The 56,220-nt window shown below is 67.5% G+C and carries 57 protein-coding genes (2 of these 57 running past the window's edge); 36 read left to right on the top strand and 21 right to left on the bottom strand.

The features are described 5' to 3' along the window. The 3 genes from ACFWF1_RS14760 to ACFWF1_RS14750 all read right to left on the bottom strand — a co-directional run. Positions 1–1,045, bottom strand: partial view of an N-acetylmuramoyl-L-alanine amidase gene (locus tag ACFWF1_RS14760; protein ID WP_379288065.1) — the 5' portion only. Its footprint begins 485 nt before the window's first position; 1,045 of the gene's 1,530 nt are visible here — the first part of the coding sequence; it begins with the start codon at positions 1,043–1,045; its stop codon lies off the left edge, out of view. 143 nt (positions 1,046–1,188) lie between these two features. Further along, positions 1,189–1,767 (bottom strand): sigma-70 family RNA polymerase sigma factor, encoded by a 579-nt coding sequence (locus ACFWF1_RS14755; protein ID WP_379288066.1) that lies wholly within the window; start codon positions 1,765–1,767, stop codon positions 1,189–1,191. Positions 1,768–1,815: 48 nt separating this feature from the next. Next, a complete protein-coding gene (locus tag ACFWF1_RS14750; RefSeq protein WP_379288067.1) occupies positions 1,816–1,959 on the bottom strand; it encodes a hypothetical protein in 144 nt (47 codons plus the stop codon). On the opposite strand from ACFWF1_RS14750, the gene ACFWF1_RS14745 reads away from it, so the two are divergent. The 6 genes from ACFWF1_RS14745 (at position 1,958) to ACFWF1_RS14720 (ending at position 7,323) form a co-directional block, all read left to right on the top strand. After that, the gene (locus tag ACFWF1_RS14745) at positions 1,958–2,329 is read left to right on the top strand and encodes a hypothetical protein (protein WP_379288068.1); all 372 of its coding nucleotides are present in this window, start codon (positions 1,958–1,960) and stop codon (positions 2,327–2,329) included. The genes ACFWF1_RS14750 and ACFWF1_RS14745 overlap by 2 nt on opposite strands. Positions 2,330–2,356: 27 nt before the next feature. Beyond that, entirely contained in the window at positions 2,357–3,106 is a 750-nt protein-coding gene (locus tag ACFWF1_RS14740) for an SDR family oxidoreductase (RefSeq protein ID WP_379288069.1), read from the top strand. A gap of 254 nt (positions 3,107–3,360) precedes the next feature. After that, positions 3,361–4,053 carry a hypothetical protein gene (locus ACFWF1_RS14735; protein WP_379288070.1) on the top strand — a complete coding sequence of 231 codons (693 nt, stop codon included), beginning with the start codon at positions 3,361–3,363 and terminating at the stop codon, positions 4,051–4,053. 366 nt (positions 4,054–4,419) lie between these two features. Then, positions 4,420–5,586, top strand: coding sequence for a transcription termination factor Rho, short form (locus ACFWF1_RS14730; protein WP_379288071.1), 1,167 nt, complete (start codon positions 4,420–4,422; stop codon positions 5,584–5,586). Between the two features lie 75 nt (positions 5,587–5,661). Further along, entirely contained in the window at positions 5,662–6,867 is a 1,206-nt protein-coding gene (locus ACFWF1_RS14725; RefSeq protein ID WP_379288073.1) for an MFS transporter, read from the top strand. Between the two features lie 54 nt (positions 6,868–6,921). Further along, positions 6,922–7,323 (top strand): PaaI family thioesterase, encoded by a 402-nt coding sequence (locus ACFWF1_RS14720; RefSeq protein WP_379288075.1) that lies wholly within the window; start codon positions 6,922–6,924, stop codon positions 7,321–7,323. An 88-nt stretch (positions 7,324–7,411) separates the two neighbouring features. On the opposite strand, the gene ACFWF1_RS14715 is transcribed toward ACFWF1_RS14720, so the two are convergent. Beyond that, positions 7,412–7,849, bottom strand: coding sequence for a hypothetical protein (locus ACFWF1_RS14715; RefSeq protein ID WP_379288076.1), 438 nt, complete (start codon positions 7,847–7,849; stop codon positions 7,412–7,414). A gap of 100 nt (positions 7,850–7,949) precedes the next feature. Here ACFWF1_RS14715 and ACFWF1_RS14710 point away from each other — a divergent pair, with 100 nt between their 5' ends. From ACFWF1_RS14710 to ACFWF1_RS14670, 9 genes are all read left to right on the top strand, one after another. Next, on the top strand, positions 7,950–8,516 hold the full coding sequence (locus ACFWF1_RS14710) for a TetR/AcrR family transcriptional regulator (protein ID WP_379288078.1): 567 nt from the start codon (positions 7,950–7,952) through the stop codon (positions 8,514–8,516). A gap of 95 nt (positions 8,517–8,611) precedes the next feature. Then, a complete protein-coding gene (locus ACFWF1_RS14705) occupies positions 8,612–9,004 on the top strand; it encodes a hypothetical protein (RefSeq protein ID WP_379288080.1) in 393 nt (130 codons plus the stop codon). Between the two features lie 92 nt (positions 9,005–9,096). Then, on the top strand, positions 9,097–10,260 hold the full coding sequence (locus ACFWF1_RS14700; RefSeq protein ID WP_379288082.1) for a sensor histidine kinase: 1,164 nt from the start codon (positions 9,097–9,099) through the stop codon (positions 10,258–10,260). Then, complete coding sequence (locus ACFWF1_RS14695) at positions 10,257–10,925, top strand: response regulator (protein WP_379288084.1); 669 nt, start codon at positions 10,257–10,259, stop codon at positions 10,923–10,925. Before ACFWF1_RS14700 ends, ACFWF1_RS14695 begins: the two co-directional genes overlap by 4 nt. 75 nt (positions 10,926–11,000) lie before the next feature. Next, positions 11,001–12,410, top strand: a complete 1,410-nt coding sequence (locus ACFWF1_RS14690; RefSeq protein WP_379288086.1) for a nitrilase-related carbon-nitrogen hydrolase — start codon at positions 11,001–11,003, stop codon at positions 12,408–12,410. 322 nt (positions 12,411–12,732) lie between these two features. Then, positions 12,733–14,034 (top strand): MFS transporter, encoded by a 1,302-nt coding sequence (locus tag ACFWF1_RS14685; RefSeq protein WP_379288213.1) that lies wholly within the window; start codon positions 12,733–12,735, stop codon positions 14,032–14,034. A gap of 283 nt (positions 14,035–14,317) precedes the next feature. After that, positions 14,318–14,962 carry a hypothetical protein gene (locus ACFWF1_RS14680; protein WP_379288088.1) on the top strand — a complete coding sequence of 215 codons (645 nt, stop codon included), beginning with the start codon at positions 14,318–14,320 and terminating at the stop codon, positions 14,960–14,962. Between the two features lie 412 nt (positions 14,963–15,374). Next, entirely contained in the window at positions 15,375–15,836 is a 462-nt protein-coding gene (locus ACFWF1_RS14675; protein ID WP_379288089.1) for a hypothetical protein, read from the top strand. Between the two features lie 313 nt (positions 15,837–16,149). Beyond that, positions 16,150–16,593: a hypothetical protein gene (locus ACFWF1_RS14670; protein WP_379288091.1), complete on the top strand. Its 444-nt coding sequence runs from the start codon at positions 16,150–16,152 to the stop codon at positions 16,591–16,593. 117 nt (positions 16,594–16,710) lie between these two features. On the opposite strand, the gene ACFWF1_RS14665 is transcribed toward ACFWF1_RS14670, so the two are convergent. The 5 genes from ACFWF1_RS14665 to ACFWF1_RS14645 all read right to left on the bottom strand — a co-directional run bounded on the left by ACFWF1_RS14665 (position 16,711) and on the right by ACFWF1_RS14645 (position 21,250). Beyond that, positions 16,711–17,508 (bottom strand): 3-oxoacyl-ACP reductase, encoded by a 798-nt coding sequence (locus tag ACFWF1_RS14665; protein ID WP_379288093.1) that lies wholly within the window; start codon positions 17,506–17,508, stop codon positions 16,711–16,713. Then, positions 17,505–18,866, bottom strand: coding sequence for an aldehyde dehydrogenase family protein (locus tag ACFWF1_RS14660; protein ID WP_379288094.1), 1,362 nt, complete (start codon positions 18,864–18,866; stop codon positions 17,505–17,507). Before ACFWF1_RS14660 ends, ACFWF1_RS14665 begins: the two co-directional genes overlap by 4 nt. Continuing rightward, positions 18,863–19,627, bottom strand: coding sequence for a gamma-glutamyl-gamma-aminobutyrate hydrolase family protein (locus tag ACFWF1_RS14655; protein WP_379288096.1), 765 nt, complete (start codon positions 19,625–19,627; stop codon positions 18,863–18,865). Before ACFWF1_RS14655 ends, ACFWF1_RS14660 begins: the two co-directional genes overlap by 4 nt. Then, positions 19,608–20,972 (bottom strand): glutamine synthetase family protein, encoded by a 1,365-nt coding sequence (locus ACFWF1_RS14650; protein WP_379288098.1) that lies wholly within the window; start codon positions 20,970–20,972, stop codon positions 19,608–19,610. The genes ACFWF1_RS14655 and ACFWF1_RS14650 overlap by 20 nt, the downstream gene beginning before the upstream one ends. Before the next feature lie 101 nt (positions 20,973–21,073). Further along, positions 21,074–21,250, bottom strand: a complete 177-nt coding sequence (locus ACFWF1_RS14645; RefSeq protein ID WP_379288100.1) for a hypothetical protein — start codon at positions 21,248–21,250, stop codon at positions 21,074–21,076. Between the two features lie 556 nt (positions 21,251–21,806). On the opposite strand from ACFWF1_RS14645, the gene ACFWF1_RS14640 reads away from it, so the two are divergent. From ACFWF1_RS14640 to ACFWF1_RS14595, 10 genes are all read left to right on the top strand, one after another. Continuing rightward, positions 21,807–22,205 carry a molybdopterin-binding protein gene (locus ACFWF1_RS14640; RefSeq protein WP_379288102.1) on the top strand — a complete coding sequence of 133 codons (399 nt, stop codon included), beginning with the start codon at positions 21,807–21,809 and terminating at the stop codon, positions 22,203–22,205. Between the two features lie 11 nt (positions 22,206–22,216). Then, positions 22,217–22,996 (top strand): molybdate ABC transporter substrate-binding protein, encoded by a 780-nt coding sequence (modA, locus tag ACFWF1_RS14635; RefSeq protein WP_379288104.1) that lies wholly within the window; start codon positions 22,217–22,219, stop codon positions 22,994–22,996. After that, a complete protein-coding gene (gene modB / locus ACFWF1_RS14630) occupies positions 22,996–23,805 on the top strand; it encodes a molybdate ABC transporter permease subunit (RefSeq protein WP_379288214.1) in 810 nt (269 codons plus the stop codon). Before modA ends, modB begins: the two co-directional genes overlap by 1 nt. After that, positions 23,802–24,851 (top strand): ABC transporter ATP-binding protein, encoded by a 1,050-nt coding sequence (locus ACFWF1_RS14625; RefSeq protein WP_379288105.1) that lies wholly within the window; start codon positions 23,802–23,804, stop codon positions 24,849–24,851. Before modB ends, ACFWF1_RS14625 begins: the two co-directional genes overlap by 4 nt. A 137-nt stretch (positions 24,852–24,988) precedes the next feature. Next, positions 24,989–25,891 carry a hypothetical protein gene (locus tag ACFWF1_RS14620; protein WP_379288107.1) on the top strand — a complete coding sequence of 301 codons (903 nt, stop codon included), beginning with the start codon at positions 24,989–24,991 and terminating at the stop codon, positions 25,889–25,891. Positions 25,892–26,049: 158 nt separating this feature from the next. Beyond that, positions 26,050–27,219, top strand: a complete 1,170-nt coding sequence (locus tag ACFWF1_RS14615) for a thiolase family protein (RefSeq protein WP_379288109.1) — start codon at positions 26,050–26,052, stop codon at positions 27,217–27,219. 40 nt (positions 27,220–27,259) lie between these two features. Next, positions 27,260–28,279 (top strand): phosphotransferase family protein, encoded by a 1,020-nt coding sequence (locus ACFWF1_RS14610; RefSeq protein ID WP_379288111.1) that lies wholly within the window; start codon positions 27,260–27,262, stop codon positions 28,277–28,279. Next, on the top strand, positions 28,276–29,016 hold the full coding sequence (locus tag ACFWF1_RS14605; protein ID WP_379288113.1) for an SDR family NAD(P)-dependent oxidoreductase: 741 nt from the start codon (positions 28,276–28,278) through the stop codon (positions 29,014–29,016). The genes ACFWF1_RS14610 and ACFWF1_RS14605 overlap by 4 nt, the downstream gene beginning before the upstream one ends. Positions 29,017–29,120: 104 nt before the next feature. After that, positions 29,121–29,699 (top strand): pyridoxamine 5'-phosphate oxidase family protein, encoded by a 579-nt coding sequence (locus ACFWF1_RS14600; RefSeq protein WP_379288114.1) that lies wholly within the window; start codon positions 29,121–29,123, stop codon positions 29,697–29,699. Positions 29,700–29,752: 53 nt separating this feature from the next. Beyond that, positions 29,753–29,962 (top strand): molybdopterin-binding protein, encoded by a 210-nt coding sequence (locus tag ACFWF1_RS14595; protein ID WP_379288116.1) that lies wholly within the window; start codon positions 29,753–29,755, stop codon positions 29,960–29,962. Between the two features lie 9 nt (positions 29,963–29,971). On the opposite strand, the gene ACFWF1_RS14590 is transcribed toward ACFWF1_RS14595, so the two are convergent. From ACFWF1_RS14590 to ACFWF1_RS14580, 3 genes are all read right to left on the bottom strand, one after another. Further along, the gene (locus tag ACFWF1_RS14590; protein WP_379288118.1) at positions 29,972–31,915 is read right to left on the bottom strand and encodes an MFS transporter; all 1,944 of its coding nucleotides are present in this window, start codon (positions 31,913–31,915) and stop codon (positions 29,972–29,974) included. A gap of 314 nt (positions 31,916–32,229) precedes the next feature. Then, positions 32,230–32,556, bottom strand: a complete 327-nt coding sequence (locus ACFWF1_RS14585) for a transglycosylase family protein (protein ID WP_379288120.1) — start codon at positions 32,554–32,556, stop codon at positions 32,230–32,232. A 425-nt stretch (positions 32,557–32,981) separates the two neighbouring features. Beyond that, positions 32,982–33,449, bottom strand: coding sequence for a PaaI family thioesterase (locus ACFWF1_RS14580; protein WP_379288121.1), 468 nt, complete (start codon positions 33,447–33,449; stop codon positions 32,982–32,984). Between the two features lie 246 nt (positions 33,450–33,695). On the opposite strand from ACFWF1_RS14580, the gene ACFWF1_RS14575 reads away from it, so the two are divergent. From ACFWF1_RS14575 to ACFWF1_RS14565, 3 genes are all read left to right on the top strand, one after another. Next, positions 33,696–34,643 (top strand): SMP-30/gluconolactonase/LRE family protein, encoded by a 948-nt coding sequence (locus tag ACFWF1_RS14575; protein WP_379288122.1) that lies wholly within the window; start codon positions 33,696–33,698, stop codon positions 34,641–34,643. Between the two features lie 134 nt (positions 34,644–34,777). Further along, on the top strand, positions 34,778–37,477 hold the full coding sequence (locus tag ACFWF1_RS14570; RefSeq protein ID WP_379288124.1) for a discoidin domain-containing protein: 2,700 nt from the start codon (positions 34,778–34,780) through the stop codon (positions 37,475–37,477). A gap of 52 nt (positions 37,478–37,529) precedes the next feature. Next, on the top strand, positions 37,530–38,408 hold the full coding sequence (locus ACFWF1_RS14565) for a hypothetical protein (RefSeq protein ID WP_379288126.1): 879 nt from the start codon (positions 37,530–37,532) through the stop codon (positions 38,406–38,408). On the opposite strand, the gene ACFWF1_RS14560 is transcribed toward ACFWF1_RS14565, so the two are convergent. From ACFWF1_RS14560 to ACFWF1_RS14545, 4 genes are all read right to left on the bottom strand, one after another. Further along, positions 38,390–40,156: a gamma-glutamyltransferase family protein gene (locus ACFWF1_RS14560; protein WP_379288127.1), complete on the bottom strand. Its 1,767-nt coding sequence runs from the start codon at positions 40,154–40,156 to the stop codon at positions 38,390–38,392. The two genes, ACFWF1_RS14565 and ACFWF1_RS14560, sit on opposite strands and share 19 nt — an antisense overlap. Before the next feature lie 258 nt (positions 40,157–40,414). Next, complete coding sequence (locus ACFWF1_RS14555; RefSeq protein WP_379288129.1) at positions 40,415–40,882, bottom strand: helix-turn-helix domain-containing protein; 468 nt, start codon at positions 40,880–40,882, stop codon at positions 40,415–40,417. 85 nt (positions 40,883–40,967) lie between these two features. Further along, a complete protein-coding gene (locus tag ACFWF1_RS14550; protein WP_379288130.1) occupies positions 40,968–41,603 on the bottom strand; it encodes a response regulator in 636 nt (211 codons plus the stop codon). Then, positions 41,600–42,781: a sensor histidine kinase gene (locus ACFWF1_RS14545; protein ID WP_379288132.1), complete on the bottom strand. Its 1,182-nt coding sequence runs from the start codon at positions 42,779–42,781 to the stop codon at positions 41,600–41,602. The genes ACFWF1_RS14550 and ACFWF1_RS14545 overlap by 4 nt, the downstream gene beginning before the upstream one ends. 204 nt (positions 42,782–42,985) lie before the next feature. Between ACFWF1_RS14545 and ACFWF1_RS14540 the strand changes: the two genes are divergently transcribed. Beyond that, positions 42,986–44,509 (top strand): multicopper oxidase family protein, encoded by a 1,524-nt coding sequence (locus ACFWF1_RS14540; protein WP_379288134.1) that lies wholly within the window; start codon positions 42,986–42,988, stop codon positions 44,507–44,509. Between the two features lie 6 nt (positions 44,510–44,515). Here the strand turns inward: ACFWF1_RS14540 and ACFWF1_RS14535 are convergent, their stop codons facing one another. From ACFWF1_RS14535 to ACFWF1_RS14515, 5 genes are all read right to left on the bottom strand, one after another. Next, entirely contained in the window at positions 44,516–45,262 is a 747-nt protein-coding gene (locus tag ACFWF1_RS14535) for an NYN domain-containing protein (RefSeq protein ID WP_357377746.1), read from the bottom strand. Positions 45,263–45,349: 87 nt separating this feature from the next. Next, a complete protein-coding gene (locus ACFWF1_RS14530) occupies positions 45,350–46,165 on the bottom strand; it encodes an RNA polymerase sigma factor SigF (RefSeq protein WP_379288136.1) in 816 nt (271 codons plus the stop codon). Then, entirely contained in the window at positions 46,155–46,586 is a 432-nt protein-coding gene (locus ACFWF1_RS14525) for an anti-sigma factor (RefSeq protein WP_379288138.1), read from the bottom strand. The genes ACFWF1_RS14530 and ACFWF1_RS14525 overlap by 11 nt, the downstream gene beginning before the upstream one ends. A 129-nt stretch (positions 46,587–46,715) precedes the next feature. After that, on the bottom strand, positions 46,716–48,323 hold the full coding sequence (locus tag ACFWF1_RS14520) for an ABC transporter substrate-binding protein (RefSeq protein WP_379288140.1): 1,608 nt from the start codon (positions 48,321–48,323) through the stop codon (positions 46,716–46,718). Positions 48,324–48,443: 120 nt separating this feature from the next. Then, positions 48,444–49,376 (bottom strand): LysR family transcriptional regulator, encoded by a 933-nt coding sequence (locus ACFWF1_RS14515; protein ID WP_379288141.1) that lies wholly within the window; start codon positions 49,374–49,376, stop codon positions 48,444–48,446. Between the two features lie 116 nt (positions 49,377–49,492). Between ACFWF1_RS14515 and ACFWF1_RS14510 the strand changes: the two genes are divergently transcribed. The 7 genes from ACFWF1_RS14510 to ACFWF1_RS14480 all read left to right on the top strand — a co-directional run. Next, on the top strand, positions 49,493–50,305 hold the full coding sequence (locus ACFWF1_RS14510; protein WP_379288143.1) for an inositol monophosphatase family protein: 813 nt from the start codon (positions 49,493–49,495) through the stop codon (positions 50,303–50,305). 38 nt (positions 50,306–50,343) lie between these two features. Beyond that, positions 50,344–50,949 carry an NADPH-dependent F420 reductase gene (locus ACFWF1_RS14505; RefSeq protein WP_379288145.1) on the top strand — a complete coding sequence of 202 codons (606 nt, stop codon included), beginning with the start codon at positions 50,344–50,346 and terminating at the stop codon, positions 50,947–50,949. A 171-nt stretch (positions 50,950–51,120) separates the two neighbouring features. Beyond that, positions 51,121–51,675: a hypothetical protein gene (locus ACFWF1_RS14500; protein WP_379288146.1), complete on the top strand. Its 555-nt coding sequence runs from the start codon at positions 51,121–51,123 to the stop codon at positions 51,673–51,675. Between the two features lie 197 nt (positions 51,676–51,872). Beyond that, positions 51,873–52,799 carry a BadF/BadG/BcrA/BcrD ATPase family protein gene (locus ACFWF1_RS14495; protein WP_379288148.1) on the top strand — a complete coding sequence of 309 codons (927 nt, stop codon included), beginning with the start codon at positions 51,873–51,875 and terminating at the stop codon, positions 52,797–52,799. A 73-nt stretch (positions 52,800–52,872) separates the two neighbouring features. Continuing rightward, on the top strand, positions 52,873–54,402 hold the full coding sequence (locus ACFWF1_RS14490; RefSeq protein WP_379288150.1) for a sodium:solute symporter: 1,530 nt from the start codon (positions 52,873–52,875) through the stop codon (positions 54,400–54,402). Next, positions 54,402–55,574 carry an anhydro-N-acetylmuramic acid kinase gene (locus ACFWF1_RS14485; RefSeq protein ID WP_379288152.1) on the top strand — a complete coding sequence of 391 codons (1,173 nt, stop codon included), beginning with the start codon at positions 54,402–54,404 and terminating at the stop codon, positions 55,572–55,574. Before ACFWF1_RS14490 ends, ACFWF1_RS14485 begins: the two co-directional genes overlap by 1 nt. Beyond that, positions 55,561–56,220, top strand: the 5' portion of a protein-coding gene (locus ACFWF1_RS14480; protein WP_379288154.1) for a MurR/RpiR family transcriptional regulator. It continues 216 nt past the right edge of the window; 660 of the gene's 876 nt are visible here — the first part of the coding sequence; the start codon lies at positions 55,561–55,563; its stop codon lies off the right edge, out of view. Before ACFWF1_RS14485 ends, ACFWF1_RS14480 begins: the two co-directional genes overlap by 14 nt.

Genomic DNA, 56,220 nt, shown 5'->3' with positions numbered 1-56,220 from the left:
GCGGTGCGTCCAGTGCCTGCGGTGCCGCCGCTCCCGCCGGGGGCTCGGTCGACGCGGGATTCGGCTGCAGTTGCAGCGGATTCGATTGCGGCTGCGGCCCGGCCAGCGCCTGCGGTGCGGACTGCGCGGGCGGTACGGACTGCGCGGGCGGTATCGCCGCCGGTGCGCCCGCCTGCGGTTCGGTCGACGCCGGATGCTGCTGCGGCAGCGGTGCGGCGGCGGGCCGCTCGCCCGTCACATTCGGCGTTACCGAGTGCGTTCCGAGCAGATAACCCACCAGCCCGGTGGTGATCGTGACGGCGTGCTTGAGCTGACCTTCCTTGCTCTCCAACTCCGCGGCATCCTCGGCATTGGCGCCATTGCCCATCTCGATGAAAACATCCGGCACGGCGGTCAGTGCGGGTCCGGCGATGTCCTTGCGCGGCATCAGGCCATCCGCGCTCGCGTACTGCGCCGGACGGAACCCGGCCCCGAGGTAGGCGTCGCGCATCGCGGTCGACGCGGCCAACCCGGCATTGGACTGGATGGCATTGATCGTCGGATCAGGAATCGGCAACTCGGGCACGATCAGGTGGAAGCCACGCTGGTCGGCGGGCGCACTGTCGGCGTGAATACTCACCGCGACGGCAGCACCGGACTCGTTGGCGGCCCTGGCGCGGTCGTCGATGCAACCGCCCCAGCCTTGATCATCCGGGCGACTCAACTTCACCTGCGCCCCGAACTGTTCCAGCGCGGTCTTCACGAACTGCGCGACGTTCCAGTTGATGGTGTGCTCGGGCACCCCGTGCACCGTGACCATGCCGGTGGTCTGGCAGTCCTTCGTGCCCCCGCGACCGTCACTGACCTGCTTGGCAACATTCTCGCCATGGCCAGGCCCCTGATGCCCCGGATCAAGGAACACGGTCTTGCCCGCGAGCTTGGTGGCCAGATCCGGCTGTCCCGGCTCGGCGGCGGCGATCACCGGAACCAACCCGGACAGCGTCACCGTGACCGCGGCCGTGACGGCAGAACAAATTCCGGCTCTGACGATGCTTGGTTGCTTCATGTTCGGTCGGTGCCCCGGGACAGGGCACCCCTCCCTTCCCATTAGTAACACCAAACCCAGTGGTTCACTCTCGCAACGCAAGCATCAGCATAGCAACCCCAGTTATCCAACCGTTACCGCTAGCGCGGCGTGTTCAGGAGCAATCAGGCGCCGCGGGGCAGGCTGCGTAGCGACCGCAGGGCGTAGTGCACGCGGGTCTTCACGGTGCCGACCGGGACGCCGATGTCGTCGGCTACTTCTTGATAGGCGCGGTCGCGCAGGATCACCTCGACTACGGCCTCGCGCTGTGGGTCGGGCAGGCTGGCCAGTAGTTCCGCGACCAGCAGGCCGTCGACCAGGCCATCCGAGAAATCGGGGTGGGCGTAGCGGATGTCGCTGAGTTCGCCGATCTCGTCCCAGCCGGTGTCGCCCGGCCGGGAGGCCCGCGCGCGGACGGTGTCGATGATGACGTTGCGCAGGATCGCCAGCAGCCAGGTCCGCACGCTGCCCTTGGTGCTGTCGAAGAACGCGCACGAACGCCACGCCCTGAGCAAGGACTCCTGCACCGCCTGCTCGGCCAGTCCGCTATCGCCCAGCGCACGCATTGCCCGCCAATGCAATAACGCGCGATCGGTCGCCAGCACAGCGGCTAGCCCGTCGTCGGTGCACAGTCCCGCGCACTGCGCGCCGCATGAGGTGGACTGCCGCACCGTCCGGACGGACTCGAGCCGAACACATGTCATACCTCGGATATCGCGGCCCGCCCGCCCGATGACAACATCGTGCGCGATTTAATAATGCATCCGCATAAGAAATTTGGAATGCGGCACATTCAGCCGGATGGTCTGGTAGACCTTGGCCCCGGAGATTCCGGGGATCTCCCAGGTCAGCCGCTGCGCGGCGGTTGCAGCACGATTCGAGGAGAACATCGCCATGCGCGCAAGCACACTCCTCATCGCCGGCGCCATGACGTCCGCGATGACCATGCTCGGGGCCGCGACGGCGGCCGCCGAACCCGCGAACACGATGCCCGCGGACGGCGTCTACCTGGTGGGCGTCGACATCTTCCCCGGCATCTGGGAGGCACCCGGCACCCCCGACCCGGCCTACGGCTGCGATTGGCGCAGGCTGTGGAAGGTGGAGGGCGACAACACCAAGATGGAAAACATCATCGGCAACAACTTCACCCGGCTCGGCCCGATCCGCGCGGAGATCAAGCCGACCGATGTCGCCTTCAAGACCACCAATTGCGGGCCGTGGCGGCTGCTGCCCCCGCCGCCGCGCACCGGATCGTTCGGCGGCTGAGGCCGGCGCCTCGCTAGGGTCAGGCCCATGACGAGGACCAAGATTCTGATCACCGGCGCCAGCGCGGGCCTCGGCGCCGCGATGGCCCGCGACTTCGCGAGCAAAGGCCGCGATCTCGCGCTGTGCGCCCGGCGGCTGAGCGCGCTCGAGGCGCTGCGCGACGAGCTCGTCGCGGCCCATCCCGGCATCACCGTTGCGGTCCGCGCGCTCGACGTCGACGAGCATGCGGCCGTACCCGGGGTCTTCGGCGAGCTGCGCGACGAGCTCGGCGGACTGGACCGGGTGATCGTCAATGCGGGCCTCGGCAAGGGCGCGGTAATCGGCACCGGCCGGGCCGCCGCCAATATCGCTACGGCGACAACGAATCTCGTCAGCGCCCTCGCGCAGGCCGAGGCGGCGCTGGAGATCTTCCGTGCGCAGAACTCCGGGCACCTGGTGCTGGTGTCCTCGATGAGCGCGGTGCGCGGACTGCCGGGCAAGAAGGCCGCGTACTCGGCGAGCAAGGCGGGCCTGGCCGCGCTCGGGCAGGCGCTGAGCACCGAATTGGCCAAGTCGCCGATCGCGGTCACCACACTGCTGCCCGGGTTCATCGCCACCGACATGGCGGCCAAGGCGGGCGACACCCGTTTGGTGGCGCCGCTGGACAAGGGTGTCGCCGCGATGGTCGGCGCGATCGAGAAGGAGCAGCGGCGGGCGTGCGTTCCGGCGTGGCCGTGGCGCGTGCTCGATCTGGTGCTGCCGGTACTGCCGGGCGCGGTGGTTTCCCGCATCAGCTGAATCCGCGTGTTCGGCACAAAGCCGAATAACGTGTCGCGCGCCACATTATCGAATGCTAAAAGTTAGCCAAATGTCCGAATTTATGTTTCTTTAACACATTCCGCATCTATTTGACGCTTCCCTTGCGCCCGCTGTTACATCTTCGTAATGAAGTGCGACGAGCCTTTGCGGAGGTTCGTAACGATGGGCCGCGCCAGCTCGAGACCCAACGAAGGGCCGAAGGTGCTCCTGCTGAGGAAAGTGTTTGGAAAAGTATGAGGGTCAAGAAGTTCGCTGCCGCGTCCACACTGGTCATCGCGGCTGTTGGGATCACTAGCGGCACCGCCTACGCAGAGCCTGCCGCACCGGCTCCCGTTCCGGGGTCGACCGTGCAGACCGACATTCTGCCCGGTATCCACTACACCGCGAATGTGGTGGATAACTCGGTCGTACTGAAGACCGAGGCCGGGTCGTTGACGACACAGGGCACACAATTCCAGGTTCTGGATAACCAGGGACATCTGGTTGCTGGCATGCCGCTGACCTATCTCAAAGACGGCATGGAATGGCCCATTGCGGCCCAGATCGACGGCAACACCGCCACTTTGACGCCGAGCACCAACGTGGCGGACGCGCACCCCGCCGCGATGCTGAAGCCGGTGGACGCGAAGGATGTCGCGGGCGTCGACTTCAACACCGCGCTGAGCACGGCGGCCACCCAGTTCGGCCTGGCCACCGCCATCGGCACGCTGGTCGGCACCATCGTCGGCGGCGCGCTCGGCTGTGTCGCGGGTGCAATCATCGGTGCACCACTGGTCGTGCCGACGTTCTTCGCCGGCCCGATCGGCCTGTGCATCGCGGGTGCCGGCGTCGGCATCGCGCTCGGCGCGGCGGCGGGCATGATCCTGCTCGGCGTTCCGGTCGGTATCGCCAGCGCGGTCCAGTTCTTCAGCTCGGTGTATGGGTAAATAACACCGAATATCGCCGAGGCCCGGCAGGTGACTCTTCGTCGCCTGCCGGGCCTTGTCGTCGTTGTCTGACCCCTGCCGCTCAGCGCCAGGGCCCCATGCTCGCCCCTTGGGAATACTTCTGTCTCGAAGGTCGTTGACCCCAACGAGACCATTGCGCGCCGAAGATCGAACCTGTACTCTCGGCCACGTCTTCTACTTGTGGATGTAGGTAGTTCTCCCACAAGAATTCCGAGATCCCCTTCCGACCCGGTCAACAGAGCCGTTCCGGAATATCACTCAGGATCCTGCCCCGCGACGTGCCCTACGCCGTCGCATTCACGGCTGTTCGCCGTACCCAAAACTCACTCCCCAGAAGGAAATCCCATGAACACCAACACAATCAACGAAACAACCACCGACGACCCAGCGGCCGAACAGCATTCGACCCGCACCGTCACCGGCATCCTCGACCTGCACGACAACCGCGGCACCTTGCGCTTGGACGGCTACCTGCCCGGACCAGACGACATCACCGTGCCGCAACGCCTGATCCGCGAACACCGCCTGCGGCGCGGCGACTTCCTCACCGGCACAACACAATCCGCAGCCGCCAACGGCAAACCCGCGCCGCTGCACACCGTCGGCACCGTCAACGGGCAGCAGCCGGACAAGATCCGGCACCGGCCCGCCTTCGCCGACCTGGTGCCGATCTACCCCAACGAGCGCCTGCGTCTGGAGACCGAACAGCACGCCATGACCACCCGGGTCACCGACCTGGTCATGCCGATCGGCAAGGGCCAGCGCGCACTGATCGTCGCGCCGCCGAAAGCGGGCAAAACCTCTGTGCTGCAGTCTATCTCGCACGGCATCGCGAAGAACCACCCGGAATGCGAGCTCATGCTGGTACTGGTCGGCGAGCGGCCGGAAGAGGTCACCGACCTCACCAGGGCCGTGCCCGCCGACGTCGCGGCGGCCACCTTCGACCAGCCCGCCCGCGAACACATCGCGGTCGCCGAACTGGCCATCGAACACGCCAAACGACTCGTCGAAATGGGCCGCGACGTCGTGGTCCTGCTCGATTCACTGACTCGCCTGGCCCGCGCCTACAACCTGGCCAGCCCGGGCTCCGGCCGGGTGCTGTCGGGTGGCGTGGAGGCCTCCGCCCTGGCCCCGCCCAAGCGCTTCCTCGGCGCGGCCCGCAATATCGAGAACGGCGGCTCGCTCACCATCATCGCCACCGCGCTGGTGGAGACCGGCTCGCTGGCCGACACGGTGATCTTCGAGGAGTACAAGGGCACCGGCAACGCCGAACTCAAACTGGACCGCGCCGCCGCGAACCGCCGCGTCTTCCCCGCCGTCGACATCAACCAGTCCAGCACCCGCAAGGACGAACTCATGCTGGCACCCGACGAACTGGCCGCGACCCAGATCCTCCGCAAAACCCTTGCCACGCTGGACAACCAGCAGGCCCTCGACCTGCTGCTGGAAGGCCTGCGCAAGTCCGAGACGAACGCCGAGTTCCTCGCCCCGATGCGCGCCGGGCGCGGCTGAGCGGGTTTTCGCCGCCATATGGCGGTGGCGTAAACCCGCCAGAGCCGCGACCGCGCCGCTGGTGGACTTGGCGAGGTGTCCACACTTCTCACCACTCCCGCCCCGGCACCCGCCCGCAGCACACTGACCGGCTGGCTCGCCGTCGTCTCGGTGATGATCGCGATCTTCTCGATCGTCACCACCGAGATCCTGCCGATCGGCCTGCTCACCTCGATCGGCGCCGACTTCACCATCTCCGACGGCATGGCCGGGCTGATGATGACCATGCCCGGACTGATCGCCGCCGTCGCCGCGCCGGTGGCGACCGTGGCGACGGGACGGATCGATCGGCGAATCATGCTGTGCCTGTTCATGTTTCTGCTGGTTCTTGCCAACGCGCTGATGGCGGTCGCGCCCGAGTACTGGGTCGTGCTGGCGTCCAGGGTGCTGATCGGCATCACCATCGGCGGATTCTGGTCCATCGCGGCCGGGTTGGCCGAACGCCTGGTGCCCGCGGCCTCCGCGAGCCGGGCCAACGCAGTGATCTTCTCCTCGGTCCCGCTCGGCTCCGTGCTCGGCGTACCGGCGGGCACGCTGCTCGGCGAGATCGCCGGCTGGCGAACGGCATTCGTGGTGGTCGGGGTGCTCTCGGCCGCCGTCCTCGGCATGTTGATGACGTTTCTGCCGCCACTGCCGGCTCGGACCGTCACCCGGGTGTCCGTGCTGTGCGGACTGCTTCGCGGCAGCAATATCCGATTCGCCTTGCTGGCAACGTTTCTCGTCGTACTGGCGCAGTTCGGCGCCTACACCTATGTGACCCCGTTCCTCGAACAGGTCACCCAGGTCCGGCCGGGCATGATCACGCTGTTACTCCTGATCTATGGTGTCGCAGGCATTCTCGGCAATTTCCTCGGCGGTGCGGCGATCACGCGGCGACCGCGTACCACCCTCGGCTGCGCCGCCGCGCTGATGGCGGTCGCCACTCTGGGACTTCCCGTCTTCGGCCGGTGGGAGGCGGGTGCGCTTGTGCTGCTGATCATTTGGGGCATCGGCTACGGCGCGGTGCCGGTGTCCACCCAGGCCTGGTTCGCCAAGGCCGCGCCGAACGCGCCGGAGGCGGCCTCGGTGCTGTTCACCGCTTCGTTCCAGGCGACGTTCGCGCTCGGCGCGCTGACCGGCGGGCTGGTGGTGGACCGCGGCTCGCCCGCCACCGTGATGCTGCTCGGCGGGCTCATCGCGGCGCTGGTGATCGTCGCGGTGGTAACCCACGCCGCGCAGCGCCGGACCTGGCCAGCCCAGTAGCCATTACCTCGCCGGTAATCGACCAGCGCCGCCGGATCGGGCAGGATCGCGAACATGATCGATGAGACGGGCACCAAGCTGTTCCACCAGACCATGCCGTTCACCGAGCGGCTGGGCATCGAGGTGCTCGAGCACGGGCCCGAGCTGGTGCGCAGCCGCATCGCCTGGCACGAATCGCTGTGCACACTGGGCGGCATGCTGCACGGCGGCGTGCTGATGTCACTGGCCGACGCCACCGGCGCGGTGTGCGCCTACCTGAATCTGCCGGAAGGCAAGGCGGGCACCACCACCGTCGAATCGAAGACCAACTTCGTCAGGGCGGTCCGCTCCGGCTACGCCACCGCCTCGTCGACGCCGCTGCACGCGGGGCGCACGTTCATCGTGGTGGAGACCGAAATCCGGGACGACGCAGGCAAGCTCGTCGGGAAGGTGACCCAGACCCAAGCCGTGCTGTAGACCCGGTAGCGGCGTCCTCGTCGGCCGACCACACCACAAAAGCCCGCCCCGGCAACGGTTCTCGTTGCCGGGGCGGGCTTTCTCGTACTCAGCCGAAGAGGACCATACCCAACGCCGCGATGAAGACGACCTGGACCAGGGTGCGCAGCGGGAGCGGCATGGTCTTGATGCCGAGTCCTGCCTTCGCTGCGCGAATGTTGGCCGGGAACAAGCAGATCAGCAGCACGATCAGTGCGGCGGCGGCGAGTTTCGAAGTGGCCGGGATGAGTAGGCCGACCGCGCCCGCCAGTTCGAAGACGCCGGTAAGGGCGACCAGCGCGGCCGGGTTCGGCAGTTTCGGCGGCACCATCGCCACCAGTGCCTCGCGGCGCGGCGACAGGAAGTGCGCGCTGGCGGTCAGCACGAACATGGCGGTGAGGCCGAGTGCGACGGCGTGCGGCCAGGAATCGAGCCACTCGGGTCCGGCCAGCCAGCCGATGAGCCGGGCCAGTGCGGTGACGACGGCGAGTACAACCAGCGGTGCCATCAGGGTCTCCTACGTGTTCTTGCGATCAATCTTGACAGTGGAAAGATTAGATCGAGCGCGCAAACTTGTCAATGCCTAGATTCTCGGGCACCATCGAGGCATGGCGAAAAGCGGTTATCACCACGGGGATCTGCGGGCCACCATCCTGGCCGCGGCGGCCGATCAGATCGCGAGCGACGGCGTCGACGCGGTCTCGCTGCGCGAGCTGGCCCGCCGGGCAGGCGTCTCGCACGCGGCGCCCGCACACCATTTCGGCGACCGCGCGGGCGTGCTGACCGCGCTGGCCATCGAGGGCTTCGAGCTGCTCACCGCGGAACTTGCGCAGGCCGGTACCGACTTCCGCGAGGTCGCCGTCGCCTACATTCGTTTCGCGCGCGAGCACCCCGGGCATTTCGACGTGATGTTCCGGCACAGCCTGCTGCGCGCCGGCGATCCGCGCCTGGACGCGGCCCGCCTCGGTGCCGCGAGCGCGCTGCGCTCCGGCGTGTCCGTCATCCACCCGGCCGACGCCGAGCAGCAGCAGGCCACCCAGTTGGCCGCCTGGTCGCTGGTGCACGGTTTCGCGGCGCTGTGGCGCGAAGGGGCGCTGGATAATTCGAGCCTGGCCGCCGACACCGACCCCGAAGTGCTGGCCCGCCGTATGCTCGCCACCGTGCGCTTCGACTGACCGGCAAACTCCACCGTCCGACAGCAAATCCCGGACAACGCGAGCAACCGCCGCGCGCGTACGGCACAGTGGGGCACCAGGATTGCGGAAAGGAGTTGGCGCCACCACCGGTGGCCGCCGTCGACACCATGGACATCCATGCTTACCCGACCGAGTGCACCACTCCGGTGACGCTCGCCGAAGCGGAACGCCTCACCGAGCGCTACCTGGCCTTCGACGACGACGCTGGACGCGGGATCACCAATCGGATCACCGAATTCGACAGCTGCTTCGTGGTCGTCGCCATCTTCACCCCGCCACCGCCGACCGAAACCCGCACTCCGCCAAGCCCGCTGCCCATCGGCGGCACGGTGAGCACCATCGACAAGGCCAGCGGCGCCATCACCCTCTGGCCGACCTACCCGCCCGACCTGGTCGCCGAGCACCACGCGGCGGCGGTGCGCACCGACCGGCTGATCATCGAGGAAACCTGGCCCGCGAGTAGCTGATCACGGCGACCACCCTCTCATCCGCAGGGGTGAGAGGAGATCACCCCGGAGAGTGAGGCCATAGCGCCTGCGAACAGTCCAGACTGATGTTTGTGAGGTCTATCGATGCGGTTACCCGGGCCGCGAGTGCGGTGGACGACGCGACCCGGCGGGTGACCGAACGGTTCGAGCGATTCCCGCCCGGTGCGGTCGATCTCGTGTTGACCGTGGTGGTCACCGTCGCCACCGTCGGGCCTGCCGTGTTCGCGGGCCAGTCGTGGTGGGTGATCGTGCTGTCGGCGGTCGCGTCCGTGCCGGTGCTGTGGCGGCGGCGCGCGCCGATCACCACATTCTTGGTGGTCGGTCCGGCGATCACCGTGCTCGCCTGCCTGCACGCCATGCCCGATCTGCCCTACGGCACCGTCGTCTGTTCGTACACGATCGCCGCGTACAGCCCGCCGGTGCGGCGGCGCACGGCCTTCGTGACAGGCACGATCGGCATTCTGCTCTCCCTGATCATCCCCAACGAGAGCCCGGATTCCTACGCCTACGCGGCCATGTCCTTCCTCACCGCGTGGACGCTCGGCACCGGCGTCCGGGCCAGACGGGCGCAGATCGAGATGCTCGAGGAACGCGCCCGCCGACTCGACGAGGAACGCCAGGCCGCCTTGGACCGGGAACGCCTGCGGATCGCCAGGGACATGCACGACATCGTCACGCACTCGGTGGGCGCGATGATCGTCCAGGCCGAGACCGGCCCGCTGTTCACCGGCACCGACCCGGCGCGGGCGGACGCCACCTTCGCGAGCATCGCGGAGACGGGCCGGGTTGCGGTGCACCAACTTCGGCGCAGCCTCGATACGCTGCGCGGCGAATCCGCCGACCCGCGCCATCAACCCGGCATCGAGACGATCGCCGACCTGGTCGAACTGTCGCGGCGCGGCGGGCTCGCCGCGTCGCTGGACGAGAACGGACCACGCCGCGCGGTGTCCGACGATGTCGGCGTCACCGCGTATCGCGTGGTGCAGGAGGCGTTGACGAACACCATGAAGCATGCGCGGGCCACCGGCGTGCGGGTCTCGCTGCGCTGGTCGGATCAGCTACTGACGGTACAAGTTTCCGATGACGGCGCGGGGCCGGTGCACCCGAAACCCGGTGGCTACGGACTGCTCGGGATGCGCGAACGGGTCACCGGCACCGGGGGAACGCTGCGACACGGCCCCTCGGACCACGGTTTCGACGTCGCCGCCGAACTGCCGCTCGGACAAAGGAGTTGACCGTGCGCGTACTGGTGGTCGACGACCAGGACCTGTTCCGCGCCGCCTTCAGCCTGATCCTCGACGCTCAACCGGATATCACCGTGGTCGGCGAGGCCGCCGACGGACTGGAGGCGATCGAGAAGGCCGGCACCCTGGCACCCGATGTGGTGGTCATGGACGTCCGCATGCCGCGCCTCGACGGCGTGGCCGCTACCCACCGCATCTGTGCCGAGACCTCAGCGAAAGTGTTGGTGCTCACCATGTTCGACCTCGACGAATACGTATTCGATGCCCTGCGTGCGGGTGCGAGCGGATTCCTGCTCAAAGACGTTCGCCGCGAGGAACTGGTCGAGGCGGTCCGCATCGTCGCCAAGGGCGAGGCCCTGCTCGCGCCGACGGTGACCCGGCGCCTGATCGCCGAGCTCACCGAGCGCGGGCACCCGCGACCCGAGCTCGCGCGGCGCCTCGACGAGCTGACCGAGCGAGAGCGAGATACGTTGCGCCAGTTGGCACGTGGGCTGTCGAATGCCGAGGTCGCCGCGGCGATGATGGTCAGCGAGCACACGGTGAAGACCCATGTCAGCTCGGTGCTGGCGAAGCTCGGCCTGCGCGACCGGGTGCAGGCGGTGGTGTTCGCGTATGAGGCGGGTCTGGTGCAGCCGGGGGCCGCGCAACCTAGGTGACCCGCCGCGCGAGGGAGATCGAATTCGGTCGTCTCGGCGATGTGCCCGACCGGTCGCGCAGCGAATATCGAAGGGGTGAAACGCTTTCTGCTCGCCGTGCCGGCGATCCTGATCTCCGCGCTGCTGTGGCATTTCGGCACCGGCCTGCGGCCGCTACCCGGGCTGGCCTTCCTGGCTCCGCTACCGGTGTTGCTGCTGATTCCGCGGGTGTCGGCGGCGACGGCATTTCTCGCCGGAGTCCTGTCCTGGCTGGGTGGCGAGCTCCACATGTGGTCCTACTTCACCGAAACCCTCGAACAGCCGGTCCCGGTGACGGTGCTGCTGCTGGGCGGAACCGCCTTGCTGTTCGGCGGGATCGTCGCCGTGACCCGTGCGCTGCTGCGGCGCGGGCGACCCGGTCTCGCAGTGCTCACGCTGCCCGCCGGTTGGGTGAGCGTGGAATTCCTGCTCGCGGTGGCGGGTCCGTTCGGCGCATGGTGGAGCATCGCCTACACCCAGGCCGATGTGCTGCCGGTGATCCAGACGACCTCGCTCACCGGGGCGTGGGGTGTCACCTTCCTGATCCTGCTGGTGCCGTCGGCGATCGCAGTGCTGGTAGCGCCGGAAGTTAGTCGGGCACAACGCCTTCGAGTGGTCGGCGCAACGGCGACGGTGCTGATCACGCTCGGCGCCTTCGGCTTCTGGCGATTGGCCGTGCCACAGCAGGGGGCTGCGGTGCGGGTCGGGTTGGTGGCGGTGGCGCAGCCGCCGGACTATGTTCCGATCGATTCGGCCGACGGCCGCGACATGGTGGCGCGGGTTGTCGTCGAGATCGAACGACTGGCCGACCAGGGTGCGCAGGTAGTGGTGCTACCGGAAAAGGCTTGGCGCGCCGATGATTCCACCATCGCAGTGCTGTCGGGGCCGCTGACCGAGGTCGCTACTCGCCGCAACATCGACGTGGTCGCCGGACTGATCCTCACCACGGGTGGCATCAGCTACAACGCCGCGATCGACTACCCCTCCGGGGTGCGCTACGCCAAGCACTACCTGATTCCCGGACTGGAGGACGAGCACCAGCCGGGCACCCAGTGGCAGAGCGTTCCCGGCAAGCCCTGGGCCTTGGCGATCTGCTACGACCTGGACCACCCGAACCTCGTCCTGGCCGATCACCGCCGCGGCGCGACGTTGCTGCTGGTGCCCGCGCTCGACTTCACCGACGATTACTGGCTGCACAGCCGGATGGCGGTGCTGCGTGGCGTCGAATCCGGGATGGGTATCGCGCGAGCACCGCAACTCGGCGAACTCGTGGCCAGCGATTCGCGCGGGCGGGTACTAGCTTCCGCGACAACGGATGTCACGGTGACCAGGGCGGTGCTCGCGGAAATACCGTTGGCCTCGGGCAACACCGTGTACGCGCGATTCGGCAACTGGTTCGGCTGGACCTGCGTTGCACTGTTCGGTGCCACGCTCGGCGCGACAGCGTGGCGACGGCGCACGGTCTGACCGACGAAGCCGGGACCCGCCGACCGGGCAAACCTCGGCGGGGTGACGCTGCCCGGTTGCGGGTCCGTTATCAATTCGTTACTCTTCTGACATACGCGCACTTCACCGCAGGTCGTGACGTTCGTCCGATGTGTACGCATCAGAGGGTCACTGTTTGCGCCGATTGAAACGTGGGTATCGGTCTAATTCGTGCCCGGTCTCTGGTGTCAGGACCCGGAGGTAGGACGAAACGAGGTCCGCTCGACGGGCTGGAGAGGACACGCACGTGACTGATGGGGACCCGGAGAGTTTTCCGCTACGGCGATCGGTCGCCGCTTCCGCGATGGGCAATGCCACCGAATGGTTCGACTACGGGGTGTATGCCGCGACGGCCACCTACCTGACCGACGCCTTCTTCCCGGGGAATCTCGGCACGCTCGGCACCATGCTCGGCTTCGCGGTCTCGTTCCTGCTGCGCCCGCTCGGCGGCATGGTGTGGGGCCCGCTCGGCGACCGGATCGGCCGAAAAGCCGTGCTGGCCACTACCATTCTGCTGATGGCCGCGGCGACCGGCGCCATCGGCATCCTGCCGACCCACGCCCAGGTCGGCGTGCTCGCGCCGATCCTGCTGATCTCCCTGCGCGTCGTGCAGGGCTTCTCGACCGGCGGTGAATATGGCGGCGCCGCAACCTATCTGGCCGAATGCGCGAGCGACAAGCGACGTGGTTTCCTCGGCAGCTTCCTCGAATTCGGCACGCTCGCAGGCTTTGTCGGTGGATCGGCGACGGTGCTCGTCTGCCAGCTCGCGTTCGGCTCCGACGCGATGCACAGCTGGGGTTGGCGCATCCCGTTCCTGCTCGCCGTGCCGCTGGGCCTGGTCGGCTGGTACCTGCGCTCGAAACTCGACGAGAGCCCGGTGTTCAGCGAGGTCGCCGAGGAGGACACGAACCATCCGCCCGGCGGGCTGCGCGGCCTGCGCGAGCTGGTCACCACCTATCGGCGCGAGCTGCTCACCATGGCCGGGCTGGTCGTCGCCCTGAACGTCGTGAACTACACGCTGCTCACCTATCAACCCACCTACCTGCAGAAAACCATCGGCATGGGCGAATCGACCGCCACCACCATGATGCTGATCGGCCAGACGGTGATGATGCTGGTGCTGCCGTTCTTCGGCCGGCTGTCCGACCGGGTGGGCCGCCGCCCGATGTGGCTGTTCTCGCTGGTCGGCCTCGGCCTGCTCGCCATCCCGATGTATTGGCTGATGGGCCAGGGCACCGGGTGGGCCATCACCGGCTTCATCGTGCTCGGCCTGCTGTACGTCCCGCAGCTGTCGACGATCAGCTCGACCTTCCCCGCGATCTTCCCGACGCAGGTCCGCTACGCGGGCTTCGCGCTGGCCTACAACGTGTCCACTGCGGCCTTCGGCGGCACCGCCCCGCTGGTCAACGAGGCCGCGATCGAATGGACCGGCTGGTCGCTGTTCCCGGCCGCCTACATGGTCGGCGCGAGCCTCGTCGGCTTGGTCGCCTGGTGCTTCCTGCGCGAGACGGCGGGCACGTCGCTGCGCGGCACGGAGGTCCCCGACGCGGGCGACGACCTCTCGCTGGACTCCTTACTCCCCCACAAGGCCGCTGTAGCCCCATAACCGCGCATTGCACGGGCCTGGTTGAGCGTCTGCGCCGCAGCCAGGTCCGTGCGCTGCCCATTGTTCGCAATTCGCGGGTTTAAATTCCTTCGATTCGGGAATAGGTCGCGCCCGATAAATGGCCGGACTCGATTAATTCGAATTCCGGCCCGGTGGGTTGCGGGACGTGATCGCGAGTGACTTGCCTGGACTACCGGCGTCCTGCTCATTTCGAAGTAGCGGCACTAACGTGTGGAACGTTTGCACAGCATGTACCACTTCGAAACGAGAAGGGGCTACACATATGATTTGCAAGATCGGAGCCGCGGCCGCCGCAGGGCTGACCGCGACACTATTGCTAACCGGTGCCGCCGGGGCGAATACATTCCAGCCCGATCAATCGGTCGGCGGATTCACGGTGGTCAGTCAGCCCGACGACAACCAACCGTGCCCGGACGGCAAGAAGGGCGAGACCGGGACAGACGGCACCAAGAAGGGCCAGTCCGGCACCCAGCAGGAAGGCGCCAACCCTGCCCCGCAGGGCGCCGGAAACGGTCTGCCCGCCCTGCCGACCGGCCTCGACACCGGCAGCGCATCCGGCAAGACCACCGGCCAGCCCACCGACGAAGAGAACAAGAAGGCCGAGCCGAAGAAAAAGAAGTGCGAAGCCGCTCCGGGCACGGGCGCTGATACACCCAGCACCGGCACGGACACCCCGAGCACCGGCGGCACGAACACTCCCGCTACCGGCGGTACGAACACCCCCGGCACCGGCGGCGCAAGCACTCCCGGCACCGGCGGCGCAAGCACTCCCGGCACCGGCGGCACCGAGACCCCCAGCACCGGCGCGGGCACACCCGGGACGGGGAACAGCACCACTCCAGGAACCGGCGCAGGCACGCCCGGCGCGAACACACCTGCCCCGGGCAACGGCTTCACCACTCGCTGAGACTCACCCCGGTGCAGTCCTGCGATTGAACAGACGATCTGCCCGCCCAACGTGTCCACCGAAGACCCTCGCTCCGACAGCTTCTTCAGGCGGTAAGGGTCAGGCGTCGAGGCGACAACAGAACTGTTCGGCGTCGTCGCCGTGCTTCCGCTCGGCGACGACGCGCTCCGGCTTCAACTCCGCCTCAGCTGCGTCGAGTTGACCAAATCCTCCAGTCGGGCTCTCCTGCGCCCGTTTCCTCGACAGTCCACCGGAAATGGTGCTGAAACGCCTCGCCGACACAGACCAATTCCCCCACGTCACACCCATTCCATACCGACCAGTTTTGCTCATTGTGATGTGAGCCACTATCGTGTTGAACGTTTGATCAGCATGTACGGATGAACCACTTCGATACGAGAAGGGGCTCCACATGAAAATCATGCTAGGAACCGCGGCCGCCGTCGGGCTGACCGCGTCACTCATATTCACCGGCATCGCGGGGGCGCAAACCCCGCAGCCCGGCGGATTCGCAACGGTCAGCCAACCCCCATCGGGCGGCGCAGGTGGCGGCGTCCAAACTCCTAACGGCGGTGGGCAAGGCGGCGTACAGGCCAACCCGCAGGGCGGCACCGCACAGGGCGGCGTCCAGACCCCCAACGGCGGCGCAGGCGGCAACGGCCAGGTCGACCCGCAGGGCGGTACCGCACAGGGCGGCGTCCAGACCCCCAACGGCGGCGCAGGCGGCGGCGTCCAGCTCCCCCAGATCCCCGGCGTGCCCCCGCTGAAGCTTCCCGGCGTGCCAGGGCAGGGCGGCGGCGGTGCACCCGCACCGCAAGGCCAAGGCGCGCCGAGCATGCCGAGCTTCGGCGACCTGCCTCGCTTGGGCGGCTGAACCCCTAGCGACGCAGCCAGTCCAGCCGGAACGCACCGGCAAGCGCTTGCGCTCGAGCGATACGGATTGGCCGTAGCAGCGGATTCGAAACTGGTCGGCGTCGTCGCCGAACGTGCTCTTAGGCGACGAAGCACGGCCGTACTCCCGACCGATCCGATAGAGGACCATGACACCCCCCAGGGGCCGCGGGTAACTGTCGACGGCGTAGGCCCAGCAAGTCGGACGTTTTTACGCATTGTGCTGAGCGACTAGCGGGTTGAGCGTTTGATAAAACTGCACTCATGTACCACTTCGAGACGAGAAGGGGCTACACATGAAGATCCTGATCGGTACCGCGGCCGCCGCGGGGCTGACCGCTTCACTGCTACTCACCGGCGTCGCTGCGGCGAACCAACCGGCACCGGCACCCGCGGCACCCGCACCCGCCGCACCGGCTCCCGCGCCCGCCGCTCCGGCACCGGCACCGGCCGCACCAGCGCCCGCACCGGCACCTGCGGCACCCGCGGCACCCGGCGGACAAGCGGCGCCTGCCGCGCCGGCACCGGCGACTCCGGCCACACCGGCCAACCCGGCCACACCCGCGAATCCGGCCAGCCCGGCCAGCCCTGCCAGCCCTGCCAGCCCGGCGGCACCTGGCGGCGGCGGTCTGACGGAAAACCTGGGCAGGCTGACGCAAAGCTTGAACGATCTGAACAATCTGCTGAAGCCGTCCGGCCCCCCGGCAGCTCCTCAGGCAGCACCGCCCGCGGCTCCCTAGGGCGTCGGCGTCCGGTCGTCCCCGCGACGCAGGACGCCGCGAACCTGCGGCCTGGTCATTGTGAACTCCCGCAACCCTTTCTGAGGAAGGGTTGCGGGAGTTCACATTTGAGCAGTACTACAGCGGCGTCACGTATGCGCCGGAAATACCGCCGTCCACCAAAAACTGGGATGCCGTGATGAACGAGGCGTCGTCACTGGCGAGAAACGCTACGGCGGCGGCGATTTCCTCGGGTTCGGCGAAGCGGCCGGTCGGGATGTGTACCAGACGACGCGCGGCCCGCTCCGGGTCCTTGGCGAACAGTTCCTGCAGCAACGGCGTGTTCACCGGTCCGGGGCAGAGCGCGTTGACCCGGATTCCATTGCGGGCGAACTGAACTCCGAGTTCGCGGCTCATCGCGAGCACGCCGCCCTTGGAGGCGGTGTAGGAGATCTGCGAAGTGGCCGCGCCCATGACCGCGACGAACGAGGCGGTGTTGATGACCGACCCCTTGCCGCGTTCCAGCATGTGCCCGATGGCGTACTTGCTGCACAGGTAGACCGAGGTCAGGTTGACCTCCTGAACGCGTTTCCAGGCGTCGAGGCCGGTGGTGAGGATCGAATCGTCTTCCGGCGGTGAGATTCCCGCGTTGTTGAAGGCGATGTCGAGGCCACCGTAGGTATCGACCGCGGTCTGGAACAGTGCTTGGACCTGCGCCTCATCGGTCACGTCGACCTTGACGTACAAGCCGCCGACCTCGGCGGCCGCCGCTTCACCGGTGGTGGCGTCGATGTCGGCGACGACGACCTTCGCCCCCTCGGCGGCGAAGCGGCGGACCGTGGCGAGGCCGATGCCGCTCCCGCCGCCGGTGACGACGGCGACTCGATCCTGTAAGCGCTGCAAGGCATCTCCTGTCGGGTATGGGGTTTGGTTCACTGGGTGGCGATGAAGACGTTCTTGGTCTCGGTGAACGCGAGCGCGGCGTCGGGGCCGAGTTCCCGGCCGAGCCCGGACTGCTTGAAGCCGCCGAACGGCGTCCAATACCGCACGGAGGAGTGCGAATTCACCGACAGGTTGCCTGCCTCGACGGCGCGGGAAACCCGCAGCGCGCGGCCGACATCGTTGGTCCAGATCGAGCCGGACAGCCCGTACTCGGTGTCGTTGGCGATCCGGATGGCGTCGGCCTCGTCCTCGAACGGGAGCACCGCGACCACCGGGCCGAACACCTCCTCGGTCAGCACCCGATCGGTCGGCGAGTCCGGCAGCACAACCGTTGGCGGATACCAGAATCCGGGGCCATCGGGCCGTTCACCGATGAACGCGACCTTCGTCGACGGCTCGATGAACGCGGCGACTCGCTCGCGATGGGCTGCCGAAATGAGCGGTCCCATCTCGGTGGATTCCTGCGCGGGATCACCGACCCGCACACCGCGAACCGCAGGCTCCAGCAGCTCCAAGAACTTGTCGAAGACACTGCGCTGCACCAGAATTCGCGACCTGGCGCAGCAATCCTGGCCCGCATTGTCGAACACACCGTACGGCGCGGTAGCCGCCGCCCGCTCCAGATCCGAATCGGCGAACACGATATTCGCGCTTTTGCCGCCGAGTTCGAGCGTCACCCGCTTCACCTGCTGCGCGCAGCCGGCCATGATCTGGGTGCCGACCTCGGTCGAACCGGTGAACACCACCTTGCGCACCGCGGGATGGGTGACGAATCGGTGCCCGACCACGGAACCCTTACCCGGCAGAACCTGGAAAACGTGCTCCGGCAAGCCTGCTTCGAGCGCCAGCTCACCCAGGCGAATCGCGGTCAACGGCGTCAGTTCGGCGGGCTTGAGCACCACCGTGTTCCCCGCCGCCAGCGCGGGCGCGAAGCCCCACGCCGCGATCGGCATCGGGAAGTTCCACGGCACGATGATTCCGACGACACCGAGCGGCTCGTGGAAGGTGATGTCCACCCCGCCCGCGACCGGAATCTGGTTGCCCAACAACCGTTCCGGGATGCCGGCCGCATAGTGCAGCAGGTCGCGGACATTGCCCGCCTCCCAGCGCGCGTTGCCGATGGTGTGCCCCGAGTTGGCGACCTCCAACAGGGCCAGCTCGTCCAGATGCGCGTCGACGACGTCCCCGAACCGGCGCAACAACCTGGCCCGATCCCCCGGCGCCACCTCGCGCCAGGTGACCGCCGCCCGCTGGGCCCGCTCGATCGCGGCGTCGGTCTCGGCCTCGCCGACCAGTTCGACCCGCGCCACGACCTGCTCGGTCGCCGGGTTGACCACCTGCGCTGTCGTCACGAATTCCGCTCCCTTCGATAGTCTTCGGCCGCCACGACCAGTGCCCTGATCAACCGGCGGTCGACCGCATCCACCTCCGGATGCCATTGCACGCCGACCAGAAACGGGCCGTCCGCCGTTTCCGCCGCCTCGATGGTGCCGTCCGCCGCGTGCGCGGTCGCCACCAGCTCCGCGGCGAGCACGTCGATCGCCTGATGATGGTGGCAGTTGGCTTTCACCTGCGGCCCCGCGATCGCGGCGACCTTGCTCCCGGCCACCGTCACCGCCTCGGTCGCGGTGAACCCGCCGACGGTGCCCGAATGCTCGGCATGCCCGACGACGTCCGGCAGATGTTGCAGCAGCGTCCCGCCCAGCGCGACGTTCACCACCTGCAAGCCGCGGCACACCGCGAGGACCGGCAATTCCGCCGCGCGCGCCAGCGCGAACAACTCGAACTCGGACTCGTCCCGATCGGGCCGGGTGTAGGTCTGCTCGTGCTCTTGCGCGCCGTAGCGCGACGGCGCTACATCCGCGCCGCCGGTCAGTACCAGCCCGTCCAGCCGCGCCACCAGCTCCGGCCGGGCCACCTCGACCGGCGGCAGCAGCACCGGAATGCCGCCCGCCTCGACCACCATCTGGACATAACTGGCGGGCAGCACGGCACTGTCGACGTGCCACGAGCCGAACCGGGCAGGCTCCAGGTAGGTCGGCAGGCCGATCACGGGACGCGGCCCGGTGTGCACAACTCCAGCGGGTACAGCCTCAGAGTCGTTCGAATCCACGAATTCGCTCCCAGTCGGTGACGGCCGCGTCGAAGGCGTCCAGTTCGACCTTCGCCGCGTTGCGGTAGTGCTCCACTACATCATCACCGAACGCGGTCCGCGCCACCTTGCTGTCTCCGAAGAGCTGCGCGGCCTCGCGCAGCGTGCGCGGCACCCGCGGCCGCTCCGATCGATAGGCATTGCCGGTGAATTCCGGCTCCAGCGGCAGCCGCTGCTCGATGCCGTGCAGCCCGGCCGCGATGGCGGCGGCCACGGCGAGATAGGGGTTCACGTCGCCGCCGGGCACCCGGTTCTCCAGCCGCAGCGACTGCCCGTGCCCGACCACGCGCAGCGCGCAGGTCCGGTTGTCGCGGCCCCAGGCGACGGCGGTCGGCGCGAAGCTGCCCGGCACGAATCGCTTGTAGGAGTTGATGTTCGGGGCGAGCAGATAGGTGAACTCGCGCAGGCAGTCCAGCTGGCCCGCGACGAAATGCCGCATCAGCGGCGAGAATCCGTTGGCCTCGTCGCCGGCCAGCACGGCCTCGCCGGATTCGCCGCGCAGGCTGATATGAATGTGGCACGAGTTGCCCTCGCGCTCATTGTATTTCGCCATGAAGGACAGACTGCGCCCCTCCTGGGCGGCGATCTCCTTCGCGCCGGTCTTGTAGATGCTGTGGTTGTCGCAGGTGGTCAGCGCCTCGTCGAAGCGGAAGGTGATCTCGTGCTGACCGGGGTTGCACTCCCCCTTGGCCGACTCGACATACATTCCCGCGCCGGCCATTTCGGTGCGGATGCGGCGCAGCAGCGGTTCGATGCGCCCGGTGCCGAGCAGCGAGTAGTCCACGTTGTATTGATTGGCCGGACGCAGATCGCGATAGCCCGAAGACCACGCCGCCTCGTAACTGTCGTCGAACACCAGGAATTCGAGTTCGGTCCCGACGAACGCGCGCAGCCCGCGCTCGGCCAGCCGGTCCAGTTGTGCGCGCAGCACCTGCCGCGGCGACACCCCGACGGGCTCGCGTTCCGGCGATACCTTCTCGACATCGCAGAGCACCAGCGCGGTGCCCGGCCACCAGGGCACCTGCCGCAGTGTGTTCAGGTCCGGCCGGAGCACGAAGTCCCCGTAGCCGGTGTCCCACGACGAGATCGCATATCCGTCGACCGTCGCCATGTCCACGTCGACGGCGAGCAGATAGTTGCACGCCTCGGTCGCGTGCCGCACCACCTCGTCCAGGAAATACTGTGCCGCGCAACGCTTCCCCTGCAACCGACCCTGCATGTCGGTCATCGCGACCAACACCGTATCGATCTCCCCGACCGCGACCAGTTCCCGCAACCGCGCCAGACTCAACATCCCGCTACGCATCCACAGCCCCTCTCGGCACCAATCGTGCCCACGCTAGAGCAAAACCCGGACATTCGTGATCGGACACACAAACTTCAGCGCGGACAGTCCTGGATCGGCGATCACGGCATGCCGGAAAGTTGCCGCATCATCCGAATCGGGCGAGCGAACAACCTTCGGGCGAGGAGGCTGGCGAAGTCGAGGTGGCCGGCTGTGGCGCGGCGCGAGAAGGCAAGTGACCAGGTGGTTTCGGTGGGAAGGTCGCGGGCGGCGAGGCGATCAGCGAGCCAGTCGATCATTTCTCACATTGACGTTCCATCGCCCGTGACCCGGCGGCCGACGCGCAGCCGCCGGGTCACGGGGTCGATTAAATGACGTGCCAGGCCTGCAACAGGTAGGTGATGTTTGCGGCAATGGACGTCACGACGTTCGCGAGATTCAACGCTGACGAACCCAGATCGATAAGCGGCACCGAAATTCCTCCATCAGATGGGACTGCGAAATCCCCTCCAATGTAATGATCGCGGGCGGTGTCCGGGCCGGTCGATCAGCGGAATCGGCACGACACGATTCATAGATATATCGCGAAATGAAGTGCCGGACAGGGGTTTCAGCGTCCGCCGAAGAAACTCGGCCAACAGTTCGGACCGTGGCCTTTGTGAGACAGTTCACCGGAGATTCCGCCACAGCAACCACAGCAGGCTCATACCGGAAGAATCGGTCGCGATCCCCGGTCGACGACGGCCCTTTCGACCGCACCGCGCGATCGAGACGGACGGCCCGGCCAGGCGAGGCCCGCCACGCCGCCTGCATTTGCCCCTTGCTTTCCGCAGATGCGGCAATAAACTACGGATCGTGTCGGATTTGCGGATCAGTGAAGTGGCGGTGCTCGCGGGCGTCAGCGACGACACCGTGCGACGGTGGATCGATCAGGGCAAGCTCACCGCGATCCAGCTCGGCAACGGACGCAAGGGTGTGCGCGGCCGGGAACTGGCCGAATTCCTGCAGGCCAACGCGGAGACCCCGGAGCCGGGCGTCACCGTGGCCGCGTCCGCGCGCAATCGGATGCGCGGCATCGTGACGCGGGTACTCAAGGACACGGTGATGGCGCAGGTCGAGATGCAGGCCGGACCGTTCCGGCTGGTCTCGCTGCTGAGCCGGGAGTCGGTCGACGAACTCGGGCTCGAGGTCGGCAGCGTCGCGGTGGCGTCGGTGAAGTCGACACATGTCGTAGTCGAAATTCCAGAAAGTTGATGAGGTCGAAGATGATTCGTTCGCTGAGCGTCGCCGCCGTTGCCGGTGTGGCCGCGCTGACCCTGGTCGGCTGCGGCTCCGACGACAAGGCGGCGCCTGCGGCCACCGACAAGGTCGGCGGCACCGTCACGGTGTTCGCGGCGGCCTCGCTGACCGAGACCTTTACCGAGCTCGGCAAGCAGTTCGAGGCCGCGCACCCCGGCGTCAAGGTGGTCTACAGCTTCGGCGCCAGCTCGGCGCTGGCCGAGCAGATCAACCAGGGCGCCCCGGCCGACGTCTTCGCCTCGGCGGCCCCGAAGAACATGCAGCAGGTGCAGGACAAGGGCGAGGTGACCGGCGCGCCGTTCACCTTCGTGCGCAACCGGCTGGAGATCGCGGTGCCCAAGGGCAACCCCGGCCACATCACCGGCCTGGCCGACTTCGGCAAGACCGAGCCGAAGATCGCGCTGTGCGCCGAGCAGGTGCCGTGCGGCGCCGCCGCCAAGACGGTGTTCGACGTCGCCGGCGTGAACCCGCAGCCCGATACCCGCGAGGCCGATGTCAAAGCGGTGCTGACCAAGGTCAAGCTGGGCGAGGTCGACGCCGCGCTGGTGTACCGGACCGACGTGCTGTCCGCGGGTGCGCAGGTGGAGGGCATCGACTTCCCCGAGGCGTCCAAGGCGATCAACGACTACCCGGTCGCGCCGCTCGCGCACGCCCCGAACGCGGCCGCGGCCGCGGCGTTCGTCGACTTCGTGAAGTCCGATCAGGCCAAGACGGTGTTCGCCAAGGCGGGATTCGACGCCCCGTGATGCGGGTGCCGCGGCGACGGGCAGCCCAGGGACGGCGACCGCTCGTTCTGGTGCTGCCCGCGCTGTGCGCACTGGCGTTTCTGCTCGTTCCGCTGGTAGGGCTGCTGTGGCGGGCGCCGTGGCGCGGTCTGCCGAGTCGGCTGTTCAACGCCGAAGTCGGTCAGGCCCTGCGGCTTTCGCTGCAATGCGCGAGCCTGGCGACACTGCTCTGCCTGGTGTTCGGGGTGCCGTTGGCATGGCTGCTCGCACGCGGCGAGGTGCCGGGACGCGGGGTGCTGCGGGCGCTGGTCACCGTGCCGCTGGTGCTGCCGCCCGTGGTCGGCGGTGTCGCGCTGCTGCTCGTGCTCGGCAGGCGCGGGCTGTTCGGGCGTTATCTGTACGAATGGTTCGGTGTCTCACTGCCTTTCACGACGGCGGGTGTTGTTGTCGCGGAAGCGTTTGTGGCGATGCCGTTTCTGGTGATCTCGGTGGAAGGCGCACTGCGGGCGGCGGATCCGCGCTTCGAGGAGGCGGCGGCCACGCTGGGCGCGTCGCGGTGGCTGACCTTCCGGCGGGTGACGCTGCCCTCGGTGCTGCCCGGCGTCGTCGCGGGCGGAGTGCTGTGCTGGGCGCGGGCGCTCGGCGAATTCGGCGCCACCATCACGTTCGCGGGCAACTTTCCCGGGAAGACCACCACCATGCCGCTGGCGGTCTATCTGGCGCTGGAAGCTGATCCGGAGGACGCGATCGTCCTCAGCCTGGTGCTGCTCACGGTGTCGGTCGCCGTGCTCGTCGCGTTGCGCGAGCGGTGGATTCGGGGCGCGGTATGACCGTGCATGCCGAATTGCGGGTCACCCGAGGGAAATTCGAGCTCGACCTGCAATTGTCCGTGGCGCCGGGTGAAGTCGTCGCGCTGCTCGGACCCAACGGAGCGGGCAAGACCACCGCGCTGCGGACGCTGGCCGGGCTCACGCCGCTGACCGGCGGCGTGCTGCGGATCGGCGAAAAGACTTGGGACGCACCGCCGAAGGTGTTCGTGCCCGCCGAGCGGCGCGAGGTCGGCGTCGTCTTCCAGGACTACCTGCTGTTCGGCCACCTGAGCGCGCTGGACAACGTCGCGTTCGGCCTGCGCGCTCGCGGCCAACGCCGCCCCGCCGCCCGCGCCCGCGCCGCCGAGTGGCTGGACCGCGTCGGCCTCGCCGAGCACCAGCACGCCAAACCGCGGGCCCTGTCCGGCGGTCAGGCCCAGCGCGTCGCCCTCGCCCGCGCCCTCGCCACCGACCCCGCGCTGCTGCTGCTCGACGAACCCCTGGCCGCCCTCGACGCGAGCACCCGGCTCCGCGTGCGCTCCGACCTCGCCCACCACCTCGCCGACTACTCCGGCCATACCGTCCTGGTCACCCACGACCCACTCGACGCGATGGTGCTGGCCGACCGCCTCGTCATCCTCGAAAACGGCGTCGTCGTCCAGGAAGGTTCCCCGAGCGAGGTAGCGCACCGCCCCCGCTCCGACTACGTCGCAAACCTGGTGGGCCTCAACCTCTATCGCGGCACCGCCACCGGCACGACTGTCGAACTCGACACCGGCGGCACCCTCACCGCCGCCGAACCCGGCACCGGCGCGGTCCACATCGCCTTCGCCCCCACCGCCGTCAGCCTGCACCCCGACCGCCCCACCGGCAGCCAGCGCAACACCTGGCCGGTCACCATCACCGACATCGAACAACACGCCCACACCATCCGCCTCCGCCTCGACGGCACCCCACCCGTCCTCGCCGACGTCACCCCCGCCACCGTCGCCGACCTCCACCTCCGCCCCGGCCTCGAACTCTGGGCCGCAGTGAAAGCGACTGAAACGCATACCTATCCGGCGTAACTCACCTACTGGCGCACGACCACCAGCACCTACCCGCGAACGCCGAAACAGACTGTGTGCGAACCTAATCGGCGTGTCTCAGCCGACACGACCCGAGCCACAAAAACCTGTCGGTGCCCCATGCCAATCTTCCCGCCATGCCGACTATCCAACACGAAGCCCCTCTCGAATTGCTGCGCCACAACCCCCTTTTGGCCGCCGCACTGCTAGTTGGTACCGGCATCCAACTACCCACCGGAGCGACCGCCACGGTCAGCGACAGTAACCTCACCACCTGCAACCCACCCGAATTCCATGCCGACGCCGTGACGCTGCTACGCGGCACCGACGGCAGCAAGCTCGCCGTCATCACCGAATCCCAGTCGGCCGCACCGAAACCCCGCAAACGCAGGGCCTGGCCCGCCTACGTGGCAGTAGCCCAATCCCAGCACAACTGCGATGCCGTCCTGGTCGTCATCGCCGCGAGTCGAGCCACCGCCCGCGCCTGCCGCCGCACCATCCACACCGGCCACCCCGGATTCAGCCTCACGCCCATCGTCATCGGCCCACACAACACCCCGGATCCCACGGACCCCGCCTTCGCAGAAGTCGCCCACGAACTCATTGTCCTCGCCACCCTCACCCACGCCCTAGATCTGACCGAAGACGCCAACCGCCGCATGGTCCTCGACAAACTGGCCACGCTCGATCGCGAGACCCGCACGACCTACACTCGATTTGTCCAGCAAGCCGTATCGCAAGCGATCAGAAAAGCCCTGGAGGAGCTCATGGCCAGCCCTACCTACCGAGATGACTTCATCGATGGCTTCATCGCCGAAGGCGAAGCGAGAGGCGAACTGCGAGGCGAAGCGAGAGGCGAAGCGAGAGGCGAAGCGAGAGGCGAAGCGAAGATGCTGATGCGCGCCCTCGTCGCCCGCGGATTCACGGTCCCGGACACTCTCCGCACACGCATCCTCGCCTGCATGGATACCGAACAGCTGGAAGCCTGGATGGACAGAACCGTCGTCGCCGATTCTCTGGATTCGATCTTCGACCACTAACCGAGCCAGACTCGACGTCCAGATAGGTCACGGTCGGACCTGTGTTCAGCGGCAAATGATTCGCCTCCTGGTGGACGGCGCTTTCCTGTGCCACCAGGAGGCGAATCTGTGTTAACTTAGATCGGAATCGCTACTAACTTAGTTGATCGGAGGCGACCATGCGGTCTGCCGTCATCGTGGATGTGGTCCGGACGCCGTCGGGGAAGGGCAAGGCCGGGGGTGGGTTGTCGGGGGTGCATCCGGCGACGTTGCTGGCGGGGGTGCTCGGCGAGTTGGTGGCGCGGAATGGGCTGGATCCGGCGTTGGTCGATGATGTGGTCGGCGGGTGTGTGACGCAGAGTGGGGAGCAGGCGTTCAACATCAGTCGGACGGCGGCGCTGGCGGCGGGGTTTCCGGAGTCGGTGCCTGCAACGACGGTGGATCGGCAGTGTGGGTCGAGTCAGCAGGCGGCGCATTTCGCGGCGCAGGGGGTGATCTCGGGGGCGTATGACATCGCGATCGCTTGCGGGGTGGAGTCGATGAGTCGGGCGCCGATGTTCTCGAACGCGCAGGATAAGGATCCGAATCAGGGGCCGCTGGCCCATCGGTATCCGGAAGGGCTTGTGCAGCAAGGGATTGCGGCGGAGGTGATCAGTGCGCGGTGGAAGTTCGATCGGGCGGCGCTCGATGAGTTCGCCGCGCGCTCGCATCAGCTGGCCGCAGCGACGGCTGCGGCGGGTGGCTTCACGAACGAGCTGGTTGCCGCAGGCACCTTGACTGCGGACGAGACGATCCGCCCGACGACGACCGCCGAGGGCTTGGCGGGACTGAAGCCGGCGTTCGTGGATGAGCAGTTCAGCCAGCGGTTTCCGGAGATCGAATGGTTGATCACGCCGGGCAATTCCTCGCCGCTCACCGACGGGGCCTCGGCCGCCTTGATCATGAGCGAGGAGTCGGCGAACAAGCTCGGCCTGCGTCCGCGCGCCCGGTTCCACTCGTTCTCGGTGGTCGGCGACGACCCGCTGCTCATGCTCACCGCCGTCATCCCGGCCACCCGCAAGGTCCTGGAACGCGCCGGGCTGAGCATCGACGACATCGACGCCTATGAGGTGAACGAGGCGTTCGCGCCGGTGCCGCTGGTGTGGCAGCACGAGCTCGGCGCGGATCCGGCGAAGGTGAACCCGCGCGGCGGGGCAATCGCCCTCGGTCACCCACTCGGCGCCTCCGGCACCCGTATCCTGGCCACCATGGTCAACCATCTCGAGCAGACCGGCGGCCGCTACGCCCTGCAAACCATGTGTGAGGCAGGCGGATTGGCCAACGCCACCATTATCGAGCGCCTCGGATGACGCCCGCTGTCAGGCACCGGACCCTCGACGAGGCGAACCGATGACGGCGGCCCTGGCCGGACTCGATCTGCCAGCGCTGCAACGATATTTCGAGGCACACGTGCCACAGACCGCCGGACCACTCACCGCTTCGCTGCTGAAAGGCGGCAAGTCCAACCTCACCTACCGCCTGAACGACGGAACGAACGACTGGGTACTGCGCCGCCCACCGCTCGGCCCGCTCACCCCCACCGCACACGACATGGCCCGTGAATACCGCATCGTCGCGGCTCTGCAGCACACGAACGTCCCTGTCGCACAGGCGATCGCGTTGTGCGAGGACATCGAGGTGATCGGCGTCCCGTTCGCGGTGGTTTCGTTCGTGGACGGCCATGTCCTCCAGGACGGCGATCAGACCGCCGCACTCACCACCGACCAGGCCCGCGCCTGCTCGGAAGCCCTGATCGACACCCTGGCCGCATTGCACGCGGTGGACTACACTGCCGTCGGCCTCGCCGAATTCGGCCGCCCCGCCGGCTATCTCGCCCGCCAGGTCAAACGCTGGCGCGGCCAGTGGGACCGGGTCGCCACCCGCGAACTCGACGCCCTCGATCGCCTCACCGACGCACTGCGCACCGCACTGCCGGAACAGACAGCCGAAACCATCGTGCACGGCGACTACCGCCTGGACAATACGATCGTCGACCGCAACGACTTCGGCGCCATCGCCGCCGTGGTCGACTGGGAGATGGCCACCCTCGGCGACCCGCTCGCCGATCTCGGCCTGCTCCAGGTCTATTGGGACGCCCGCTGCGAGCCGGTGCTCGGCGTCCGGCACGCCCCGAGCGCCAACCCCGGCTTCCTGTCCGCTGACGAGATCGCCGAACGTTACTCCGCCGCAACGGGTTACCCGCTCGAACACCTCCCCTTCTACCGCGCCCTGGGCTACTTCAAGCTGGCGGTCATCGCGGAGGGCATTCACCAGCGCTTCCTCGCGGGCAAGACGGTAGGCGACGGTTTCGCCACCATCGGCGCGGCCGTGCCGCTGCTGCTCGACGCGGGACTGGAGATGCTCGGATGACCGTCCGCAGCGCCCTGGTGACCGGCGGCTCCCGCGGCATCGGCGCCGAGGTGGCCCGCCGCCTGGCCGACGAGGGCTATCACCTGACCATCGCGGCCAGGAACCAGGACGTGCTCACCGACACCGCGACCCGACTGCACGACGAGACCGGCGTCGAGGTGAATCCCGTTGTCGCCCAGATGAACGACCTCGATCAGGTGCGCGCGCTGGTCCAGGCCCACGCCGACCGCTTCGACGGCCTGCACGTCCTGGTGCTCAGCGCGGGCACCGGTACCGCGGGCACCATCGCCGACATGCCGGTGAAAACCTACGAGCGCATGCTCGACGTCAACTTCCGCGCACCCATCACCCTCATCCAGGCCGCACTCCCGCTGCTTCGCAAGAGCGCACAGGACGACCCGCGGCGCGGCGCGAAAATCATTGCCCTCGCCTCCATCACGGGTGTCGCGGGCGAGGCGGGTCTCGCCGCATACGGCGCGACCAAGGCCGCACTGATCTCCCTCTGCGAAACCCTCTCGCTGGAGGAGTCGGCCAACGGCGTCAGCGCGACCGCCATCTCCCCCGGCTACGTCGACACCGACATGACCGCGTGGAAACGCGACGTCCTCGATCAGTCGGCCATGCTGAGCACCGGCGACATCGCCGAGCTGGTCCTCGCGATCACCCGGCTCTCCCGCAACGCGGTGGTGCCGAACATCGTCATCTCCCGCGCAGGAGACCAACTCTGGCGGGCCTAGCCGCGACCACGTGATTTGAGCCTCAGCCGCCCATTGAGACCTGGCCCCGGAGTTACGCTCGAAACTCGAGTCCTGTTCATGGGACGACTAGGGAAGGGGCCCCGATGGCGAAGGTCTTCTCGCATCTCGATGACGCGCTACGCAAGTTCATCGGCGAGCAGTCGATGTTCTTCGTAGCGACCGCACCGGTCGACGGCGGACTGGTCAACCTGTCTCCCAAGGGTTATCGCGACACCTTCGCCGTCCTCGACGATCACACCGTCGCCTACCTCGACCTCTTCGGCAGCGGCTCGGAGACCATCGCGCATCTGCGCGAAAACGGCCGCATCACCGTCATGTTCTGCTCGTTCGACCGCACCTCGAAGATCCTGCGGCTCTTCGGCACCGGCCGGGTGGTGCGCCCCGATTCCGCCGAATTCGATACCCTGCGACCGCATTTCGGCCTGCAACACCCCGGCCTGCGCGCCGCCATCGTGATCAGCGTCGAGCGCATCGCCGACTCCTGCGGCTACTCGGTCCCCTACTACGAACTCGTCGACGAACGCCCGGTGCTCGACGCGCTGCACAACCGCCGCACCGACGAGGATTTCGCGCGCCGCATCGCGGGCGACAACTCGATCAGCCTCGACGGCCTGCCCGCGCTCGAGCCGGACCACCCGCTGCCCTCGGCCATTCCCCGCTAGACACCGTTCGCAGATCCCGCCTCGTCGGCACCGGTCTGCGTATGCTCGCCGACATGCGACTGAGCACCCGCAATCAGATGGACGGCACCGTCATCTCGGTCACCCGCGGCGAGGCCATGGCGGTGGTCCGGGTCCGCCTCGCGGGCGGTGACGAGATCACCTCCTCGATCACCCGCGACGCCGTCGACGACCTCCAACTCGCCGACGGCGTCCAGGTCAAGGTGCTGATCAAGGCCACCGAGGTCACCCTCGGCGTCGAGTAGCCCCGCCGGTTACCTGGCGGGTATCGGCGTCAACTCCGCCAGTTCCTGCTGCACCAGCCGGTCGTGCGCCGCCGCCTCGGCCGCGGCCTTCTTCGGGCTCCAGTGCCCTGCCATCAGGAAGACGAACGGCAGGAACACGATCTGGGCGATCAGGCAGATCCACCACCAGCGTGCCCACTGATGCGGCGAATCGGTCTTGGCCTGCTGCACCTCGGTCGCGTGCGTGGCGAGGTAGGCCTGGTCGTCGGCGGGGATGGTGCCGACCGACTGGAGTTGCGCGCCCGCTTGCGCGAGCTTCGGGCCGACGGTGCCGAGAACGGCGAGGTCGGCGGGCGGGATCTGCTGCACGGCGGTCAGCCGCGCGATCGCCTGATCGACCGGGATGCCGAACTTCTTGGCGACCTGCCCCACCGCCGCGAGGCCGGCGTTCCCGTCACTCGGATTCGCGGCGAGCGCCGCCTGCGTGGCCGGTTCGATGGCCTGCAGTGTCGCGAGTTCCTCCGAGTATCGGGCGGTGAGCCCGAACGCCGTCTGGATGTCGGCGGCTGACGCGCCGGTCAGCTTGGTCAGCGCCGTCACCTGAGCGACCTGGTCGTTCGGGTTCTTACTGAGCGCCGCAAGGGTTTCCGGCCCGACCTGTTGGATGGTCGCCAGCTGCGGGCCGTACTTCGCCTGAATCTCCTGCAGCCGCGGACCGTAATTGACCAGCGGGCCGGCCGCGTTCACCACGACCAGCAGGCCGAACAGCACAACCGTGACGACGCTGCGCAGCGTGCCGCCCCAGACCGCGAGACCCACCGCGGTCGCCGCCGGATTGCGCTCCTCGACGGTCTCGGTGAAGCTCGCCATCCAGGTCGAGTAGGCGATGCCGGTGCCGACGGCGATGATCACGAACACCCAGGCGAAGGTGTAGTAGCCGGTGTCCGGTTTGTCGGTGTATCCGATGAACAGATACATGCCGACGACGCTGATCACCGCCCCGACGATCATGAACGGCTTGCGCACCTTGAGGTAGTCCGAGGCGATCCCGGCCAGCACCAGCGCGACCGCGTTGGCGGTCCAGTACCAGTTGCCGAGCGCGTTGGCCTTGGCCGGGCTGAAGCCGAAGTTGGTCGCCATATAGACGGGCAGGAAGGACACGATCGTGTAGAAGAAGGCCAGGAACAGGCTGATCGCCAACGCCGAACCGATGATGTTGGGGCGCAGCATCTGGCGCCACTGCCCCTGCTCCAGCTTCCCGACGTCGAGTCCGCGGGCCCGTGCCTCGATCAGCGCCCGATCGCGCAACGACACCATGATCTGGTCGCGCAACCGCGGGCTGAGCTCACGCAGACCGATCACCGCGATCACCGCGATGACGAGGCAGATCACACCGCACAGCCGATAGTGGTACTGCCAGTCCGGGTGCGCGTCCAGCGACCGGGTGGAGATCTGGGTGGTGACCAGGGCGCCGATCACCGGGCCGAGGGTCCAGAAGCCCATCGCGGAGGCCCGGCCGAGTTGCGGCGAGAAGTCGCGGATCAGCGCGGGCGTGGCCACCAGCACCGCGCCCTCGACGATGCTCACCACGACGTAGACGAAGAGGTACTGCTCCTTCGTGGTGGTCGCGGGCACCGCGAACAGCGTCAGCAGCGAGCAGATCACCACGCCGTAGGCGACGATGTTCGCCCGGCCCCACCGGTCGAGCAGGCCGGCCAGCACCGAGGCGGCCGCGCCGAACGCGGCGCCGATGATGAAGATCCAGACGAAGTAGGCGAACGACAGGTGGAAATAGGCGATCAGCTCATTGCCCACCGCGCCGGTGACGAACAACTGGTAGTAGAGCCCGATCGACGCGATGACTACAACGGTCAGATACCAGGAGCGGGCGGGCGTATCGGGATAGTGCGGTAGCTTGCGCTGCCACAGCCCGGTGAGAATGGTGGGCGGTGCGGCGGTCTGGGTCGAACTCATGGTCGAGATGCCTTTCTAGCCACGGCATCTCGTCCGGCTCTCCCTCGAGCCGGCACGAAGGAACCGGGTGGCAACAGGCTAGTGATTGACACCACGGCCCGCAGGCATTTCGCGACACGAGACCGAAACGTGTTCTAGTTCTAATTCGTGGGATGAAATACCTGGGCACTAACTCGACGCGCCCGGATTTGGAATTGCGAAAAGTATTTCAACTCGAAAAAGAACCTGACGAAGTCAGGCAATTTCGCCGGACATTCGGTCGCCCCGAAATAGCCCGGCTCCTACCGCGTTTCACGATAGGAGCCGGTCAAGCTTTAGAGGTAGGCGCCGCAGACGGGCCACGCACCGGGCCCCTGGGTGGCGAGCACGTTCTCCGCGACGCGGATCTGCTCGGCCCGGCTGGCGTTGCTCGGGTTGCCGACGCCGCCGTTGGCGGACCAGGTGCTCTGGGTGAACTGCAGACCGCCGGAGAAGCCGTTGCCGGTCTCGGTGCCCCAGTTGCCGCCGCTCTCGCACTGTGCGACGGCGTCCCAGTCGTGGGCCGACGCGGTGGCGGTGGACAGGCCGAACGGGACGGCCACGAGGGCGCCCAGTGCGGCGGTGACGCCGAGGACGCGGGTGAACTTGCGGTTATGCGACATGGAGGATTCCTGCCTGCGCCCACCGGCACGGCACGTGCTCACCGTGTCCCTGCCCCCAGGTGTGTCGGGGACCCTCGAACCGCGGGGCAGGGTTACCGGCATTCAGCGGTTCGAGTTCGAGCCCGTCATCGATCGGGCTCCGGCGACGGTAGCGAAGAAGTCGCTGCGAATCACGTTTCGATCACGTCGAAACTCTCTAGACCGTAAGTCGAGGGTTAACTTGCTTAAGGGTCGCGAGCAGGCAAAAGGAATCGCTGAAGCAAAAGTCAATTGTTACGTTATGTGCCCGAGATCACTCATAAATTGTGTCTTCGGTCGCACGAAGAACGTCGAGCGTCCCACTCAGCGGGACAAGATGAAAACTTCGCTGTGCACGCCTCGAATACCCGTGCGACGTGTGCGATGAACGGAGCCGCGGCAATCTCCTACTTGCCGTGCGCCCGCAGTTGATAAAGCCCCTCGGTCTCCGCGACAAGCACGCCGTCGGCATCGGTGACAACGGCGCGCAAGGTGAAGTTCGACTTCCCGTTCGCGGCAGCCTCTTCGGCGATCCTGGCGATCTCGTCCGCGGGCAAACTCGCTTCCGCGCGCACATCGGTTTTCGCGGGCTTGCGGAAGAACACGTGCAGATCCTTGACCAGCGGATAGAACGCGGAGTTGTCGAAAGTGGCAATCGCGATCGCGCCGCCGAGGATCTCCGCCACGGTGAACAGCACTCCCGCGTACATCGTGCCGAAGTGGTTGCCATTGCCCTCGATCGGCACGGTCGTCGCCGCGAACCCCGGCCGCACCTCGACCGCGGTCACCCCCATCCGGTGCGCGACCGGAATGGTGAATTCCAGTGCTCCGTTGACGATCTCCGCGAACGGCGGCGTCTCCACCTCGTCACTCATCCCACATCATCCCTTCGCGCCGGAGGCGACCAGCACCTCGTCTCGGCCGCCGCACCGAAGCGTAGCCCGCCCGATGGCAAACCCGGTGCGGCGCTGACCGTCTCGCGGATGCCACGCCAGGATCACCGGCGTTACGTGAATCTCGCGCGCCACGGGCGCATACTGCACTGGGTTCGCCAGGCCCATTCGGCGATTCGTGCCCCGTCGCGGCGAATCGCACCCATCACCAGACAGCCGAGGTGTGCAATGACCAGCATGGACAAGGCAACGGTCGCCGTGACGGCGCTGACGTTCGCCGCGTTGTCGGCGGTTGCCGCGCCTGCGGCGAGCGCCGCTCCGGTGTGCGGCGGGGCGGGCCAGCCGACGGTAGTGGCCGCGGCACTGCCCGGCGCACTGGAGGGATTGACCGTCGACGCACGCGGGCGGGCCTATACAACTGACCTGGCGACCGGTCGGGTGTATCGAATCGACGCACCGGGCGCGGCCCCGGTCCCCATCGCGACCGTGCCCAGCGGCGGTGGCGGCGCGCTCGCCTGGACACCGGACGACAAACTGCTGGTCGGCTACGGCGCGGACGCACGGTCCTTCGTCGGCGACACCCTGCGCCATGCCGGAATCATCGAACTCGATCCGGACACCGGCGCGGTCCGTCCCTTCGCCGCGGGACTCAGCGCCGCGAACGGCATGGACGTCGCGCAGGACGGAACCGTCTATGCCACCAACGATTTCGGCAATCTCGTCGGCCGCGTCTATCCGAACGGGGCGGTGCAGGCCGATTGGACGTCGTTCCCGAGTGCGAATGGCGCTGTCCTCGGCAAGGACGACGAATACCTTTACGTCAGTAGGACATTCGCCAACCCCGGAGTGAGCCGGATCCCCACCGCCAACCCCGGCGCACCCCAGTCACTGCTCGATCTCGGCGGCGGCGACGCGCTCGCCGCGCCTGACGGCCTGACCCTGGACTCGCTGGATCGCCCGGTGGTCCCCCTCAATACGGCGGGCCAGGTCATCCGGATCGATGCCCCGAACCAGTACTGCGTCCTCGGCGGCGGTAACCCACTGACCAGTGTCCTCACCTACGGCCGCGGCCCGACCGGCTTCTCGGCGGGCCGCCTGTTCGGTGCCACCTTCACCGGCGTGATCTACGAAATCCCCGGTGGCTTCGACCCGAACGCCCGCACCGCGACCCCCTGACGCCGAGACCTACCGCTCTTCGGCGGCCGCCCAGCCGATCATAGGATGGCTGGTGCAGGGCTGTTCCGGGTCGCATGGAACTCGGGCCGGGTAGCCGAGCACGACATCGTCCATGCGGCACGTGGAGGTACGGATTGCGTTCTCGCACCAAGATCCTGATCGGCACCGCATTGATCGTGGCGATCGCGCTGGTGGCCGGCGGGATCCTGGTCGCTGTCCGGAACGCCGCACGGGACGAGGCCGCGCCGATTTGCCCAGGTGACGAGGCCTCCTCCGCGCCGGGATGGACGTCGACGAATACCGATGTGGCCGCCGGGTTCGAGCAGCATCCGTTCGTCGGCAACGGCTATCTCGGGCTGCGGGTGCCGCCGCGCGGCACGGGATACGTGTCGACCGGTGAGATGAGTGGCTGGCCGCTGTACACGCCCCGGTACGACGGCGCTTTCGTGGCCGGTCTGTACGGGCACACGCCGGGGCTGGCCGACGATCGTGAGGTCGCGGCGGCGCTGCCGAACTGGTCCGCGCTCACTGTCGGCGTCGGCGACGACACGTACTCCGCGAGCACACCGGCCGCCCAGATCACGAACTTCTCGCAAACCGGTTATCTGCGCTGCGGATTGGTGCGCACGGCGCTGACCTGGACCAGCCGGGACGGCAAGGCCACCGATCTGGTGTACGACGTCGTCACGGATCGAGTCGATCAGCATGTGGGCGCGGTGCATCTCACGCTCGTCCCGCACTGGTCCGGTGCGATCACGGTGACCGATCTGCTCGACGGCGCGGGCGCCCGCCGGATGACGCAGACCGAGGGCGGCGCGGGCGACGGCGCTATCCGGGTCGGCTTCCGCACCGAGGGCACCGGAGTCGTCGGTGCGGTCGCGTCCGTGTTGAGCACCGGAGCCGCGCAGCAACCTGCTCCGGCGCGCGATCTGACTGTCAGTCAGCAGAACCGGCTCACCGTGCGAGACGGAAGGACTTACGAGGTAACCAAATTCGTCGGCGTCGACACCGCGCTCACCGCGCGGGATCCCGTCGCCGCGGCTCAGGACGCGGCGCAGCGGGCGGCGCGGCAGGGCTGGCCGGAACTGCTGGCGGGCACGGCGGCGCAGTGGCGTGCACTGTGGCGCGGTGACATCGAGATACCGGGCGGGTCCGACCTGCAGACGTGGGCGCGCGGCGCGCTCTACTCGCTGTACTCGAGCACGAATTCCCAACAGGACAACAGCATTTCGCCCGTCGGGCTCAGCAGCGACAACTATGCGGGGGCGGTGTTCTGGGACGCCGACATCTGGATGTTCCCGGGTCTGCTCCAGTTGGCGCCGGATCTCGCCCGATCCGTGGTGGACTACCGGTTCAAGACCTTGCCCGCCGCGCGGGCGAACGCCGAGCAGCTCGGCTACCGCGGCGCCTTCTATCCCTGGACCAGCGAGAGCCGGGGTGCGCTCGCGGAATGCCACAGCTGGGATCCGCCGCACTGCCTGACCCAGATCCATCTGCAGGGCGATATCTCGCTCGCGGCCTGGCAGTACTACCTGGCGACCGGCGACACCGATTACCTGCGTGGCCGTGGTTGGCCGATCATGCGGAACCTGGCCGAATTCTGGGCCTCGCGGGTGACGCCGAATGCTGACGGCAGCTACTCGATCGACAATGTCGCGGGCCCTGATGAATACAGCAACGGCGTCAACGACGGGGTCTACACCAACGCGGTTGCCGCACTGGCACTGCGCGATGCGGCCCGGGCCGCCGAAATCCTCGGCCAGCCAGTCCCGCCCGAGTGGACCACGATCGCCGACCACCTGCGTATGCCCTTCGATCCGGCACGACAGATATTCGCCCAATATGACGGCTATCCCGGGACGCCCATCAAACAAGCCGATACCGTGCTGCTGCTCTATCCGCTGGAATGGCCTATGTCGCAGGATGTTTCGGCCAACACCCTCGAATACTATGCCGAGCGCACCGATCCCGACGGTCCGGCGATGACCGACTCGGTGCACGCCATCGACGCCGCGGCGATCGGCACGCCGGGCTGCGCGACGGACACCTACCTCGAACGCGCGGTTCGGCCGTTCGAACGCGCGCCGTTCGGGCAGTTCGCGGAGGCGCGCGGCAACAAGGCGGGCGTCAAGGACGCACTCGCGGGTGCGCCCGCGTTCACCTTCGTCACCGCCGCAGGCGGATTCCTGCAGACGTTCACCAATGGTCTGCTCGGGTTGCGCTTGCGGGCCGACGAGGTTCGCATCGATCCGACGCTGCCGCCGGAACTCGGTGCGGGACTGCATATTCGCGGCATGCATTGGCAGGGACGGACTTTCGACGCGGAAATCGGTCCCGACGACACGAAGATCACGCTGAATGACGGTGCGGCGATGCAGGTCCGGACCGCGACCGGCACGCAGCTGGTCAGCCGCGACCACCCGCTGAGCGTCAAGACCCGCCGTCCTGACCTGGCACCTACCGACAACCTCGCGCGCTGCAAGTCCGTGTCCGCGAGTTCGGCCGAACCGGGCCGGTACGCCGAGGCCGCGGTCGACGGCAGCATCGCCACCGGTTGGGCGCCCGACGCCGATCGCGGCACGCTCACCGTCGATCTCGGCACGGAAACCCCTGTCGGACGGATACTTCCGCACTGGTCGGATCCGGCGCCGACGGCACCCACTGTCTCGGTGTCCCCCGACAACAAGGCCTGGACGGCAGTCACCGTCGACCCGGCAACCGGGACCCTCGCGAGCCCGATCTCCGCCCGCTACGTCCGGCTGGACATCGCGGCGGCGGACCCGACTGTCCATCCGGGTCTGCGCGAGCTAGAGGTCACCGCCCCACCGAAGTAGGCCTCGCTTCGTGTCGAGCCGAGTCCGCGGAGTCTCGGTACAGTGAGCGACGATGAACCCCGATCGTGCCAGCGAGCTTGCCGCGCAACAGGTCGCCGCCGCGCACGCGGACCCCGAGCAGCGGTTGGCGCTGGCGGCCAGCTGCTATCCGGCGCGGTTGAGCGCCTACGCGCGCGCCGAACTGACCTTCCTGCGCTGGGAACTGACCCGCGGCGTCCTGCACCCGGTTTCGGGTAGTCCGTGGTGGCGTGCGGTCAACGATCGTCTCCTGCACGATCAACTGGAAGCCACCCTGCTCGGCGACAGCGGTCCCGCGTCGACGCCCGGCGCGCGACTGTGGCAGCGGTTTCTCGCCGCGCCGTCGCCGGTCACCTGGTATCGGGCGCACAACCTCAGCATCGTCTCCGGCTACCTGGAGAACCAGCAGCTGGCCGAGGCCGAACTCGATGTCGAGCAACTCATGATCAACGTGACGCTCGCTCGGGTGCTGTTCACGCACGCCCTGATCGAGTACCCAGCCCTGGCTCTCGGCCGCTTCGCCCGGCTCGGACCCCGCGTCGCCGATCCGCGCAGCAGCTCGGTCGGACTGTTCCTGGACCTGCGCAATGTCTTCCCGCGGGAATACCCGTTGCACGACTACTCGATTCACCAGTTGCTCGCGGACGAGGGCCGCGCGGCACGTGCCATCGACTTCGGTCTGATCCTGCCGAAACGCGTCCCGATCTACACGTTCGCCGCGAACAGTCTCGGCGAGCCACGACTGGCGGCGCTCGTCGAGGGCGACCTGTTCCGTTATGGCGGACCGAGTGTCGACCCGACACAACTCGAGACCGACGCGCTCACCCGTGTCGTCGCGGCCGCCACCCGCACTCGTGGCGACCGGCGGATTCGAGCCAAGCGCGCGGACCGGGTTCAACGGCCGACGGCGTAACCCTGCATGCCGCGCGGGTTCGCCGCCGCGGACAGCATCCCCGACTCCGGGTCACGCGCGACGGCGCACAGGCGACCCTCCGACCATGGTCCGCCGACCGTGACGTCGTGGCCGCGGTGGCGCAGGTCTTCGATGACCGACTCGTCCATCCCGGACTCGACGACGACCCGGCCGGGCTCCATGTCACGCGGGTAGAAGGAGTTGGGGAACGACGAGTTGTGCCAGTTGGGTGCGTCGATCGCGGCCTGCAGGTCGAGGCCGCCGTAGGCGACGGACAGGAAGAAGTGCACCTGCCACTGGTCCTGCTGATCGCCGCCGGGGGTGCCGAAAGCCAGCACCGGCACGCCGTCGCGCAGCGCCAGTGTGGGAGTCAAGGTGGAGCGCGGGCGATGGCCCGGGACAAGGGTATTCGGCAAGCCCTCGTCCAGCCAGGCCATCTGCAGGCGGGTGCCGAGCGGGAAACCGAGCTCGGGGATGACGGGGTTCGATTGCAGCCAGCCGCCGCTCGGGGTCGCCGAGATCATGTTGCCCCACTGGTCGACGATGTCGAAATGGCAAGTGTCGCCGCGTACTTCACCGGTGCCGGCGAGGGCTGGTTCACCCGCGCCGATCGCGTCCGGCACCGGCGCCGAGCCACCGATATGCGAGCTGAGCAGCGGTGTACGCCCATCCGGGCTGCCGGGGCGCAGCTCGTAGGATGCCTTCGCTTCGATCAACTTTCGCCGCTGTGCGTTGTATGACGCCGAAAGCAGCGCGGGCACCGGCACATCGGGCACGTCGCCGTACCACGCCTCGCGGTCGGCCATCGCCAGCTTGCAGCCCTCGATGAGCAGATGGACGTACTCGGCGGAGCCATACGTGGGCAGTTCCTCGGGCAGCAAAGCCAGCTGCTGCAGGAAAGCAGGCCCCTGACTCCACGGCCCGACCTTGCAGAGCGTCCACCCCTGCCAGTCGTAGGTCGTCGGCGATTCGTAAGTCGCCGACCAGTCGGCCAGATCCGCCGCCGTCAGCGTGCCGACGTGCCGCTCGCCGCTGGTATCGAGGGTGGGTCGCGCCGACTGCCGCACGATCGCCTCGGCGATGAACCCAGTGCGCCAGATCCGCCGCGCCGCTTCGATTTCGGCGACCCGGTCACCGCCACCTTCGGCGACGGCCTGATCGATCAACCGCCGCCAGGTCCGGCCGAGCGCCGGATTGCGAAACAGCTCACCGAGTTTCGGCGCCACACCGTCCCGCAAATAGACCTCCGCCGAGGAGGTCCATTCGGTCGCGAACAATTCGCGAACCTTCTCCACCTGCTGCTGAAACTGCGGCACGGGCGGATGCCCGTCCTCCGCATACCCGATGGCATAACGCAGCAGATCAGCCAAAGACCGTGTGCCGTAATCACGCAACAACACCATCCAGGCATCGAACGCACCGGGCACCCCCGCCGCCAACGGCCCGGTACCGGGCACGAAGTCGAGCCCGAGCCCACGATAATGCGCCGCGCTCGCACCCGCAGGCGCCGGCCCCTGCCCACACAACACCCGCACCGACTCCCCCACCGGAGCCACCATCATCGGCACCTCCCCGGCCGGCCCATTCAAATGCGGCTCCACCACATGCAACACGAACCCAGCGGCAACCGCCGCATCGAACGCATTCCCACCCCCCTCCAGCACCGCCATCGCCGACTGCGACGCCAGCCAATGCGTAGCCGACACCATCCCGAACGTCCCCCGCAATGTCGGCCTGGTGGTGAACATCCCAACCCCTCCGATCTCACTCCGCACCCGGACAGCGCGAATCCCGCTGAAAAACTACCGACCCCAGAGCCATACCCCCTGCACCCGTCCCCAACGGCGCGCCCTCTAGCAGCGTGTGGCCTACGACGATGTGGGCGCGCTCAGAAGTGCCGTGAGGTCGACTGCGTTGAGGTGTTGCCGAACCCGCTCGGCAAACAACGGTGCACCGGCCTTCTTCAACATCTCAGGTAGCGACACGCTGCTATGCAGGCAAATTGGTCATTCGACCAGGCCCAAGTCGTCTTCGAGTTGACGGAGTTCGTCGAAGGCGTGGCGTTGCTCTGCGCTTTGCTGCTCCTTGAATGCGAAAACGTCTTTGCTGAGCAGCCTGGTGTGGGATCGGACCTTATGCGCAGGGATCGCGCCCTCCTTGACCAGCTTCATCAAGGTGGGGCGGGACATACCGAGAATCTTCGCGGCGGTCGTCGTGGTCAGTTCGTTGGGCACGCTGGCCACGGTGACTGTGCAGCCACGGCTGACCAGGTCGAGGACCTGACCGATGAGCGAGGACAGTTCGGCAGGCATCTCCACGGTGTCGCCGCCGCGGAGCCCGATCAGCACGCCAGCCGCGTCCGCGTCCGCATGTTGAACCTGGTCGACGCGGGCCTTGAACACACGAGCCTGCTCGACTTCACTGGAGGTAATCGACAGGACTGCCCTGTCGTCGCGAATGATCGTCTCGCCCATCGGCTCGTGCTCCTTTCCTGCAATATGTAGTCAGTCCAACGTAGCTCTTTGCACTTATAAGTGCAACCGGAAGACCTCGCGCGGGTCAGGTGAGTTTGTGGGCGTAGACGGCTAGGCGGACTCGGTTGTCGCAGGCGGTTTTGTCCATCAGGTTGGCTACGTGGGTTTTGATGGTGGTTAGGCCGAGGTGGAGGTGGGTGGCTATTTCTTGGTTGCTGAGGCCTTCGGCGATGAGGGTGAGGACTTCGCGTTCGCGGGGAGTCAGGGGTGGTTGTGCGGGTTGGGGTTTGGGGGTGGGGCGGGTTTCGGTGGCGCGGGCGACCAGGCGGCGCATCAGGGGTGGGGAGAAGAGGATGTCGCCGTCGGCGGTGCGGCGGATCGCGGTGAGCAGGTCGGTGGGGGCGGTGTCCTTGACGAGGTAGCCGGTGGCGCCTGCGGCCAGGGCAGGAAAGAGGTGATCGTCGTCGTCGAAGGTGGTGAGTACCAGGACTTTCGCCTCGGGGCGGGCCGCGACGATCTGTTCGGTGGCGGCGACGCCGTCCAGGCCGGGCATACGCAGGTCCATCAGGATCAGGTCGGGGGACAGTTCCGCGTTCAGGCGGATGGCTTCGATGCCGTTGGCGGCCTCGCCGACGACCGCGAAATCGGGGGTGGATTCGATGAGCATGCGCAGGCCGGCGCGGACCAGGCGTTGATCGTCGACCAGTAGCACGGTGATCATCGCGCGGCCTCCGCTCTGGTCGAAGCCTCGACGCCAGGGAGCCAGGCGTCGACTTCCCATCCCTGTGCGGTCGCTCCGACAGCGAACGTACCGCCCGCGAGCTCGACTCGTTCCCGCATACCGATGATGCCGTGACCGGCGGGGTTCGTGCCGGAGGCGGCGGTACCGCTGCGGACGTGGACGGCGATCCCCTCGGCGCGGCGAACCACTCGGACCAGAACCGGAGTGGCGGGCGAAGCGTGCTTCATCACGTTGGTGAGCGATTCCTGGACGAGCCGCAACAGGGTGAGCCTGCCGATGGCGTCGAGCCCGGTCAGCTCCGGCGCGATATCGGACTCGACGACGAACCCGGCCACCTCGACTCGGCGCACCGCCGCGGCGAGCTCGGTCCGCACGGCGTCCGCGTCCACCAGCGCGACCTCGCCGAGCGCGGGATCGCGCAGCGCGGCGAGCAACCGGCGGATGTCGGCGAGCGCGTCGGCGGCGGTCGCGCGTACGTCGTCGAGCACCGCGTTCACCCGGGGATCCTGATCGGCGACGACGTGCCGGGCGATGCCGACGCGCAACACGATCGAGGCCATGTGGTGCGCGATCAAGTCGTGCAGTTCTCGCGCCATGGCGCTGCGCTCGGCCGCCCTGGTGCGCAATTCGGCTTCGGCTCTGCGGGTTTCGGCGTCGGCCGCGCGCAAGCGCAGGCTCGCGGCGAGGTCGCGTTGGCCGCGCAGGTACAGCCCGAGCAGCAGGGGCACACCGACGTAGGTGCCCGTCTCGATGACGGGGGCCGCACCCCAGAGGGTGGCTTCGTGGCTGCCCCACTGGCCGAGCAGCACGGCCAGCGCCCAGCACGCCGCCGCGACCGCCACCCGCCAGTTCTGCCGAGCGCGCATCGCCACTTCGACCAGCGCGACCGCACCGAGAAACGGCACCAGTCCCGACAACCCCCACGGGTGCATGCGGAACATCGCCACGGCGAGGGCCGAGAGCGTGATCGAGACGGCCAGCGGCCACCGATCCCCCACCAGGAACGACCAGCACGCGAACATGGCAAGCAGCCAGTAACTCCATGGCACCTGATACTGGCCGGGGAAGGTGCTCGCCACCAACAGCACCGGAACCAGCACTTGCGGCAGGCAGCGCACGACCAGCCGCACATCGCGCCGCAACCGGATCTCCGTCACACGTCAACGGTAGGGGACTGCGGATCGGCCGCCGCGGATGGCACCGGGTGCATCACCGCACGACGGCGTGCCGTTAGCACGTCGTGGCCGCTTCCACAAGGGTCCGCGGGCGGAGCGAACGCCTACAAAAGGCGACTCCTCGAACGATCCCTGCAACCCCTCGGCAATCAAAGCTGGATGGGACACCGATCGAAGGAGTAAACCGTGGTCTCGAGACGAGGCTTCCTCGCTGGACTCGCCGTAGTGCCGCTCGCCGCCGGATGCGCGGCGCGATCCGGCGCGCCGATTCCCGGTTCCGCGACCAGGCCACTCCCGATACCCCCGCTCGCCGCGTCGTCGGTGAGCGCCGACGGCGTCCGCCACTTCACCCTCGACATCCAGCAGGGCACGTCGGAGATCCTGCCCGGCAAGCGCACGCCGACCTGGGGCTACAACGGCGCGATCCTCGGCCCGACGCTGCGGGCCGAGCGCCACGAGTCGGTGGCGTTCACCATCCGTAATTCCCTGCCGGAGCCGACCACGGTGCACTGGCACGGCATGCACGTGCCCGCCCGGTGCGACGGCGGCCCGCACCAGACGATCGCCGCCGGCGGCACCTGGGAACCGGCGTGGACCATCGATCAGCAGGCCGCGATGCTCTGGTATCACCCGCACCCGCACGGCGCCACCGAAAAGCATGTCTATCGCGGACTTTCGGGGCTGTTCTTCGTCGACGACGAGACCACCGACACCCTGGATCTGCCGAAAGAGTATGGGGTCGACGATATTCCGCTCGTCATCCAGGATCGGCGCTTCACATCGACCGGCGCACTGGACGAATCCGATCCCACCGACGTCGGCCTGCTCGGCGACACCATCGTCGTCAACGGCATCGCGGGCGCGCATCTGGACGTTCGCACCGACCGGGTTCGCCTGCGCGTACTCAACGGATCGTCGGGCCGGATCTACAATCTGGCCTTCGACGACCAGCGCGCCTTCCAGCTGATCGGCACCGACGGCGGCCTGCTCACGGCACCGGCGACCCTGCGCAACATCCAGGTGAGCCCAGGCGAACGCGTCGAGATCGTGGTCGAGTTACGCGGCGACGAGCGAATCATGTTGCGCTCATTGCCGATCGAACAGCGCAGAGACATCGACCGGGCCGCCGCCTTCGGGTTCGACGACACCTTCGACATCCTGCAGCTCCGCGCGGGAAAGCTCACAAAGTCTGCGCCAGTGCCGGATTCGCTCACCACGATCCCCGCGCTCGTAGCACCAGGAACCACACCGGATCACACCTTCGAATTGAAGTGGTTCATGATCAACGGCCGCCGGATGGACATGAACCGGATCGATATGACCATCCCCGTCGACAGCACCCAGGTGTGGTCGGTGCGCAACAACGACAACTGGCCACACAACTTCCACGTGCACGACGTCCAGTTCCAGGTTGTCGACATCGATGGACAAGCCCCACCACCCGCCTTGGCGGGCTGGAAGGACACCCTCTACACCGAGCCGCAATTCACCTATCGGCTGGCCATGCGTTTCGCGCAGCACAGCGACCCGGCCTATCCCTACATGTTCCACTGCCACCTATTGCTGCACGAGGACCACGGCATGATGGGTCAATTCCTGGTGCTCGCCCCCGGCCAGCAGGCCGCGCCGATGCGAATGGACATGCCCGGTATGGACATGCCGGGCATGGGTTCCGGGACGACCGGGAGCAAACCGGGTCATCACGGCTGACCCGGGTCAGGAGCGGTTACGAACGTCACGAACGTAGGTGACGGCCTGCTTACCTTCCCCGGGGCTACGCGTATCCAGGTCGAAAAGTGTTGTGGCGGCGAAGAGTTCACCGAGCTTGCTGTATCCGTAGGTGCGCGGGTCGAAGTCGGGCCGCTGCTTGTTGATGATCGAGCCGACACTGGACAACGTGGCCCAGCCGGAATCGTCCGAGGCGGCATCGACGGCATTGCGGAGCAGATTCATCAGCTTCGCGTCGCCCTTGAGCTGATTGGCGGCGGGCCGCCGCGTCGGTGTCGGCGACTCCTCCGTTGTGCCGGTGAGGTTTTCGGTATAGATGAACTTGTCGCAGGCGGCGACGAACGGCTTCGGCGTCTTGTGCTGGCCGAATCCGTAGACGGTGCGCCCGGATTCGCGAATGCGGCTGGCCAGGCGGGTGAAATCGCTGTCGCTGGAAACGATTACGAAGCCGTCTAGATTGCCGGTGTACAGCAGGTCCATCGCGTCGATGATCATCGCCGAGTCGGTGGCGTTCTTGCCGGTGGTGTAGCCGAACTGCTGGATCGGCTGAATCGACTGCGCGAGCAGCTGATCCTTCCAGCCCTTCAGGTTCGTGCTGGTCCAGTCGCCGTAGGCCCGCTTGACGTGTGCCGTCCCGTACTTGGCCACCTCGGCCAGCAGCCCGTCGGCGATGCCGGGCTGGGCATTGTCGGCGTCGATCAGCACCGCAAGCCGGGTAGCGTTGTCGCTGCTCAAGGCATTCCCCATTCGTCGGTCGGCTACCGGACCACGGTAGCCCGCCGGGCCCGCCCCGACGCCCTGACACCGCCGCAGCCGACCGCGTCAGTCGCGCAGCGCCTGTTCCCGCAACGTACTCAGCGTTTTGGACAGGATGCGCGAGACCTGCATCTGCGACACACCCAGCTGTGCGGCGATCTGATCCTGGGTCTTGGACTCGAAGAATCGCATGATCAGCACCTGGCGTTCGCGGTCCGGCAGCGCCGCGATCAGCGGTTTCACCGCGAGATAGTCCTCGACGGTCTGGTATTCCGGCTCCTCGGCACCGAGGGTGTCCAGCGGCGAGCGCGGCGCGTTGTCGTCGTCGCTGTCCAGACCCACGTCGATCGAGGAGGTCTGGTAGGCGTTGCGGGCGATCAGCGCCTGGGTGACCTCGACGAGGTCGGCGCCGAGTTCCTCGGCGATCTCGCGCGCCTTGGGCATCCGGCCGAGCCGCTGCGCCAGCGTCTCGATGGCCGGCGCGATGGTCTGCTGAATCTCCTTGAGCCGCCGCGGCACTCGCACCGACCAGGTGTAGTCGCGGAAGTGCCTGCGCACCTCACCCATGATGGTCGGCACCGCGAACGCCAGGAACGGCGAACCGTGCGAGGCGTCGAAACGATCCACCGCGGCCACCATGCCGACGCGGGCGATCTGCAACAGGTCGTCGAAGTTCTCGCCGCGCCCGGTGAACTTGCGGGCGATGTGCTCGGCCAGCGGCAGGCAGCGACTGATCAGCTCCTCGCGTACCACCGCACGCTGCGGATCGTCGGCGTCGAGCTCGCTCAGCTCATGGAACAGCGGCTCGATATTGTCATAGCTGTCCCCACCACGCCGGCGCGGCTCATGGCCGACGCCCGACGCCGTTGCCTCATTGTTCATCGACGTCGCCCCGGGCCCAGACGAAGTCGACGACAGTCGGGTAGCCGGATACGGCGGCATCGAACGGCGCCCTGGTCGCGGTGACCGATTCGGTCAGGGTCTGCACGATGTGCCAGCCGAAACTGCCTGTCCCGACCTCGGTTTCGGACCTGCCCACCGCGCGGATATTGGCGTTGAGCACACCTTCGCGGTAGGAGAACGTGCAATCGATCGTCGACCCCGCTGCCGCGTCCTGCATCAGCACGGTCGCGATCTCGTCGAGCGCGAGCCGGATATCGGTCACCTCGTCGAGCCCGAAATCGGCGATCAGCAGCACGGTCTCGGCGAGCGCGCGCAGCATCGTCAACTGCTCCGGCGACGCGGGCACCGTGACGGCGACCGTGGTTGTCCCCGTCACGGATTCGGATACCCGTTCACTCATTCCGCCACCACCTCATTTACCTGCGCGTGTCCGATCGACGGGTCAGCCTACCCGGATCGCACCCAACCCGGCAGCGGGCACACCCGAGCCGTCGCGCCGTCGTTGCCGGCGGCGCGACGCATCGGGCTGTTACTTCTCGATATTCTCGAAATCGAACTGGCCGTTCCAGGTCAGTTCGCCCTTCTTCACCTGCTTCCCCAGGCCCGCGGTAGCGATGAAATCGAGCACCGGAATGTCGGGCATATCGCGGAACAGCAAGCTCTGCGCCTGTGCGACCAGCTTGTAGGAATCGTCGTACGTCGGCGCGGCCAACGCGGCATCGATGAGCTTGTCGAACTCGGGGTTCGCGTAGTCGACGTTGTTGGTCCCCGCACCGGTGTAGTACTCGGCGGTGAGGAATTGCAGCATCGTCGGGTAGTCGCCCTGCCAGCCGTAGCGGAACGCCTTGCCGATGGTCCGCGCGGTGATCGCGGTCCGGACGTCCTTGAACGTCGGGTACGGCGCGCCGATGGCCTCGATGCCGAGGGTGTTCTTGATGCTGTTGGCCACCGCTTCGATCCAGGCCTGGTGGCCGCCGTCGGAGTTGTAGGCGATCTCGTAGCGGCCCGACCACGGGGAGATGGCGTTGGCCTGGGCCCACACCTTCTTGGCCTCGTCCGGGTTGTACTTCAGCACCTCGCTACCGGGCAGATTCCCGTTGAAGCCGGGCAGCGTGATCGCGGTGAAGTCGCGCGACGGCACCCTGGTGCGGTGGAAGATGTTCTCGCAGATCTGGTCTCGGTTGATCGCCATCGAGAGCGCCTTGCGGCGCAGCACGCCCTCTGCACCCCCGAAGTGCGGAATGTTGGTCTGGCTGCTGATGTGCTGGTTCTGCGCCGTCGGCTTGCGGATCGCCCGACCGCCGAGGTCCTTCTCGAACGTCGCCACCGCGCTGTCCGGGATGGTGTCGAGCGTGTCGAGGTTGCCTGCCGTCAGGTCCGCGTAGGCGGTGTCGTATGACTGGTACATCACGAACCGCAGGCCCTTGTTCTTGGCCGGGCGCGCGCCCTTGTAGTCCGGGTTGGGCACCAGATCGACCTTGACGTTGTGCTCCCACGCGCCGGTCCGCGCGAGCTTGTACGGGCCGTTGCCGATCGGGTTCTCGCCGAACGCCTTGATGTCCTTGAACGCCGCCTCCGGCAGCGGATAGAACGGGGTGAAGCCGAGCGCGAGTTCGAAGTCGATCGACGGGCTCTTCAGTGCGATGGTGAAGGTACGGTCGTCGACGACCTTCAGGCCCGACATCGTCTGTGCCGTCGGCTTTTCCGCCGCCACCTCGTCGTAGCCGACGATGTTGGCGAAGACGTAGCCCTGCAGCTGCGTGTTGCTGCCGAGCGCGGCGTAATTCCAGGCGTCCACATACGACTTCGCCGTCACCGTGGTGCCGTCGGAGAACTTCCAGTCCGGCTTGAGGGTGATCTTGTAGTTCTTCCGATCCGTCGAGTCGATCGACTGCGCCATGTCGTCATGGGCCACGCCGTTGGCGTCGTAGTACTTCAGCCCGGCGAAAAGCCGGTCGATGATGCGGCTGCCGTTGTTGTCGTTGCTGTTGGCCGGCAGCAACGGGTTCTGCGGCTCGGTGATATTGGTCGTGACGATGCCCGCGTCGGTGCTGTCATCCGACGAGCACGCGGCCAATCCCAGGCTTGTGGCCAGTAACACCGCCGCCGTCAACGCACCAGCTCTTGTGAATCTCACTGCGTTCTCCCCAGGTAGAGAAGGGGCAGAACCCGCGACATGCCTGAGGTCCACCAGCGCTTGCCGACACGATCTGCCTTGAATGTCCTCGGACAGTAGCGATTCCGCCGAGCGCTGTCATCAGATCGGCAGCTCCCGGCCGTTCTGGGCGGCGTTCGGCGCGCCCACGGCCTGGTGGATGGCGGCACGGAGTTGTTCGCGCAGCCAGCTGTGGGCCCGGTCGCCGTCGTAGCGCTGATGCCAGGCCGCGATCACCGGAATCGATATCGGCGCCAGCGGGAGCGGCACCAGCCGCAGTCCGAGTTCGGCCGCCACCGCGCCGGTCATCCGCTCCGGCACGGTGGCCACCAGCGCGCCGCGCTGGACGAACCGCAGCGCGGCGGCGACCGTCGGCACGGTGGCGACGACGCGACGGGTCAGCCCGCGCGCCTGCAGTAGATCGTCGATCGGATCGTGCAGGCGGCCGCGCCGGGACACCGTGATGTGTTCCGCGGCAACGTAATTCTCGATGGTGAAGGTGCCCGCCGGATGGTCGGCGGGCACGGCGACCACGAGGCGGTCGCGCGCCATGACGTCGTGCCGAATGTCTGCCGACACCGGCGGATTCGACCCGATCTCGAGATCGACATGACCGTGGCGCAGTTCGTCGGTATCGGCGTCCGTCTCGGCCAGCAGGCGCAGCCGGACGCCGGGTGCTTGCGCGCGGACCGCCGCGAGCAGCTCGGGTCCGATCGTATTGGCCACGGCGTCATGCCATTTCAGCGTGAACGTGCGATCGAGCGTCGCCAGGTCGAGGTCGTGTTCGGTGGACAGCACCAGCTGCGCCTGCTGCACCAGCGCGTGGACCTGTTCGCGCACCGCGAGGGCACGCGGCGTCGGCGTCATCGTCCGGCCGGTGCGGACCAGGATCTCGTCGCCCATCACCCGCCGGATCCGCCCGAGCGCCCGACTCACCGCCGGCGCGGTGAGATGCAGCCGGTCCGCCGCGCCGGCCACGCTGCCCTCCTCGAGCAGGGCGTCCAACGCGGTCAGCAGGTTCAAATCCAATTGCATGTGGGTAATTCTACAACTTACTGGAATGCATTTGACGACAACGATCGTGGCTCCTAGCGTTGCAGTAGCAACTCACGAAAACACTTCTCCCGATTTCTCTTTCGAACAGGATCACCATGTCGAACTTGCTGAATACCGAGACGGACCGCGAACTGCTCGGCGCGGTGGTTACCGCGGTGCAGGCTGCCGGGGCACACCTACGCGAACGCTTTGTGCCGAGCACCGAGCTGGACGATCTCGCGGCCGTAGTCGCCGCGATCCACGCCGCCGACGCGGAATCGCTGCCATTCCTGCGCGAACCCCTGCTGGCGGCCAGGCCGGGCTCCGGATGGATCGACGACGAACTGGCGGCAGGCGACTTGCCCGCGGGCGAATGGTGGGTAGCCGACACCGTGGAGGGGAATATCAACTACATCCACGGCATGACCGACTGGGCGGTGACCGCCACCCTCGTGCGGGACAACCGGCCGGTGCTGACCGCGGTACACCTCCCGCTGGTGGACGAGACCTACACCGCGGTGCTGGGCGGTGGCGCCTTCCGCAATGGCGTCCCGTTGCGCGCGTCGGCCAAGACGGACCTCGACGCCGCCCTCGTCGGCACCGGGCAGGCGAAGCCGGGCGAGGACCGAAACACCTTCCGCCGCATCGGCGAATCGGTCACCGCCATGCTCGACGCCGCCCTCGTCACCAAGGTGTCGGTGCCGGCGACGCTGCAGCTGATCCAGGTCGCGGCCGGGCGCTCGGACGTGTTCTGGCAGTTCAGCGACGTCCGCTCGGGACTGCTGCCCGGCGCGCTACTGGTGGCCGAGGCGGGTGGCACGGTCACCGACACCAGCGGCAACCCGTGGCAGCTGAGCAGCCCGGACTTCCTCGCGGCGGCTCCCGGCCTGCACGCGGCGGCGCAGCGTGTCCTCGCCACCATCCGTTGACCGAAACCCGTTGTCCCACAACCACTGAGGAACGCATCATGAGCACCATCGGAATCCTGGGATCCGGACGCGTCGCGACCGGGCTGGCGAACAAGCTGGCCATCGCCGGACACGACATCGTCGTCGGTACCAGAAATGTCGACGCGGTGAAATGGACCGGCGCCCCCGTCACCATCGCCGATTACGAGTCGGCGGCGCGACGCGCACACATCGTCATCAATGCCACCCCGGGCGACGGCGCGGTCGAACGACTCGGCGCACTGTCCGCCGCATTGGCCGACAAGATCCTCGTCGATGTCTCGAACTCGCACAGTCCCAGCGGATCCGGGCACAGTCTCGCCGAACGACTGCAAGAAGCCCTGCCCGAAACCCGAGTCGTGAAGACACTCAACACCATGTTCTTCACCGTCATGACCGACCCGCACAGCCTGCGCGTGCCCCCCACCGTATTCCTCTCCGGCACCGACACATCGGCGAAAGCAGTGGTCAAGACGCTGCTCACCGACCTCGGCTGGCCCACCGAGTGGATCGAGGACCTCGGCGACCTAACCACGGCCCGCGGCACGGAAGCCCTGATGCTGCTTGTCCCTTCGCTGATTCGAAATCGGGGATTTGTCCCTTTCGCCTTGACCATCGCGGCCTGAATACCCTGTGCCCTGGTGATTTCCGACAAACAATTTCGCCGGATTTCGTTGCGCGGAATTCGCGGAATCGATCACTCGACGCGGGCCGCGGAGTGAGAATGGAGGTGGCCTGATCCGGCTTCACGGGGACGTATCGGCTGTCGTGGCCGACAGAACATGTGGGGAAACACGATGAAAGTCAAAGGATTTGCCACCGCCCTGCTCGCAGTAGGCGCCACCGGAATCACCGCGGGCATCGTCAACGCCCAGCCAGTTATGCAACCATCGGCCGAGGTCAGCGTGTCCAGCGTCGATCATGGAGTCGGATACACCACGGCAACCGACGGCAGCGGGGTGAGCACCACCGTCAACGCCGGTGTCTTCGCGCTGACCAGCGATGCCGCCGCGGTCACCCTGACCGACGGCATCGGGAACGTCATCGCGACCCTGCCCACCTCGTTCACCGCCAACGGCCAAACCTTCGGCCTGCGGCCACAAATCAGCGACACCGGGCGCACCCTGACGATGACACCCGTCAGCGCCCCGGAAATCACCTCGCACCTAGCACAACTCGTCGATCAGCAAGACGACACGACCGCCCGCAAGCAGTACAACGCGGGCATCGGCGCCCTGATCGGCGCGGGCATCGGCGCGGTGATCGGCTTCTTCCTCGGCGGCGTCGGCGCACTGGTCACCATTCCCATCGGCGCGGGCATCGGCGCCCTGATCGGTTACTCCACACCGTGATTCCCTGAACCTCGGCTGACGCGGACACCCGCAGACTGTCCGCGTCAGCCGAGCAGTACGGCGGGTGCGCGTCGCGCCCGCCGCGATACCGCCGCGTAACGACCACGCTCGCACCCATTTCCCCAGTTCACATCTCGGGCTAATGTCGCAAGTCGTGGGACCCCCGGAAAGCGGGCAACCGCGCGAGGATGGTCGCCATGACCGACCACGTGCTCGCGATCGACCTCGGTAAAACAGGGTGCCGCAGCTCCCTTCGGCTCGACGGACGCGAGACGCGATCCGCCGACGGACCCGGCGCACCAGGGCTGGCGTACGCCGGCGGAGTCGCGGCGGCGGAGAGCGCTATCCGCGCGGTAGTCGATCAGTTGGCACTGACCGACACCGCATTCACACTGTTCATCGGTGCCGCGGGTGCCGCCGCCGCACCCGATGCGGCCGAACTCCTCGCGCGAGCGCTGACCGATATCCCTGGCGCGCAAGCGGTCGCAGTCGCCTCCGACGCCGTGACCGCGCATGCCGGGGCACTCGGTGGCGCACCCGGCGTCGTCTTGGCGGCCGGGACCGGAGCCGTGGCCACCGCGGTCGACGCGACGGGCCGATTCACCAGAACCGACGGCTGGGGCCCGCTACTCGGCGACGAAGGTGGCGGCGCGTGGATCGGCGTCGAAGGCTTGCGCGCCGCGCTGCGCTGCTATGACGGGCGCGACCCACACACCGAACTCGCGGCCAAAGCCGCCGAGCACTATGGGGTGCGGCTCGACGAACTGCCGAAACACCTCGGCCAGCACGAAAATCCGGCTCTGCTCGCCGCTCGCTTCGCCCCGGTCGTCGCCGCGACCGCCGCGACCGACGACACCGCGGCCGCCATCATGACCGCGGCCGGCCGCGCACTCGCGCGCACTGTCCGCGCCGCGATCGACCGCTCCGGCCTCGCCGCGCCCGTGCCGTACGCCATCACCGGCGGACTGGCCAACCTCGGCCCGGCGCTGCTCGATCCGCTCGACGCGGCGATAGCGCAGGTGATCGACCGCCGGACCGCACGCGGCGGCCCGATCGACGGTGCCGCGCTGCTCGCAGTTGACACGACAACTGTGCTGGAGACATTGGTGGTGCGAATCACGTGACACTCGTTGACAGAATCCACATCGACCCTGACACTTAATTTCATTCCGCCAGTCGCGTTACCGAGGAGCTGCGATGAACGCACTCAACGTCGCCGTCATCGTCGTCTACCTGATCGTCGTCGCGTGGATCGGCCTGCGCCTTTCCGGCAAACAGAAGTCGAGCAACGACTACTTCGTCGGCGAGGGCAAGATGCCGTGGTGGACGGTGTGCTTATCCGTCGTGGCGACCGAGACCAGCGTGCTCACGGTCATCTCGGTGCCCGGCGGCGCGTACACCGACCAGGCCTTCGGCAACGTCGAGCTGGCCATCGGATACATCATCGGCCGCACCGTCGTGGCCACCGCGCTGATCCCGCTGTACAAGCGCGGCGGGTTCGTCAGCGCCTACCAGTATCTCGAGCTGCGCTTCGGCCGCTACCTGCAGGGTGTCGCGTCGGTGACGTTCGTGTTCACCCGGCTGCTCGCCGAGGGCGTACGGCTGTTCGCCTCCGCCATCCCGATCAAGCTGCTGCTCGCCGAGTTCGGCCTCGACCTCGGCTACGACATCATCATCATCGTGCTGACGCTGCTGACCGTCGTGTACACCTACCTCGGCGGCATCAAGGCGGTGATCTGGACCGACGCGCTGCAGATGGGGCTGTATCTGTCCGGCGCGATCATCGCGATCGGCGTGCTCACCGGCCACGTCGGGGCCAAAGGCTGGTCGGACGCGTTGCACAACGGCAAGTTCCACATCTTCGATACCGACTTCGGCCTGGCGCACGTACTCACCAGCACCTTCGCCCTGCCGACGGCGATCATCGGCGGCGCGATCTTCGCGATGGCCTCGCACGGCTCCGATCAGCTGATCGTGCAGCGCATCCTGTCGACGCGGACGTTGCGCGACAGCCAGAAGGCGATGATCGGGTCCGGCATCTTCGTCGCCATCCAGTTCGCCGCGTTCTCGCTGGTCGGCGCGTTGCTGTGGTCGTACAACGGCGGCAAGACGCCCAAGGAGCTCGGCCTGGCCACCACCGACAACCTGTACCCGAACTTCATCCTGCACGGGTTGCCGGTGGTGATCTCCGGGCTGCTGGTCGCGGGCATTCTCGGCGCGGCCATGGGCTCGCTGTCCTCGGCGCTGAACTCGATGGCGAATTCGACCGTCGCCGACATCATCCGCAGCTTCTCCCGCCGCGAGATCTCCGACGAGGCGCTGCTGAAGCTGGCCCGCTACATGACGCTCGTCTGGGCGGTGCTGATGGCGCTGTTCGCGATGGGCTTCAGCGCGACGACCGGCAACGTGTACCTCACCGCGCTGACCATCGCCGGGTACACCTACGGCGCGCTGCTCGGCGCCTTCCTGCTCGGCCGGCTTGTCAAGCGCGCCAACCAGTTCGACGCGGTGCTGGCGTTCGTGGTGACGGTGATCGTGATGACGTTCGTGGTGCGGGTGATCAAGATCGACGTGACCGTCGCGGGCAAGGTGACCCAGAAGGGCATCGCCGCGCAGTGGCTGGTGCCGATCGGCGTGCTGGTCACGCTGGTCGTCGGCGGGGTGTCGAGCCTGTTCCATCCGGCGCCCGAACCCACACCTGCCGAGCCGGTCGAGGCGGTGGCCTAGTGCGCGTCATCGGTTTGATGTCCGGCACGTCGCACGATGCGATCGATGCGGTCGGCGCAGATATTCACCTGCGGGACAGCACCATTCACGTCGAGGTGGTCGGGCAGCTCAGCCGCACCTACCCCGATCGACTGCGCGCCGAGCTCATCGCCGCGTTGCCGCCCGGCACGGTCGATATGGCTACCGTGTGCCGACTCGATACCGCGATCGGACAGGAGTTCGCCGCGGCCGCCGATGCGGCGGTGCGCGAGTTCTTCGGCGGCACCGCCGATCTCGTCGCGTCGCACGGACAGACGGTTTACCACTGGGTGGCCGACGGAAAGGCTTACGGCACACTGCAACTCGGCCAGCCGTCGTGGATCGCGGAGCTGACCGGACTACCGGTCGTCAGCGATTTCCGCTCGCGCGATATCGCCGCCGGCGGGCAGGGCGCCCCACTGGTGGCGCTGTTCGACCTGTTGTGGCTCGCGGGTCGGTCCGGACGTTCGGCCGCACTCAATATCGGCGGCATCGCGAACGCGACCGTCACCGGCGCCTCCCCCATCGCCTTCGACACCGGACCGGGCAACGCCCTCATCGACGCGGCCGTCGAACTGGCGACCGGCGGCGCGGAACACTTCGACCGGGACGGCGTGCGCGCCGCCCGGGGCACGGTCGACGAGCAGCTGCTGAAAACCCTTCTCGCCGACAGCTACTACCGGGCGGCGCCGCCGAAGACGACCGGCAAGGAGCTGTTCAACCGCGCTTATGTCGAACGAGTGTTGCCGGACTACCCGCTGACCGCGGACGATATCGTCGCCACCATGACCGCCCTGACCGCACATACCATCGCCGACGCAGTGGCCCCCTTCGAGCCGGACGAAGTGATCGTGTCCGGCGGCGGGACCCGAAATCCGACGTTGATGGGCATGCTCGGCGCGCGACTGGGTACCGCGACCCTATGCACCTCCGACCAGCTCGGGCTGCCCTCGGCCGCCAAGGAGGCCGCGGCGTTCGCCGTGCTCGGTTTCCTCACGATGCACGGGCTGCCCGGTAGTCATGCGACGTGCACCGGTGCCACCCGTGCGACGGTGCTCGGTTCGATCACGCCGGGCGCGGGCCGGCTCACGCTGCCCGAAACGCCCGGCGCGGCACCGCGACAGCTGAGGCTGGTGAGCCATGTCCGAGGGTGACGACGTTCGCACGCGCTTACTCGGGGCGATCCCGCGGCTCACACCGACCGGGCTGCGGGTCGCCCAGGTCATCCGCGACGATCCCGCCGCCGCAGCGCAATTGACGGTGAGCGAGCTCGCCGAGCGCGCCTCGACCAGCACCTCCGCGGTCGTCCGATTGTCCAAAGCCCTTGGCTACGAAGGCTATCCGCAGCTGCGGCTGGCGCTGGCGGCCACCAGCAAGGACGACGGCTCGCCGGTGTTCGCGACCGACATCGCCGGCGACGACCCGCTGTCGAAGGTGCTGCACAAGCTCACCGCCTTCGAGACCGAGGGCATGGTGGCCACCGCCGACCTCGCCGATCCGGCCACCATGGGCGCGGTCGTCGACGCCCTGGTGCACGCGCGGCGGATACAGCTCATCGGAATCGGCGCGTCCGGACTGGTCGCGATGGACATGGGGCAGAAGCTGACCCGGATCGGCATGTGGTGTTTCGCCTGCACCTCGGAGGACGACGCGCTGGTCCAGGCCAGCCTGCTGGAGGCCGACGACGTGATCATCGCCTTCTCGCATTCGGGCGAGACCGCCGCCGTGATCGACGCCGTCGACCGGGCCGCGGGCAGGCAGACCACGACCGTCGCCGTCACCGCGGGCGCACAGTCCAGG

Origin of the sequence: Nocardia sp. NPDC060255 (genome assembly GCF_042727395.1) — a bacterium.
Taxonomy (GTDB): Bacteria; Actinomycetota; Actinomycetes; order Mycobacteriales; family Mycobacteriaceae; genus Nocardia.
This window is presented reverse-complemented; position numbering and strand designations above follow the sequence as displayed.

Bases quoted from the DNA above. Each gene is read 5' to 3' on its own strand.
- ACFWF1_RS14755 (WP_379288066.1), bottom strand. From the start codon at position 1,767: ATGACATGTGTTCGGCTCGAGTCCGTCCGGACGGTGCGGCAGTCCACC.
- ACFWF1_RS14745 (WP_379288068.1), top strand. From the start codon at position 1,958: ATGCGCGCAAGCACACTCCTCATCGCCGGCGCCATGACGTCCGCGATG.
- ACFWF1_RS14750 (WP_379288067.1), bottom strand. From the start codon at position 1,959: ATGGCGATGTTCTCCTCGAATCGTGCTGCAACCGCCGCGCAGCGGCTG.
- ACFWF1_RS14740 (WP_379288069.1), top strand. From the start codon at position 2,357: ATGACGAGGACCAAGATTCTGATCACCGGCGCCAGCGCGGGCCTCGGC.
- ACFWF1_RS14735 (WP_379288070.1), top strand. From the start codon at position 3,361: ATGAGGGTCAAGAAGTTCGCTGCCGCGTCCACACTGGTCATCGCGGCT.
- ACFWF1_RS14730 (WP_379288071.1), top strand. From the start codon at position 4,420: ATGAACACCAACACAATCAACGAAACAACCACCGACGACCCAGCGGCC.
- ACFWF1_RS14720 (WP_379288075.1), top strand. From the start codon at position 6,922: ATGATCGATGAGACGGGCACCAAGCTGTTCCACCAGACCATGCCGTTC.
- ACFWF1_RS14715 (WP_379288076.1), bottom strand. From the start codon at position 7,849: ATGGCACCGCTGGTTGTACTCGCCGTCGTCACCGCACTGGCCCGGCTC.
- ACFWF1_RS14710 (WP_379288078.1), top strand. From the start codon at position 7,950: ATGGCGAAAAGCGGTTATCACCACGGGGATCTGCGGGCCACCATCCTG.
- ACFWF1_RS14685 (WP_379288213.1), top strand. From the start codon at position 12,733: ATGGGCAATGCCACCGAATGGTTCGACTACGGGGTGTATGCCGCGACG.
- ACFWF1_RS14680 (WP_379288088.1), top strand. From the start codon at position 14,318: ATGATTTGCAAGATCGGAGCCGCGGCCGCCGCAGGGCTGACCGCGACA.
- ACFWF1_RS14675 (WP_379288089.1), top strand. From the start codon at position 15,375: ATGAAAATCATGCTAGGAACCGCGGCCGCCGTCGGGCTGACCGCGTCA.
- ACFWF1_RS14670 (WP_379288091.1), top strand. From the start codon at position 16,150: ATGAAGATCCTGATCGGTACCGCGGCCGCCGCGGGGCTGACCGCTTCA.
- ACFWF1_RS14650 (WP_379288098.1), bottom strand. From the start codon at position 20,972: ATGCGTAGCGGGATGTTGAGTCTGGCGCGGTTGCGGGAACTGGTCGCG.
- ACFWF1_RS14645 (WP_379288100.1), bottom strand. From the start codon at position 21,250: ATGATCGACTGGCTCGCTGATCGCCTCGCCGCCCGCGACCTTCCCACC.
- modA (WP_379288104.1), top strand. From the start codon at position 22,217: ATGATTCGTTCGCTGAGCGTCGCCGCCGTTGCCGGTGTGGCCGCGCTG.
- modB (WP_379288214.1), top strand. From the start codon at position 22,996: ATGCGGGTGCCGCGGCGACGGGCAGCCCAGGGACGGCGACCGCTCGTT.
- ACFWF1_RS14625 (WP_379288105.1), top strand. From the start codon at position 23,802: ATGACCGTGCATGCCGAATTGCGGGTCACCCGAGGGAAATTCGAGCTC.
- ACFWF1_RS14620 (WP_379288107.1), top strand. From the start codon at position 24,989: ATGCCGACTATCCAACACGAAGCCCCTCTCGAATTGCTGCGCCACAAC.
- ACFWF1_RS14615 (WP_379288109.1), top strand. From the start codon at position 26,050: ATGCGGTCTGCCGTCATCGTGGATGTGGTCCGGACGCCGTCGGGGAAG.
- ACFWF1_RS14610 (WP_379288111.1), top strand. From the start codon at position 27,260: ATGACGGCGGCCCTGGCCGGACTCGATCTGCCAGCGCTGCAACGATAT.
- ACFWF1_RS14605 (WP_379288113.1), top strand. From the start codon at position 28,276: ATGACCGTCCGCAGCGCCCTGGTGACCGGCGGCTCCCGCGGCATCGGC.
- ACFWF1_RS14600 (WP_379288114.1), top strand. From the start codon at position 29,121: ATGGCGAAGGTCTTCTCGCATCTCGATGACGCGCTACGCAAGTTCATC.
- ACFWF1_RS14595 (WP_379288116.1), top strand. From the start codon at position 29,753: ATGCGACTGAGCACCCGCAATCAGATGGACGGCACCGTCATCTCGGTC.
- ACFWF1_RS14590 (WP_379288118.1), bottom strand. From the start codon at position 31,915: ATGAGTTCGACCCAGACCGCCGCACCGCCCACCATTCTCACCGGGCTG.
- ACFWF1_RS14585 (WP_379288120.1), bottom strand. From the start codon at position 32,556: ATGTCGCATAACCGCAAGTTCACCCGCGTCCTCGGCGTCACCGCCGCA.
- ACFWF1_RS14580 (WP_379288121.1), bottom strand. From the start codon at position 33,449: ATGAGTGACGAGGTGGAGACGCCGCCGTTCGCGGAGATCGTCAACGGA.
- ACFWF1_RS14575 (WP_379288122.1), top strand. From the start codon at position 33,696: ATGACCAGCATGGACAAGGCAACGGTCGCCGTGACGGCGCTGACGTTC.
- ACFWF1_RS14565 (WP_379288126.1), top strand. From the start codon at position 37,530: ATGAACCCCGATCGTGCCAGCGAGCTTGCCGCGCAACAGGTCGCCGCC.
- ACFWF1_RS14560 (WP_379288127.1), bottom strand. From the start codon at position 40,156: ATGTTCACCACCAGGCCGACATTGCGGGGGACGTTCGGGATGGTGTCG.
- ACFWF1_RS14555 (WP_379288129.1), bottom strand. From the start codon at position 40,882: ATGGGCGAGACGATCATTCGCGACGACAGGGCAGTCCTGTCGATTACC.
- ACFWF1_RS14550 (WP_379288130.1), bottom strand. From the start codon at position 41,603: ATGATCACCGTGCTACTGGTCGACGATCAACGCCTGGTCCGCGCCGGC.
- ACFWF1_RS14530 (WP_379288136.1), bottom strand. From the start codon at position 46,165: ATGAACAATGAGGCAACGGCGTCGGGCGTCGGCCATGAGCCGCGCCGG.
- ACFWF1_RS14525 (WP_379288138.1), bottom strand. From the start codon at position 46,586: ATGAGTGAACGGGTATCCGAATCCGTGACGGGGACAACCACGGTCGCC.
- ACFWF1_RS14515 (WP_379288141.1), bottom strand. From the start codon at position 49,376: ATGCAATTGGATTTGAACCTGCTGACCGCGTTGGACGCCCTGCTCGAG.
- ACFWF1_RS14510 (WP_379288143.1), top strand. From the start codon at position 49,493: ATGTCGAACTTGCTGAATACCGAGACGGACCGCGAACTGCTCGGCGCG.
- ACFWF1_RS14505 (WP_379288145.1), top strand. From the start codon at position 50,344: ATGAGCACCATCGGAATCCTGGGATCCGGACGCGTCGCGACCGGGCTG.
- ACFWF1_RS14500 (WP_379288146.1), top strand. From the start codon at position 51,121: ATGAAAGTCAAAGGATTTGCCACCGCCCTGCTCGCAGTAGGCGCCACC.
- ACFWF1_RS14495 (WP_379288148.1), top strand. From the start codon at position 51,873: ATGACCGACCACGTGCTCGCGATCGACCTCGGTAAAACAGGGTGCCGC.
- ACFWF1_RS14490 (WP_379288150.1), top strand. From the start codon at position 52,873: ATGAACGCACTCAACGTCGCCGTCATCGTCGTCTACCTGATCGTCGTC.